50 protein-coding genes and 1 tRNA gene (2 of these 51 only partly in view) are annotated in these 57,060 nt (G+C 60.5%); 36 read left to right on the forward strand and 15 right to left on the reverse strand.

Features of this window, described 5'->3' with window-relative positions:
- Both sucC and sucD read left to right on the forward strand, forming a co-directional pair.
- Positions 1–190 carry the 3' portion of an ADP-forming succinate--CoA ligase subunit beta gene (gene sucC / locus HDE79_RS04645; RefSeq protein ID WP_255488300.1) on the forward strand. Its footprint begins 1,124 nt before the window's first position, so the window shows 190 of its 1,314 coding nt (coding positions 1,125–1,314); its start codon lies beyond the left edge, outside the window; its stop codon occupies positions 188–190.
- 15 nt (positions 191–205) lie between these two features.
- Complete coding sequence (gene sucD / locus HDE79_RS04650) at positions 206–1,081, forward strand: succinate--CoA ligase subunit alpha (RefSeq protein ID WP_179477745.1); 876 nt, start codon at positions 206–208, stop codon at positions 1,079–1,081.
- 100 nt (positions 1,082–1,181) lie between these two features.
- On the opposite strand, the gene HDE79_RS04655 is transcribed toward sucD, so the two are convergent.
- The gene (locus HDE79_RS04655; RefSeq protein ID WP_184600716.1) at positions 1,182–2,102 is read right to left on the reverse strand and encodes a LysR family transcriptional regulator ArgP; all 921 of its coding nucleotides are present in this window, start codon (positions 2,100–2,102) and stop codon (positions 1,182–1,184) included.
- A 129-nt stretch (positions 2,103–2,231) separates the two neighbouring features.
- Between HDE79_RS04655 and HDE79_RS04660 the strand changes: the two genes are divergently transcribed.
- The gene (locus HDE79_RS04660) at positions 2,232–2,849 is read left to right on the forward strand and encodes a LysE/ArgO family amino acid transporter (protein ID WP_184600717.1); all 618 of its coding nucleotides are present in this window, start codon (positions 2,232–2,234) and stop codon (positions 2,847–2,849) included.
- Positions 2,850–2,921: 72 nt separating this feature from the next.
- Positions 2,922–4,544: an NAD+ synthase gene (locus HDE79_RS04665; protein WP_184600718.1), complete on the forward strand. Its 1,623-nt coding sequence runs from the start codon at positions 2,922–2,924 to the stop codon at positions 4,542–4,544.
- A gap of 105 nt (positions 4,545–4,649) precedes the next feature.
- Here HDE79_RS04665 and HDE79_RS04670 read toward each other — a convergent pair whose 3' ends face one another.
- Positions 4,650–5,504 (reverse strand): outer membrane protein assembly factor BamD, encoded by an 855-nt coding sequence (locus HDE79_RS04670; RefSeq protein WP_184600719.1) that lies wholly within the window; start codon positions 5,502–5,504, stop codon positions 4,650–4,652.
- 71 nt (positions 5,505–5,575) lie between these two features.
- Here HDE79_RS04670 and rluD point away from each other — a divergent pair, with 71 nt between their 5' ends.
- A complete protein-coding gene (gene rluD, locus HDE79_RS04675) occupies positions 5,576–6,550 on the forward strand; it encodes a 23S rRNA pseudouridine(1911/1915/1917) synthase RluD (RefSeq protein ID WP_184600720.1) in 975 nt (324 codons plus the stop codon).
- Positions 6,551–7,342: a peptidoglycan editing factor PgeF gene (gene pgeF, locus HDE79_RS04680; RefSeq protein WP_184600721.1), complete on the forward strand. Its 792-nt coding sequence runs from the start codon at positions 6,551–6,553 to the stop codon at positions 7,340–7,342.
- On the opposite strand, the gene HDE79_RS04685 is transcribed toward pgeF, so the two are convergent.
- From HDE79_RS04685 to otsB, 3 genes are read right to left on the reverse strand one after another with little or no spacing between them, the layout of a single operon-like run.
- On the reverse strand, positions 7,333–8,736 hold the full coding sequence (locus HDE79_RS04685; protein ID WP_184600722.1) for a trehalose-6-phosphate synthase: 1,404 nt from the start codon (positions 8,734–8,736) through the stop codon (positions 7,333–7,335). The genes pgeF and HDE79_RS04685 overlap by 10 nt on opposite strands.
- Entirely contained in the window at positions 8,733–10,538 is a 1,806-nt protein-coding gene (locus HDE79_RS04690; protein WP_184600723.1) for a glycoside hydrolase family 15 protein, read from the reverse strand. The genes HDE79_RS04685 and HDE79_RS04690 overlap by 4 nt, the downstream gene beginning before the upstream one ends.
- 13 nt (positions 10,539–10,551) lie before the next feature.
- Positions 10,552–11,334 (reverse strand): trehalose-phosphatase, encoded by a 783-nt coding sequence (gene otsB / locus HDE79_RS04695; protein ID WP_343205903.1) that lies wholly within the window; start codon positions 11,332–11,334, stop codon positions 10,552–10,554.
- A 188-nt stretch (positions 11,335–11,522) separates the two neighbouring features.
- Here otsB and clpB point away from each other — a divergent pair, with 188 nt between their 5' ends.
- Positions 11,523–14,120: an ATP-dependent chaperone ClpB gene (clpB, locus tag HDE79_RS04700; RefSeq protein ID WP_184600725.1), complete on the forward strand. Its 2,598-nt coding sequence runs from the start codon at positions 11,523–11,525 to the stop codon at positions 14,118–14,120.
- A gap of 87 nt (positions 14,121–14,207) precedes the next feature.
- Here clpB and HDE79_RS04705 read toward each other — a convergent pair whose 3' ends face one another.
- From HDE79_RS04705 to HDE79_RS04715, 3 genes are all read right to left on the reverse strand, one after another.
- The gene (locus HDE79_RS04705; RefSeq protein WP_184600726.1) at positions 14,208–16,685 is read right to left on the reverse strand and encodes a TonB-dependent receptor; all 2,478 of its coding nucleotides are present in this window, start codon (positions 16,683–16,685) and stop codon (positions 14,208–14,210) included.
- 409 nt (positions 16,686–17,094) lie between these two features.
- Positions 17,095–19,563: a TonB-dependent receptor gene (locus tag HDE79_RS04710; protein ID WP_184600727.1), complete on the reverse strand. Its 2,469-nt coding sequence runs from the start codon at positions 19,561–19,563 to the stop codon at positions 17,095–17,097.
- Positions 19,564–19,678: 115 nt separating this feature from the next.
- Positions 19,679–20,047: a hypothetical protein gene (locus HDE79_RS04715; protein ID WP_184600728.1), complete on the reverse strand. Its 369-nt coding sequence runs from the start codon at positions 20,045–20,047 to the stop codon at positions 19,679–19,681.
- A gap of 61 nt (positions 20,048–20,108) precedes the next feature.
- Here HDE79_RS04715 and HDE79_RS04720 point away from each other — a divergent pair, with 61 nt between their 5' ends.
- From HDE79_RS04720 to HDE79_RS04805, 18 genes are all read left to right on the forward strand, one after another.
- Entirely contained in the window at positions 20,109–20,447 is a 339-nt protein-coding gene (locus HDE79_RS04720; RefSeq protein ID WP_184600729.1) for a zinc ribbon domain-containing protein, read from the forward strand.
- A 103-nt stretch (positions 20,448–20,550) separates the two neighbouring features.
- Positions 20,551–22,317 carry an aspartate--tRNA ligase gene (gene aspS, locus HDE79_RS04725; RefSeq protein WP_184600730.1) on the forward strand — a complete coding sequence of 589 codons (1,767 nt, stop codon included), beginning with the start codon at positions 20,551–20,553 and terminating at the stop codon, positions 22,315–22,317.
- Between the two features lie 165 nt (positions 22,318–22,482).
- The gene (locus HDE79_RS04730; protein WP_184600731.1) at positions 22,483–23,169 is read left to right on the forward strand and encodes an alpha/beta fold hydrolase; all 687 of its coding nucleotides are present in this window, start codon (positions 22,483–22,485) and stop codon (positions 23,167–23,169) included.
- A gap of 93 nt (positions 23,170–23,262) precedes the next feature.
- A complete protein-coding gene (locus tag HDE79_RS04735) occupies positions 23,263–23,997 on the forward strand; it encodes a YebC/PmpR family DNA-binding transcriptional regulator (protein WP_184600732.1) in 735 nt (244 codons plus the stop codon).
- Between the two features lie 77 nt (positions 23,998–24,074).
- On the forward strand, positions 24,075–24,596 hold the full coding sequence (gene ruvC / locus HDE79_RS04740) for a crossover junction endodeoxyribonuclease RuvC (RefSeq protein ID WP_184600733.1): 522 nt from the start codon (positions 24,075–24,077) through the stop codon (positions 24,594–24,596).
- A gap of 49 nt (positions 24,597–24,645) precedes the next feature.
- On the forward strand, positions 24,646–25,242 hold the full coding sequence (gene ruvA / locus HDE79_RS04745) for a Holliday junction branch migration protein RuvA (RefSeq protein WP_184600734.1): 597 nt from the start codon (positions 24,646–24,648) through the stop codon (positions 25,240–25,242).
- 46 nt (positions 25,243–25,288) lie between these two features.
- Positions 25,289–27,151, forward strand: a complete 1,863-nt coding sequence (locus HDE79_RS04750; protein ID WP_184601115.1) for a potassium transporter Kup — start codon at positions 25,289–25,291, stop codon at positions 27,149–27,151.
- Between the two features lie 79 nt (positions 27,152–27,230).
- Positions 27,231–28,277 (forward strand): Holliday junction branch migration DNA helicase RuvB, encoded by a 1,047-nt coding sequence (ruvB, locus tag HDE79_RS04755; protein ID WP_184600735.1) that lies wholly within the window; start codon positions 27,231–27,233, stop codon positions 28,275–28,277.
- Positions 28,270–28,692: a tol-pal system-associated acyl-CoA thioesterase gene (gene ybgC, locus HDE79_RS04760; RefSeq protein ID WP_184600736.1), complete on the forward strand. Its 423-nt coding sequence runs from the start codon at positions 28,270–28,272 to the stop codon at positions 28,690–28,692. The genes ruvB and ybgC overlap by 8 nt, the downstream gene beginning before the upstream one ends.
- A 176-nt stretch (positions 28,693–28,868) precedes the next feature.
- A complete protein-coding gene (gene tolQ / locus HDE79_RS04765; RefSeq protein ID WP_184600737.1) occupies positions 28,869–29,552 on the forward strand; it encodes a protein TolQ in 684 nt (227 codons plus the stop codon).
- A gap of 14 nt (positions 29,553–29,566) precedes the next feature.
- The gene (gene tolR / locus HDE79_RS04770; protein WP_184600738.1) at positions 29,567–30,016 is read left to right on the forward strand and encodes a protein TolR; all 450 of its coding nucleotides are present in this window, start codon (positions 29,567–29,569) and stop codon (positions 30,014–30,016) included.
- The gene (locus HDE79_RS04775; protein ID WP_184600739.1) at positions 30,003–30,941 is read left to right on the forward strand and encodes a cell envelope integrity protein TolA; all 939 of its coding nucleotides are present in this window, start codon (positions 30,003–30,005) and stop codon (positions 30,939–30,941) included. Before tolR ends, HDE79_RS04775 begins: the two co-directional genes overlap by 14 nt.
- A 10-nt stretch (positions 30,942–30,951) precedes the next feature.
- On the forward strand, positions 30,952–32,277 hold the full coding sequence (tolB, locus tag HDE79_RS04780) for a Tol-Pal system beta propeller repeat protein TolB (protein ID WP_184600740.1): 1,326 nt from the start codon (positions 30,952–30,954) through the stop codon (positions 32,275–32,277).
- A gap of 255 nt (positions 32,278–32,532) precedes the next feature.
- Positions 32,533–33,045, forward strand: coding sequence for a peptidoglycan-associated lipoprotein Pal (pal, locus tag HDE79_RS04785; protein WP_184600741.1), 513 nt, complete (start codon positions 32,533–32,535; stop codon positions 33,043–33,045).
- Between the two features lie 9 nt (positions 33,046–33,054).
- Positions 33,055–33,918, forward strand: a complete 864-nt coding sequence (gene ybgF / locus HDE79_RS04790; RefSeq protein ID WP_255488242.1) for a tol-pal system protein YbgF — start codon at positions 33,055–33,057, stop codon at positions 33,916–33,918.
- Between the two features lie 10 nt (positions 33,919–33,928).
- Positions 33,929–34,621 (forward strand): 7-carboxy-7-deazaguanine synthase QueE, encoded by a 693-nt coding sequence (queE, locus tag HDE79_RS04795; RefSeq protein WP_343205904.1) that lies wholly within the window; start codon positions 33,929–33,931, stop codon positions 34,619–34,621.
- Positions 34,622–34,721: 100 nt separating this feature from the next.
- Positions 34,722–35,408 carry a 7-cyano-7-deazaguanine synthase QueC gene (queC, locus tag HDE79_RS04800; RefSeq protein ID WP_184600742.1) on the forward strand — a complete coding sequence of 229 codons (687 nt, stop codon included), beginning with the start codon at positions 34,722–34,724 and terminating at the stop codon, positions 35,406–35,408.
- Positions 35,409–35,468: 60 nt separating this feature from the next.
- A tRNA-Lys gene (locus tag HDE79_RS04805) sits at positions 35,469–35,544 on the forward strand.
- 77 nt (positions 35,545–35,621) lie between these two features.
- On the opposite strand, the gene HDE79_RS04810 is transcribed toward HDE79_RS04805, so the two are convergent.
- Genes HDE79_RS04810 through HDE79_RS04820 form a run of 3 tightly spaced genes read right to left on the reverse strand, consistent with a single transcriptional unit; the run spans position 35,622 to position 38,686 of the window.
- Positions 35,622–36,338, reverse strand: coding sequence for a VTT domain-containing protein (locus HDE79_RS04810; protein WP_184600743.1), 717 nt, complete (start codon positions 36,336–36,338; stop codon positions 35,622–35,624).
- Positions 36,335–36,895: a nucleoside deaminase gene (locus HDE79_RS04815; protein ID WP_184600744.1), complete on the reverse strand. Its 561-nt coding sequence runs from the start codon at positions 36,893–36,895 to the stop codon at positions 36,335–36,337. Before HDE79_RS04815 ends, HDE79_RS04810 begins: the two co-directional genes overlap by 4 nt.
- A gap of 15 nt (positions 36,896–36,910) precedes the next feature.
- Positions 36,911–38,686 (reverse strand): glutamine--tRNA ligase/YqeY domain fusion protein, encoded by a 1,776-nt coding sequence (locus HDE79_RS04820; RefSeq protein ID WP_184600745.1) that lies wholly within the window; start codon positions 38,684–38,686, stop codon positions 36,911–36,913.
- A gap of 136 nt (positions 38,687–38,822) precedes the next feature.
- On the opposite strand from HDE79_RS04820, the gene HDE79_RS04825 reads away from it, so the two are divergent.
- The 6 genes from HDE79_RS04825 to HDE79_RS04850 all read left to right on the forward strand — a co-directional run bounded on the left by HDE79_RS04825 (position 38,823) and on the right by HDE79_RS04850 (position 43,032).
- Positions 38,823–39,101, forward strand: coding sequence for a DUF2007 domain-containing protein (locus tag HDE79_RS04825; protein ID WP_184600746.1), 279 nt, complete (start codon positions 38,823–38,825; stop codon positions 39,099–39,101).
- 72 nt (positions 39,102–39,173) lie between these two features.
- Entirely contained in the window at positions 39,174–39,692 is a 519-nt protein-coding gene (locus HDE79_RS04830; protein WP_184600747.1) for an adenine phosphoribosyltransferase, read from the forward strand.
- Positions 39,693–40,137: 445 nt separating this feature from the next.
- Positions 40,138–40,629, forward strand: coding sequence for a GtrA family protein (locus tag HDE79_RS04835; protein WP_221440005.1), 492 nt, complete (start codon positions 40,138–40,140; stop codon positions 40,627–40,629).
- 34 nt (positions 40,630–40,663) lie between these two features.
- On the forward strand, positions 40,664–41,512 hold the full coding sequence (locus HDE79_RS04840; protein WP_184600748.1) for a polyprenol monophosphomannose synthase: 849 nt from the start codon (positions 40,664–40,666) through the stop codon (positions 41,510–41,512).
- The gene (locus HDE79_RS04845) at positions 41,512–42,372 is read left to right on the forward strand and encodes a hypothetical protein (protein WP_184600749.1); all 861 of its coding nucleotides are present in this window, start codon (positions 41,512–41,514) and stop codon (positions 42,370–42,372) included. Before HDE79_RS04840 ends, HDE79_RS04845 begins: the two co-directional genes overlap by 1 nt.
- 72 nt (positions 42,373–42,444) lie before the next feature.
- A complete protein-coding gene (locus tag HDE79_RS04850) occupies positions 42,445–43,032 on the forward strand; it encodes a hypothetical protein (protein ID WP_184600750.1) in 588 nt (195 codons plus the stop codon).
- Between the two features lie 35 nt (positions 43,033–43,067).
- Here the strand turns inward: HDE79_RS04850 and HDE79_RS04855 are convergent, their stop codons facing one another.
- Together HDE79_RS04855 and HDE79_RS04860 are read right to left on the reverse strand one after the other, a co-directional pair.
- On the reverse strand, positions 43,068–43,667 hold the full coding sequence (locus HDE79_RS04855; RefSeq protein ID WP_184600751.1) for a hypothetical protein: 600 nt from the start codon (positions 43,665–43,667) through the stop codon (positions 43,068–43,070).
- A 95-nt stretch (positions 43,668–43,762) separates the two neighbouring features.
- Positions 43,763–44,707, reverse strand: coding sequence for a LysR substrate-binding domain-containing protein (locus HDE79_RS04860; protein WP_184600752.1), 945 nt, complete (start codon positions 44,705–44,707; stop codon positions 43,763–43,765).
- 186 nt (positions 44,708–44,893) lie between these two features.
- Here HDE79_RS04860 and HDE79_RS04865 point away from each other — a divergent pair, with 186 nt between their 5' ends.
- The 3 genes from HDE79_RS04865 to HDE79_RS04875 all read left to right on the forward strand — a co-directional run bounded on the left by HDE79_RS04865 (position 44,894) and on the right by HDE79_RS04875 (position 49,008).
- Complete coding sequence (locus HDE79_RS04865; protein WP_184600753.1) at positions 44,894–45,433, forward strand: peroxiredoxin; 540 nt, start codon at positions 44,894–44,896, stop codon at positions 45,431–45,433.
- Positions 45,434–45,600: 167 nt separating this feature from the next.
- Positions 45,601–46,140 carry a carboxymuconolactone decarboxylase family protein gene (locus HDE79_RS04870; RefSeq protein ID WP_184600754.1) on the forward strand — a complete coding sequence of 180 codons (540 nt, stop codon included), beginning with the start codon at positions 45,601–45,603 and terminating at the stop codon, positions 46,138–46,140.
- A gap of 165 nt (positions 46,141–46,305) precedes the next feature.
- Positions 46,306–49,008 carry a M1 family metallopeptidase gene (locus HDE79_RS04875; RefSeq protein ID WP_184600755.1) on the forward strand — a complete coding sequence of 901 codons (2,703 nt, stop codon included), beginning with the start codon at positions 46,306–46,308 and terminating at the stop codon, positions 49,006–49,008.
- An 82-nt stretch (positions 49,009–49,090) separates the two neighbouring features.
- Here the strand turns inward: HDE79_RS04875 and HDE79_RS04880 are convergent, their stop codons facing one another.
- The gene (locus HDE79_RS04880; protein ID WP_184600756.1) at positions 49,091–50,020 is read right to left on the reverse strand and encodes an alpha/beta hydrolase; all 930 of its coding nucleotides are present in this window, start codon (positions 50,018–50,020) and stop codon (positions 49,091–49,093) included.
- Positions 50,021–50,230: 210 nt separating this feature from the next.
- Here HDE79_RS04880 and HDE79_RS04885 point away from each other — a divergent pair, with 210 nt between their 5' ends.
- Both HDE79_RS04885 and prmC read left to right on the forward strand, forming a co-directional pair.
- Positions 50,231–54,355, forward strand: a complete 4,125-nt coding sequence (locus HDE79_RS04885; protein ID WP_184600757.1) for a hypothetical protein — start codon at positions 50,231–50,233, stop codon at positions 54,353–54,355.
- The gene (gene prmC, locus HDE79_RS04890; protein WP_184600758.1) at positions 54,348–55,169 is read left to right on the forward strand and encodes a peptide chain release factor N(5)-glutamine methyltransferase; all 822 of its coding nucleotides are present in this window, start codon (positions 54,348–54,350) and stop codon (positions 55,167–55,169) included. Before HDE79_RS04885 ends, prmC begins: the two co-directional genes overlap by 8 nt.
- Positions 55,170–55,218: 49 nt before the next feature.
- Here prmC and dxs read toward each other — a convergent pair whose 3' ends face one another.
- Positions 55,219–57,060, reverse strand: partial view of a 1-deoxy-D-xylulose-5-phosphate synthase gene (gene dxs, locus HDE79_RS04895; protein ID WP_184600759.1) — the 3' portion only. 45 nt of this gene lie beyond the right edge of the window; 1,842 of the gene's 1,887 nt are visible here — the last part of the coding sequence; its start codon lies beyond the right edge, outside the window — the gene reads right to left on this strand; its stop codon occupies positions 55,219–55,221.

The raw sequence follows: 57,060 nt of genomic DNA on the forward strand, positions 1-57,060 counted from the left end.
CGACCTGATTGCGGAAGGCATCATCGCCGCGGTGAAGGAAGTGGGCCTGAAGATCCCCGTCATCGTTCGCCTGCAGGGCACGAATGTCGAGAAGGGCCGCGAACTGCTGGCCAACTCCGGACTGGCGATCACGCCGGCCGACGATCTCAACGACGCGGCGCAAAAGGCCGTGGCTGCGGCCAAGGCTTAAGGGAGACATGCAAGCATGAGCGTTCTCGTCAACAAAAATACCAAGGTGATCGTGCAGGGCTTCACCGGCCAGCAGGGCACCTTCCACGCCGAACAGGCGATCGATTACGGCACCAAGGTTGTCGGTGGCGTGACCCCGGGCAAGGGCGGTTCCGAGCACATCGGTCTGCCAGTCTTCAACTCGGTCGATGAAGCCGTTCTCGAAACCGGTGCCGATGCGTCGGTGATCTTCGTGCCGCCGCCGTTTGCGGCCGACTCGATCCTCGAAGCGATCGATGCCGGCATCAAGGTGATCGTGGCGATCACCGAGGGCATCCCCGTGCTGGACATGCTGCGCGTCAAGAACGTGCTGGCACAGCATCCGGAAATCGTGCTGATTGGGCCGAACTGCCCTGGCATCATCACCCCCGGCGAATGCAAGATCGGCATCATGCCGGGCCACATCCACAAGCCGGGCAAGGTCGGCATCGTGTCGCGCTCCGGCACGCTCACGTATGAAGCCGTGTTCCAGACCACCAACGAGGGTCTGGGTCAGTCCACCTGCATCGGCATCGGTGGCGATCCGATCAACGGCCTGAACTTCATCGACTGCCTGAAGCTGTTCCAGGACGATCCGCAGACCGAAGGCATCATCATGGTCGGCGAGATTGGTGGTTCGGCCGAGGAAGATGCCGCCGAGTTCATCGGTGAGTATGTCACCAAGCCGGTCGTCTCGTTCATTGCCGGTGCGTCCGCCCCGGCGGGTAAGCGCATGGGCCATGCCGGCGCGATCATCTCCGGCGGCAAGGGCACCGCCGCGGCGAAGTTTGCCGCGCTGGAGAAGGCTGGCGTCACCACGGTGAAGTCACCTGCCGATCTGGGCAAGACGCTCGCCAAACTGATGTCGAAATAAGTTGATGCTGAAATAAGTCGCCGTTGTCTGGCGACATGAAAGGCCGCGGTCATGCCGCGGCCTTTTTGTTGGTGTCGAGGTGGCATGTATTCGAGTGGCATCAGCGCCGATGTTTCGTTCCTTCGGCAATCTGCAGGCCGCTGGCCGCAGCGCGAAGCAAGGTTTCGGTTAGTTGGGACAGTGCCGGCGAGCGGATCGTCCAGTGCTGCCAATACATCGGAACGTCCAGCCAGCGATCGGGCGCCAGGGTCTGCAGCATGCCGTTGGCCAGTGGAGTTTGCAGCATCGTGGCCGGTGCCATCGCCCAGCCAAGGCCAAGTGCGGCTGCTTCAACGAAGGCCGTCGACGACGGGATGTAATGGATGGGCGGCAACAGCTTCGCACGCGTGATGCTGCGCATGAATCGTGCTTGCAGGGTATCCCTGCGATTGAACGTCAGTACCGGGGCGTGGCCCAATGCGGCGGCATGGAGGCCATCGCTGAAGTAAGTCCTAACGAAGGCCGGCGAGGCGATCGGCAGGTAGCGCATCACCCCGAGCTTTTTTACCGCACAACCCTGCACGGGTTTGGCATCGGCAGTGACAGCGCCCAGCACCGAACCATCGCGCAGCAGGTCAGCGGAGTGATCCTGATCTTCTGTCCTGATGTCGAACAACATGCCATGCCGCGTATGCAGTTCGGCCAGCGCGGGTAGCAGCCAGCTGGCCAATGAGTCGGCATTCACCGCGATCGCCATGGTCGACGGTGCCTTATTCGCCGGATCAGCCGCGGCGAATTCGCCCAGCGTCTCGGCTTCCATCAGCTGCATCTGCTGCACGCTGCGCAGCAGGCGCTGGCCGGCACTGGTGGCACGGCAAGGGCTGCGGCGAAGGATAAGCACCTGGCCGAGGCGATCTTCGAGGGCCTTGATCCGCTGCGAGATGGCTGAAGGGGTCAGTGACAATCGGTGTGCTGCGCCGTCGAAGCTGCCCTCGGCGAGCACGGCGGCGAAGGCGGTGAGTTGGGGATTCAACAGCGTCATGGATAAGTACCTGCGAGTTGTCTCGGATGGTTTTTGCCGTCTTAAGAAAATCTAATCTGGATGAAGAATATTCAGCTTTACTGATGATGTCCCCTGCGCCAGATTGTGCTTCGTCTTCGGGAAGTCCCTATGTCATCCGCTGCCTATCTGGCCGGTCTCGGTACCGGTGCCAGCCTGATCATTGCGATCGGCGCCCAGAATGCTTTCGTGTTGCGCCAAGGTCTGCAGCGACGCCATGTCGGTCTGGTCGTGGCGATCTGCACCCTCTCAGACGTCACGCTCATCCTGCTCGGCGTGGCAGGCATGGGGCTGGCGGTGCAGCAGCACGCCGGATTGCTGCAGTGGCTGCGCTATATCGGCGCGATCTTCCTGCTTGGCTATGGTCTGCTCGCGGCTTGGCGCGCGTGGCGTGGCACATCCGGTTTGCAGCCTACGAGCGGCGATATCGACGCTGATCGCTGGCGCGTGGCGTTGGCCTGCCTCGGCTTTACCCTGCTCAATCCGCATGTGTATCTAGATACTGTCGTGCTGCTCGGCTCGGTATCCACTCATTACGCAGGCGATGCTCATTGGTGGTTCGCCAGCGGTGCGGCGACCGCGAGCGTGGTCTGGTTTACCGGGCTTGGCTATGGCGCGCGGCTGTTGCTACCGTGGTTTCGTAGCGCGCTGGCGTGGCGGCTGTTGGATGCTTTCGTCGCCGTGCTGATGCTGGTGCTGGCGTCGGTATTGCTGGGTGCATTTGGCTGAACTGTGTCGTGCTGTGTGCAGGCGGCGCTCGGTTATCATGCGCTTCTGCATTCGACGTTGGACCTCCAGGGCATGACCACCTTACGCTTCGCGCTAGCGCAATTCGATTTTTCGGTGGGTGCGGTGGCCGCCAACGCGAAACGCATGCGTGGCCTGATCGAACAAGCGCAAGTGCAGGAGGTGGCGCTGATCGCGTTTCCGGAGCTGGCGCTGAGCGGTTATCCACCGGAGGATTTGTTGCTGCGGCCGAGTTTCCTGGCCGCTTGCGAAAGCGAGCTGAAATCTTTGGCGGCAGCGTCTGCAGGCACGGCAGTTATCGTTGGCCACCCGCACAGCGAGGGTGAGGTCTTCAACGCGGCCAGCCTGTTGCGTGAGGGCGCTATCGAAGTGACGGCGCACAAGCAGGCGCTGCCCAACTACGGTGTTTTCGACGACAAGCGCTATTTTCGACCGGGCCATGAAAGTGTGGTGGTTACCATCGACGGCGTGCGCGTCGGCCTGCTGATTTGCGAGGACGTCTGGATGCCGGAGCCGGCGGCACAGGCGGCGGCAGCGGGTGCCGAACTCATCGTAGTCATCAATGCATCGCCCTGGGATGACGCCAAGCAGTCGACTCGCGAGGCCGTGCTGACGGCACGGGCGCAGGAAACCGGCTGCGCGATCGCCTACGTCAACGTGGTTGGTGGCCAGGATGAGGTGGTTTACGACGGTGCCTCGTTGCTGGTGAATGGCGACGGCCGCATTGCTGCCCGCGCACCGGCATTCGTCGAGGGGCTGCTGTGGGCCCAGTTCGACTCGCAGACGCGCAGCCTTATCGCGGAAGACTGGCCCGAGGCCACGGATACCTCGCACGAAGCGGTTCTGTACGCAGCACTTGTGCGCGGCATCCGCGACTACATCGACAAGAACGGCTTCGGCGGTGTGCTGCTGGGCCTGTCCGGCGGCATCGATTCGGCGCTGACCCTGGCACTCGCGGTCGATGCGCTGGGCGCTGATCGCGTCACCGCGGTGATGATGCCGATGCGCTACACCTCACAACTGTCGCTGGACGGCGCCCGCACGCAGGCGGAGCAGCTCGGCGTGGATTATCACGTGATCTCGATCGAGCCGACCTACGAATCGTTCATCGATGCGTTGACGCCGGCGTTCGCCAGCAAGCCAGCCGATACCACCGAGGAAAACCTGCAGTCGCGCACGCGTGGCGTGATGCTGATGGCGTTGTCCAACAAGCACAGCCGGTTGCTGCTGGCGACCGGCAACAAGAGTGAGATGGCCGTCGGCTACGCCACCTTGTATGGCGACATGTGCGGCGCCTACGCGCCGCTGAAAGACGTTTACAAAACCGAGGTCTACAAGCTTTCGCGCTGGCGCAATACCCAGCCGGGTGGTGCGGAGTTCATCCCGGTGGCCGTGATCGAGCGGCCGCCGTCGGCCGAGCTGCGCGAGGATCAGACCGATCAGGATTCACTGCCACCTTACGACGAACTCGATGCCATCCTTGAACGCTTTATCGAAGGCGAGCAGTCGCAGGCCGATATTGTTGCCGCGGGATTTGCCGCCGAAACAGTGCGACGCGTCGCTCGGCTGGTGCTGGCCAACGAGTTCAAGCGGCGTCAATCGGCCCCTGGACCACGCGTCACCACCCGTGCGTTTGGTCGCGAGCGGCGTTATCCCATCACATCCGGTTGGCGATAACAGGGGGTTTGCGGATGGGGGCTTGCCTCGATGCTGCTCCGTCCGACAGTGACAAAAAAGCCGGCGATCACTCGCCGGCTTTTCGATTTCTGACCAATTTCCTCCTCAATAGTGGCCGGAGAACGGCACCATCTTGCGCAAGGTCGACGGCGCATGCGGCCACTTCGGGTCGGTCAGGTAGGGGTGATTCGGGTAGTTCAACGCCAGCACCTGACGGGTCTGGTCGGCCAGTTCCTTGTGGTCGAGTGCCAGATAGCTACGGGTGAGGATCGCCAGCGCATCGCCGGTTTGCGGCGCCTGCTGGTAATGCTCGATGACATACTGCGAGCGGTCGGCGGAAGCTACATAAGCCTTGTTGCGCAAGTAGAACTTGGCCACATCTATCTCGAACTGCGCCAGACTGTTACGCAGATAAATCATGCGCTGGCGCGCGTCGGCCGCGTAGGCGCTGTCGGGATAGCGCCGGGTCAGCTCGGAGAAATCGTCGAACGACTGCAGGTTGTAGCCTTGGTCGCGACGTGCCTGGCCATTCTCGCGGTAGACGTAGCGTTCGATCACACCACTGGTGCGCTCGAAATTGATCAGACCGCGCAAGTAGTAGGCATAATCGATGTGATTATTGGCCGGATACGTCTTGAGGAAGCGGTTCACCGTCGAATAGGCATCATCGAGCTGGTTGTTCTTGTACTGCGCATAAGTCAGATCAAGCTGGGCCTGCTCGTTGTACGGACCCGACGGAAAACGCGCAATCAGGCGCTGATAGGCTTTGACCGCAGCCGCATAGTCGGAATTTTCCAGCGAATTGTGCGCATTGTTGTAAAGCGCATCCACCGGCATGGTATCGAGCGTGTCGCGTTTATGATGGAACATTGAACATGCGCTCATCGATACCGCGAGCGCGAGCACGATAAGTACCTTGAAAACACGCAATTTGGACATCGGCAGTTTCATTACACGCATGGGAAAAGAATTCAGATGTTTGATCGAAGAGGCATGATAGCCGAAACCGGCCACAGCCCGTGGGGACAACCATGACTACCATTCGGCACGAGGCGGACGTGCCTCTGGCCGCCGCAGGACGTAGGTTCGACCAGGCTTTGGCCGAGATGTTCCCCGATTACTCACGGTCGCGACTCAGCGGCTGGATCAAATCCGGCGCGGTGACCCTGGATGGCGCGCAGGCGCCACCCCGTCAGCTGCTGCGTGGCGGCGAGCAGGTTTTGCTGCAGGTCGAGCTGGAGGTCGAGGTCTCCAGCGAGCCGGAAGCGATCGCGCTGGAGATCGTGCACGAGGACGAATATCTGCTGGTGCTGAACAAGCCGGCCGGGCTTGTCGTGCACCCAGGCGCCGGTAACCCGGCGGGAACCTTGCTGAACGCGCTGCTGCACCACGATCCGAAGCTGGCGGAGCTGCCGCGCGGCGGCATTGTGCACCGACTGGACAAGGACACCTCCGGACTGATGGTGGTGGCCAAAACATTGCCGGCCTGCACGGCGCTGGTCGACTTGCTGTCCCGTCACGAAGTGGAGCGCCAATACGAGGCTGTCGTGCTGGGTACGATGGTGTCTGGCGGCACGGTAGATGCAGCCATCGGCCGTCACATGGGCGATCGACTGCGCCAGTCGGTGCGCGACGAAGAGGATGGCAAGCATGCGGTGACGCATTACCGGCTGCGCGAGCGCTTCCGTGCCCACAGCCTGTTGCAGTGCCAGCTGGAAACCGGCCGCACGCATCAGATCCGCGTGCACATGGCGCATATCAACCATCCGCTGCTGGGCGACCCGCTGTACGGCGGCGGTCTGAAACTGCCCAAGAGCGCCTCACCGGAACTGATCGCCACTCTGCGCGGTTTTCGCCGCCAGGCGCTGCACGCCGAGCGGCTTTCGTTCGTGCATCCGGTCACGGAGGAGGCGCTGTCGTTCAATGCGGAACGGCCGGCAGACCAGCTGGCGTTGATCGAAGCGCTACGGGCGGATCTGGTAGCCCACGGCGCCGACGAGTATTGAATGTCGGTAGCGGATAGCTTTCTCCGAGGCACCGATAGCTGGATTTACCCGGACTGGCCGGCGCCGGCCAGCGTGCGCGCGTGCGTAACCACCCGGCACGGGCCCGGTGTATCGGCGGCGCCGTTTGATCGGCTCAATCTCGGTCTGCGCAGCGGCGACGCGGTCGACGTGGTCAACGCCAATCGCGGTGGCTTGCAGCAGGCGCTGGCGCTGCCGGCAACACCGCGCTGGTTGCATCAGGTGCATGGCACGACCGTGGCCGAGCTGGGGCCGTTGCCGAGCGAGGATGAGCCACTGGCGGATGCTGCGGTGTCGCACCTGCCTGGTACGGTTCTGGCGATCCTTACGGCCGATTGTTTGCCTGTGCTGTTTTGCACAGCGGATGGACGCGAGATTGCCGCCGCCCACGCCGGTTGGCGTGGCCTGGCAAACGGTGTGCTGGAAGAAACGTTGACCCAGCTGCGCGCGCCGCGCGCGCACTTGCTGACGTGGCTGGGGCCATGTATCGGTGCGGCTTCCTATGAAGTCGGGGAAGAGGTGCGCGCGGGTTTTGTAGAAAACGATGCGGACGCGCAGGCTTGTTTCGTCGCAACTCGTCCAGGCCACTGGTTGTGCGATCTGGTCGCACTGGCACGTCTTCGACTGCAAGCTGCCGGTGTTGCTCACATTTATGGTGGTGGCTTCGATACGTTCACCGATCCTCGTTTCTACTCCTATCGACGGGAAGGCGAGCGCAGCGGACGTTTCTCCAGTCTGATCTGGCTGGAACCAAAGAGTACGCCTCAATTCTGAGAGTTGACGGGCTCCGTCTGGACATCAGCCAAGGCAGCGAGAAAACCATTGCGCCATGTGTTGATGTCGTGGTTTTCCAGCACGTTCATCATCGCGCGCCAGCGCCACTGCCGTTCCTTTAGCGGCATTTTCAAGGCGCGTTCCAGCGCGTCGGCGACTTCGGCGGTGTCGGCAGGGTTGATGAGCAGCGCGTCGGGTAGTTCGAAAGCGGCGCCCGCAAAACGCGAAAGTACCAGTATGCCGGGATTTTCCGGATCCTGACTGGCAACGTATTCCTTGGCGACCAGGTTCATGCCGTCTCGCAATGGTGTGACCAGACCGACTCGCGCGTTACGGTAGTAGCCGGTGAGTACGCTGTGCGGAAACGATTGATTGACGTAGCGGATCGGTACCCAGTCCGGTGCGGCGTACATGCCATTGATATGGCCGGCGCTGCGTTCCAGGTCCTTGCGAATCTGGCGGTACTCGGGCACGACGCCGCGCGTGGTCGGTGCGATTTGCAAAAAGCTGATCTGCCGATGCAGCTCAGGTGCACGCTCCAGCAGATGGGCGTAACCGCGGAAGCGTTCGGGCAGTCCTTTTGAATAGTCGAGCCGGTCGACGCCGATGATCAGCGCCCGGCCCTCCAGGCTGTTGTGCAGTTGTTCGATTTCTTCCAGCGATTCAGCGTCGTGTGCGGTCTGGGCCACCAGCGTGGTATCGATACTGATCGGAAACACGCCGGCGCGAAAACGGCGACCGTTGGCAGCCCGCAGCCTTCCAGCTTTGCGCATGGTGCCGCCGATTTCGTACAGGAAGTAATCCTCCAGGGCGCGCAGGTCGCGGGCGGTCTGCAAGCCGACAAGGTCGTAGCTGGCCAGCGTTTCCAGCAGGTCGCGATGTTTTGGCAGGACGATCAGCAGCGCGGCAGGCGGCAACGGCGTGTGCAGAAAGAAACCGATGCGATTTTTTACGCCGCGCTCGCGCAGCATCGAGGCAATCGGTATCAGGTGGTAGTCGTGCACCCAGAGGATGTCGTCTGGCTTGAGAAGCTTCAGCAGATGATCGGCAAACAGCGCGTTGGTGCGCATATAGCCATCCAGATGGCTACGTTGATAGTCGACCATGTCGAGTCGAAAGTGCAGCAGCGGCCATAAGGTGCGGTTGGCAAAGCCTGCGTAGAACTCGTCATGATCCTGGCGCGAAAGATCGAACGTGGCGTAGTCGACGGATTCATGACTGACCCGATGGAGTTTTTCGTTGTTGGAGACCTTGCCGCTCCAGCCAAACCACAGCCCGCCGCGTTCTTGCAGCGTTGCCTGCATGGCCGACGCAAGCCCACCGGTTGATGTCTGCCCGGGCAGCGCGATCCGGTTGGATATCACCACCAGACGGCCGGGTTTGTGATCGCTCATAGCGCCTCCTCCCAGCGGCGGGAGAGCCGCATTGCTGCCTGAATCATGCCGACCAGTGAATAGGTTTGCGGATAGTTGCCCCAATGCTCGCCGCTGCCCGGTGCCAGATCTTCTGACAACAGCCCAAGCGCGTTGCGCTTGCTCAGCATGTTTTCGAACATCGCTCGCGCCTGTTCCTCGCGACCAGTGGACGCCATGGCCTCGATGTACCAGAACGTGCAGATGTTGAAGCTGGTTTCCGGCGTACCGAAATCGTCCGGAGCGATATAGCGGAACAGATAATTGCCGCGGCCCAGTGCCGCGCCGATGGCATCTACTGTGGCGACGAAACGCGGGTCGTTCGCTTCGATGAAGCCGATATCGGACAGCAGCAGCAGGCTGGCGTCCAGATTCTCGCCGTCGTAAGCGTCAACGAAATAGCCGAGCGTCGCATTCCACGCGCGCGCCTCGATGCGGGCGTGAAGCTCGATGGCTTCGTGGTGCCAGTAACGCGCCCGGTCATCCAATCCCAGCTCGGTGGCAATGTGCGCCAGACGATCGCAGGCGGCCCAGCACATGGCTGCGGAGTAGGTGTGCACCGAGGCGCGGCCACGAAATTCCCACAGACCGGCGTCGGGCTGCTCGGCCATGCGCAGTGCGGCTGTGCCCATGCGCTCAAGCCGCTTGAACATGATCGCGTCGCCGCGATGCTCGATGCGGCGATCGAAAAACAGCTGCGCCGATGACAGCACCACGGAACCGTAGGCGTCGTTCTGGCGCTGCTGCCAGGCGTCGTTGCCCACGCGCACGGGGCCCATGCCGCGATAGCCGGCAAGTCCTTTCACCTGACGTTCGTGCAGCTCCCGCTCGAAGGTAATACCGAACACAGGGCCGACCTCGTCATCGCCCTCGACCACCGCCAGGTTGAAAACGTAGCGTATGTAGTCTTCCATGGTGTTGGTGACGCCGAGTCGATTGAGTGTCCGTACGGTGAAGGCCGAGTCACGCAGCCAGCAGTAGCGATAGTCCCAGTTGCGTGCTGTGCCCGGTGCTTCGGGGATCGAGGTGGTGAGCGCGGCGACGATGGCGCCGGTGGCTTCGTACTGGCAAAGCTTCAAGGTAATGGCGGCGCGGATCACCGCCTCCTGCCATTCGTAGGGAATCGACAGATTGCGTACCCAGTCGCGCCAGTAAGCCTGTGTACGCTCCAGCGCCAAGTGGATGAAGTCGGCGGGGCTCTCACTGAGTGTTTCGTCGGGGCCAAAGACAAAATGTGCCGGACGATCCAGGCTGAAAGGCAGGCTGCGTTCGATCAGCGGTGTAGCCACATCGCTGGTCAGCCGCTGGACGGTTTCACTGAGCATATAGCGAACGTGGTTGCTGCCGTACGTGGTAGACGCCGGTTGTGAGCCGTAATCGCACAGCGGTTGAAGCTTGACGCGAATGCGCGGTGAGCCGCTGAGCGGGCTGATTTTGCGAGCCAGCATGACTGGGTGATACATCCGTCCGAGAGAGCGGTTGCGCGGTGCGAAATCGACGATCTCGATCGCGCCACCGTGCGTGTCGAAAAGCCGCGTCACCAGCACGGCGGTGTTGGGCAGATAGTTCTGCTCGGCCCGTTCGAAATCTTCCAGCTCGATGGCCCATTCGCCGCCATCGATCTTCGGTGAAAGTAGTTTGCAGAAGCTTGCATCGGCGTCGAAGCGTGGCAGGCAACACCAGACGATGCTGCCATGCGGATCGATCAGCGCGGCGATGCTGCCGTTACCGATAACGCCGAGTTCAAGGCTGGCGGGCAGGGTGTTCGGCGGGTTGTTCGTCATGTTGAGGTATTCCTCACGAAAGTGCGTCAAGGGCGCGAACCAGCCACGTTTTCACCGCAGCGGGGTCACGCAACGAAAAAGATGCCTGCGTGGATGAGCGGGGTGAGCCGATCAGCACGCCCATGCCATGCTTCTGACGGAGGCTGGCAAAAGCGTGTTCGTCCGTCAGGTCGTCACCCAGGTACACGGGCAGGCGCCCGTTGAACGGCGCACTGGCAAGCAGTTCGAGTACCGCCCGGCCTTTGTCCATGCCGGCTGGCTTGAACTCGATCACCAGGTTGCCCGGCTGCAATTCGTAGCCGGACAATTGCGTAACCATCTGAACAGCGGCATCGCGAAGTGATTCGAACTGTTCGGGTGCGCGTCGGCAGTGCAGGGCAACGGCAATCCGCTTGTCCTCGAGCTGTACACCTTCGAACCGCGCGGCCAGCGCCGTAGCGGCCTGATGCATGTGCTGCTGTTGTTCGGGTGTTACCGTTATCCGTCGAAAACTGCCGTCGGCACGGCGCAGTTGCAGCCCATGCAGACCCGCTGCGGCCCAGTGTGGATTGCCGAACAGTCGATCCAGATCATCCAACTCACGGCCGCTGACCAGTGCCAACGCGCCGCCCAGCGCATCGTGCAGCGAATGCAGCAAGGCAAGCAGAGGTGCAGTGACTTCGACAGCCCGCGGGTCGTCGTTGAAATCGAGCAGGGTGCCGTCGACATCGAGAAACAGCGCCCAGCGGGAGTCGTTGGCAGGGAGCGGTGGCGCTGGCAACATGCGCCGAGGTGAGTCGGCGTTGGAATTTTTCATATCCATCAGCCCCACCGTAACAAGGCCTATGTGAAAGATATCTTTCTGGCCATGGGGAAGCAGCAACGGGCGGCAGCGACGATCTTGATTCTCCCCAAGCTTGATTCAACCCAGGCCGTCCGCATCTTCCAGTCAGTGGCAAGTCGGCTGTTTGAGCGCTGGCGGGCCAAACCAATGAGGGCGCATCAATGCGAATGGACAAACTCACGTCGCGTTTCCAGCAAGCGCTGGCCGATGCACAGTCGCTGGCGGTTGGCCGCGACAACAACATGCTGGAGCCGGCGCACGTGATGGCGGCGCTGCTCAACCAGCAGGGCGGCTCGACCGGACCGTTGCTCACGCAGGCGCAGGTCAACGTGCCGGCGCTGCAGCAGCGCGTCAATGAGTTGCTGGAACGGCTGCCGAAAGTCAGCGGTCAGGAAGGCAATATCCATGCGGGCAACGAGCTGACCCGCCTGCTCAACCTCACCGACAAGCTGGCCCAGCAGCGTGGCGACCAGTTCATTGCCAGCGAGCTGTTTGTGCTGGCAGCGCTGGAGGACAAGGGTGAGCTGGGCGCAGCGCTGAAGGCGGCCGGTGCGACCAAGCCAAATATCGAGGCGGCGATCGACAAACTGCGCGGCGGCGAAAAGGTGCAGAGCGAGAACGCCGAAGAATCACGTCAGGCATTGGAGAAATACACCATCGATCTGACCGAGCGCGCCGAAAGCGGCAAGCTCGATCCGGTGATTGGCCGCGATGAGGAGATTCGTCGCACTATCCAGGTGCTGCAGCGGCGCACCAAGAACAATCCGGTGCTGATTGGTGAGCCCGGCGTGGGCAAGACCGCCATCGTCGAAGGTCTTGCCCAGCGCATCGTGAAGGGTGAGGTGCCTGAAGGCCTGCGTGACCGCCGCGTACTGTCGCTCGATATGGGTGCGCTGATTGCCGGCGCCAAATTCCGTGGCGAGTTCGAGGAACGACTGAAGGCCGTGCTTAGCGATCTGGCCAAGCAGGAAGGTCGGGTAATCCTGTTCATCGACGAGCTGCACACCGTGGTCGGTGCCGGCAAGGCCGACGGTGCAATGGACGCAGGCAACATGCTCAAGCCCGCCTTGGCGCGCGGCGAGCTGCACTGCATCGGTGCGACCACATTGGACGAATACCGCAAATACATCGAAAAAGACGCCGCGCTGGAGCGCCGCTTCCAGAAAGTGTTCGTGGGCGAGCCTTCGGTGGAGGACACCATCGCGATCCTGCGTGGGCTGAAAGAGCGCTATGCCGTGCACCACGGTGTGGAGATTACCGATCCGGCCATCGTCGCCGCGGCCACGCTATCGCATCGCTATATCGCCGACCGCCAGCTGCCGGACAAGGCGATCGACCTGATGGACGAGGCGGCTTCGCGCATTCGCATGGAAATCGACTCCAAGCCGGAGGAGCTTGATCGGCTCGAACGTCGGCTGATCCAGCTGAAGATCCAGCGCGAGATGCTGAAAAAGGAAAAGGACAGCGAATCGAAACAGCGCCTCGCCGATCTGGAAACCGAGATCGACAAACTCGAGCGCGAGTTTTCCGATCTCAACGAAATCTGGAAATCGGAGAAGGCTGCGCTGCAGGGCGTGACTCGCGTCAAGGAGCAGATCGAGCAGGCACGGCAGGATCTCGACGCTGCGCAGCGCCAGCAGGACTATGCGCGCATGAGCGAGATTCAGTACGGCAAGCTACCCGAACTGGAAAAGCAGCTCGCCGCCGCGCAGGCTGCTGAAACGCAGGACTTCAAGCTGCTGCAGGACAAGGTCACTGCCGAGGAAATCGCCGAGGTCGTGGCGCGCTGGACCGGTATCCCGGTGAGCAAGATGCTTGAAGGCGAGCGCGAAAAGCTGCTGCATATGGAAGACGACTTACATCGTCGCGTGGTCGGTCAGGACGAGGCCGTGCGTGCGGTTTCCGACGCTATCCGGCGCGCGCGGGCCGGGCTGTCTGATCCTAACCGGCCCAGCGGCTCGTTCCTGTTCCTCGGCCCTACCGGCGTGGGCAAGACCGAGCTGTGCAAGGCGTTGGCCGAGTTCATGTTCGACACTACCGATGCGATGGTACGCATCGACATGAGCGAGTTCATGGAGAAGCATTCGGTCAGCCGGCTGATCGGCGCGCCGCCGGGCTATGTCGGTTATGAAGAGGGCGGCTATCTCACCGAGGCCGTGCGTCGTCGTCCCTACAGCGTGATTTTGTTGGACGAAGTAGAGAAAGCGCATGCTGATGTGTTCAACATTTTGCTGCAGGTGCTCGACGACGGTCGCCTCACCGATGGTCAGGGGCGCACGGTGGATTTCCGCAATACCGTCATCGTGATGACCTCGAACCTGGGCTCCAACGTGATCCAAGACATGTCCGACAACGGCGGCGACTTGGACAGCGAAGAGCAGTACACGCAGATGAAGGCGTCAGTGATGGGCGTGGTGCAGGCGCACTTCCGTCCGGAGTTCATCAATCGGCTTGACGAGCTGGTGGTGTTCCGCCCGTTGGACAAGAAGCAGATCGGCGCCATCGCGCGCATCCAGCTGGCCTCTCTGGAGAAGCGACTGGCCGAGCGCCAGCTGAAGTTGCAGGTCAGCGACAATGCGCTGCTGCTGTTGGGTGATGTCGGTTTCGATCCGGTCTACGGCGCGCGGCCACTGAAGCGGGCGATCCAGCAGCAACTGGAGAATCCGCTGGCCAAACAAATCCTGGAAGGTCGCTATGCGTCCGGTGCCACCATTGGCGTGGATGTCGAAGGCGGCATGTTGGTGTTCAACACGCTTTGATCGCCGGGTGCAAGTAAAAGCAAAGGCAGGGCATAAAAAAATCCCGGCATGGATGCCGGGATTTTTCCTTGTCACACAACGTCACGGTTACCAGCTGTAACGCACCTTGCCATAGACGTAAGCGCCGTTGTAACCGAAGGGCGAGAATGTCGAGTAAGGCAGGGTGCCGTTATTGGTGTTGTTGGCAATGTTGCGGTCGGGATATGTATCCAGCGCATCGTCCGCACCTACCGTAAAGGTCCAGTTGTTCAGTCGATAATTCACCGCCAGATCGAGCAGCCACTTTGGCGAAAAGGTCTGGTCGACGACACCGGTGGCCACGTTGTAACTGGCCAGGTTGCTGACATAACTCGTGTAACTGCCATAACGGGTCAGGGTGGCGGTTACGCCCCAGTTTCCGACGTTGTATAGCTCGCTGATTATCAGCTTGCTGCGCGGCGTCGAATTGGCCAGATAACCCTCAATGTCCTGACGGTTCAGGCGAACGAAGTTGACGCCCAGGTTTTCCAGTACCGCCGGATTGGCTTTGACCTGGGTAACCTTGTTCTGGTTGTAGTTGGCGCTGAGTGTGGTCGAGAGCGTTCCCGCACTGCCCAGGTCGGACAGGTAGGTACCGACAAAATCGACACCGCGCGTGCGCGTGTCGGCCGCGTTGGTAAAGTAGTTGACGCTGCTGTAGTTGAGGTTGCTGATCCCGTTGGCCGCCAGATAGCTCACTACCGACGGCGCCGTGGTCGAGATAGCACCGGACAGGGCAATGCGGTTCTGGATATCGATCTGGTAGATATCTGCGCTGAGCGTCAGCGCATCGGTGGGGTTCCAGACTGCACCGAAGGTGAAGTTTTCGGATTTCTCCGGCTTCAGTGGCTGCGAGCCGAGCAGTCGCGCAATCTGACTGTCCACCGGCACCAGGCCTGAGTTATAGATACCGGCTGGCAGCCCGGCCGAATTACCGGTGGCATAGAACAGCGATGATATCTGCGAGAAGTATTGCTGCCCCAGCGATGGCGCCCGGAAACCGGTCGAAGCGCTGGCCCGCAGGGCAAAGCGGTCGGTGAAATCAAAGCGCCCTGCCAGCGAGCCGGACGTCGTGTTGCCAAAATCGTTGTAGTGCTCGTGCCGCACGGCGGCCGAGACCGCCAGGCGGTCGGTCAGATTGGTTTCCAGATCGAGATATTCGGCAACATCCTGCCGTGACGCGTCAACAGCGTTGGCTGGCTGCCAGCCGGCAAAACCCTGCGCGCCGCCGGACACGCCGGATGTGCCTACATACCAGGATGGCAGGGAGCCGGCATCGATGCTGTAGGTCTGACGAAGGTATTCGGCGCCGAAGGCCACCGTCACCGGGTTGGGCAACCAGCTTGGCGAAAGGTCCTTGGCGATATCGAGGTCGACCGCTTCCTGGGCGGCGGTCAGAATGCCGTCGTCGAATGTCGTCGGCGTGCTGCCGAAGTCGTGCAGATAGGCGTAGTTGAGGCTGTTTTGGGTTTCATAGGAAACCCGGTTGCGACCAAAGTTGCCGCTCAGATCCCAGCGCCAGCCATCGACCGTGCCGCGCAGCCCGGTAACCAGAGACTGGTCGGTGGAATCGGCATGCTCCAGTGGCAGAAAGCCGTTGGGGTATATCTCGCCGACCAAGGCGTTGTTGGGCTTGGGCGCATTCGTTCCATAACGGAAAAACGCCGGTGAGGTGGTTTCACGGCGACCGAAATGGCCAAACGCATAGAACTGCACATCCGGGGTGATGTCGTACTGGGTATTCAGCAACAGGTTGGTGTCGTGCACCGCCGGGTCGCCCTGCCGGTAGTTCACACCCAGCACCGTATAGCCTGCACGGGTGTCCGGTGCGGCGCGGTTGGTGTAGTCCTCGTTGCCGTTCTGCACGGTCAGGCGCAGCCAGCCTTTGTCATCGCTGAGCGGTATGCCGAAGTCGGCCGAACCCTGCCACTGTCGGCCATCGCCAGCAGAATACTGGCCGCCGCTGACCTCGACGTCGCCGCCCTTGGCGCCCTTTTTCAGGATGATGTTGATCACGCCGGCAATGGCATCGGAGCCGTACTGGGCCGACGCGCCGTCGCGCAGCACTTCGATGTGATCGATTGCCGATAGAGGAATGGTGTTGAGATCCACCGATTGCGAACCCCGGCCAATGACACCGTTGTTCAGCAGAATCGCCCCCGAGTGCCAGCGCTTGCCGTTTACCAGTACCAGCACCTGGTCCGGCGAGAGGCCGCGCAACTGCGCTGGCCGCTGGCTATCAGCCGTATCCGCTGCCGCAGGTCGTGGAAAGTTCAGCGAGGGGATGATGCGCGCCAGTGCTGTGGGCAGATCGTTGGTGCCTGTCTGTTGAAGCACTTTCGCGGACACGACATCGATCGGTGTGAGAGAACTGCTTTCAGTGCGACTGTCCGAACGTGTGCCGGTGACGATAACCGCGCTGAGATCCTTGGTCTTGGCTGGAGACGGGGGCGTGGAATCCTGTGCTAACGCAGCGTTTGAAAGCGCCAGCGCAATGGCAGCGGGCAGATAGGCCGAAAAAAAAATGTTGCGACGCTTGCTGATCATTACTTCCCCTGAACTAACGGATTTATAACTGAAGAAATTTCAGGTTAGCGACAACTTAATAAATCGTCAATAGACGTATAGACGTCTATATTTCCAAATGTATATAAGCACAATACGTTAAGTTATGGCGTGCGTTATCACTCCAGCTCAGTCGAGTGTGTAGCCGACAGTATCCGAGCAAAGGCACAGGGGGTCAGTTGAACAGGCTTTGCATGCGAAACGATGGCGCGCGTCATTGGCGAAAATGCTTGTGCTGATCAATATCCGGGGATGGAGGGTTTGAGTGGTGGTCCGCAAGCCCTGACGCGGCACAACGATTGCCAGATATGCAAATCGCGGCTGCTACCACCGATAAGGCAAAAAAATCCCGGCATCACAGCCGGGATTTTTTCTTGACCATCTGTGAAACTCAGAAGCGGTAAGTCACCTTGCCGTACCAGTAGCGGCCATTGAAACCGAACGGTGATAGAGCGGAGTACTGCAGGCCGGAGCCATAGTCGTATTCGTTGTTCGCCGCCACCTTGGTCGGGTACTGGTTGGTGACATTGTCAGCGCCAACGGTAAAGGTCCACGCATCCAGGTTATAGCTGGCAGCCAGATCGAGCAGCCAGCGTGCCGAGAAGAACTGATCCTCGTCACCGTTGGCATCGTCACCGCGACGAATGATCGAGCCATAGCGGGTGAGATTGGCGTGCAGGTCGAAATTCTGAATGTTCCAGTCGCCGTAGAGCACGTATTTGGTGCGCGGCGTGGATGAGGTCAGCAGGCCCTGACTGGCACGACCAAAGTTGGGGTTGGTCACGTCCAGCACGTCAGTCTTGTTGTAGTTGCCGCTTACCCCCAGGTTCAATTTCCCCCAATCGCTGAGATCGACGCGCTGGTTCAGTATCAGGTCGACGCCGCGAGTCCTGGTGGTGCCACCGTTGACGAAGAACTGGGCGCCGCTGACTTCACCATTTGCGACGGTCGGGGTGACATCCAGTTGGTCGCTGTAGAGGATCTGGTCATAGATTCTGACCTGATAAGCGTCCAGCGTCGCGCTGAAATCATTGGTCGGTTGCCATACGGCACCGAAGCCGTAGTTGGTGGACTTCTCCGGTGTCAGTGGCTTGGCTCCCAGTGCGATGGCTGTGGGGCTGGATGTACGGAAGGTACCGATTTGCTGGAGTACGCCATCCTGAAGCAAGGTCACCACAGATTCGTAGTTTTGCTGAGCCAGCGAAGGCGCGCGGAAACCGTTGGACGCTGTGCCACGCAAAGCAAAGGTGTCGGTCAGCTGATAACGCAACGACAGCTTGCCCGAGCGGGTCGAGCCGGAATCGCTGTAGTCCTCGTAGCGTGCCGCCACGCCGGCGGACAGCTTGCTGGTGAGGTCAGTTTCCAGATCCACATAGGCTGCTTCACTATGGCGTTGGAAATTGCCGGCGACTTCAGGACTGAGGCCCGGGTAGACCTGTGAACCGCCGGGGGCAACGTCGCCGCTTATCGGGTCGATGGTATTGGAATTGAAATAGTACGAGTTCGGATCACCTGCGCCGATGTCGTAGTAATCCTTGCGATATTCGCCGCCAAACGCCACGGTTACAGGGTTAGGCAAAAAGGCAGGCGAATATTCCTTGCTCAAATCGACGTTCGCGACATCCTGTTTGGTGGTGAAGTTGCCTGCGTTGAAATAGGTGGGGCTGAATCCGGTGCCTGTGGCGGCAAGCGTGCTGTAGTACTCGTTGATGTTGAGGCTGTTCGCAATGTCGAACACCATGTGGTTATAGCCAAAATCAGCAGAGGCATCCCAATGCCATCCGCTGTCGGTGGTGCCCTTGACGCCGACAACCGCGGAAGCGTCATTCACATGATTGACGATCTGTGGGAGAAAACCGTTCGGGTAGATCGCCGTGGCGTTGCGGTAGTTGTCGCTGGCTCGGTAGTAACCGTTCGAGGTGACATCGCGGCGACTCAGGTCGAGGTAGCCGTAAAGTTCGATATTGGGTGTCAGGTCATAGCCGAAATTCAGTACTGTCTGATACGTCTTTACCGCCGGATCGCCATAGCGTTCATACGGCACGCCCTGTGCATTCGCATTGTCCGGAGTAAGCGTGGTTGCGATGTCGGTATTCTGCGCGCGGTTGGTGTTCATGACGTCGGAATAGTTCCACGACAGACGTGCCCAACCCGGTGCGCTGCCTTGTGGTCCGCTCAGCGGAATGCCGACCGAGCCGGACAAGCCATTCTGTGCGCCGTCGCCCTTGTCCATGACGCCGCCACTGGCGGTAATTTCGTTTGAGCCCGGAGCGCTGCCGTGTTTCAGCACGATATTGACAACGCCAGCGATGGCATCGGAGCCGTATTGCGCCGCAGCGCCATCCCGCAAGACTTCGATATGGTCGATGGCGGAAATGGGGATGGAGTTGAAATCGACCGGCGCCGAACCCCGGCCAATCGATTCGTTGTAATTGACCAGACTGGTTGTGTGATAACGCTTGCCGTCAACCAGCACGAGTACATCATCCGGTGACAGGCCGCGCAGGGTCAGTGGGCGGACCGCATCGTTACCGTCATTGATCGCCGGGCGAGGGAAATTGAGCGACGGTAACAATGTGTTCAAGGCACTGGCGATATCAGTGGCGCCACTGGCGGTAATGTCGGCTGGCGTCAGCACATCAATGGGCGAAAGCGATTCGGCTACGGTGCGATTCGTCGAGCGGGTACCCGTAACCACCACCTGCTGCAACTGCTTAGTGTCTTTGGTGGGTGCCGGAGTGCTGCTGTCCGGTGTTGTGTTGGTCGAAGTGTCTTGTGCGAACAGTGTTGCGCTGAACAGGCTCATGCCAAGTAGTGGAATGAGTGCACTGGCCAATCGATTGCGACGAAATCTTGCCATGTTGAAACTCTCCCCAAATTCACTAGTTAGTGATGCGGTCCCCTCGCCGCTGCGCACCAAATTGGTGGTGCTGTATCGACCGTAAGTGAAATTGATGCGTTGCGCAACAAATAATTCACACAACTTCACATTTTTTGAAATAGATAACATTTAGCAAATAAAAACAAATGCTTACATTTGAAACAATAGTTGGGTCGATCACGGCTGCCATGCTGTGACGCAGCAATCTGGCGCGCGGCGTTCCGGCGCCGGAGGTAAGGTGGCCGCAGTGGGTGGGCTTGCGCGGCAAGAAATTGCTAAATCCTTTTGCGAAAATCAGCCGGAAATTTTGACTAAATGGACGTCTAGACGTCCATTGGAAGAGTTGGACTTGGATCGGCGTGTCCGAAATATTGGCATTTACGGGTGTGGAGGATGTCGGTAACCGGGAGGTGGGCGTTTCTCGCATGGAATGCGGTTTACTGATGGTGACGTTGAAATCCACTCGAACGGGCCGATAATGGTGTGTTGCCGGCCTAGTGTTGGCTGGACAGTACGGAGTTTGAATGCCTATTTACGAGTTCGAGTGCGCCAGCTGCGGTCATCGTTTTGACCGCTTGCAGAAGCTGTCCGACGAAGATCCCACGATTTGCCCTGGTTGCGATGCGCCACAGCTCAGGCGCCGGGTGAGTGCACCCTCGTTCCGGTTGGCCGGAAGCGGCTGGTATGAGACCGACTTCAAGAAAGACGGCGATAAAAAGCGCAACCTTGCTGAAAGCAGCAGCGATAACAGCGGGACCAAGTCCGAATCCTCCGAAAAGGCCGCGGTTACCCCTGCGGCACCCGCGCCTGCGGCAGCAGCGCCCGCGCCCGCGCCATCGGGGTCGTCCGGCGGCGGGGATTGAGGCAGCTCGTAGCGACCAGCGTTCTTGGCCAGGCGCTGCAGTGGTAAGATTCCGGGTCTTTTCCACCTGATTCAGCCGTTCTGCGGCCCGGAGTTTCAAGCGCATGCGCACGCACTATTGCGGCTTCATCAATGAGTCGTTGATTGACCAGACGGTCACGCTTTGTGGCTGGGTCAACAAGGTTCGATTGCAAGCTCACGTGGCCTTTGTCGATTTGCGCGACCACGAGGGTCTGGCCCAGGTGGTGATTGAGCGCGACAACGCAGCCGCCTTTGCTGTGGCCGGTGAGATCGGCAACGAATACTGCCTGCGCGTCACCGGCACGCTGCGCCAGCGCGTATCGGTCAACGACAAGCTGAAAACCGGTACGGTCGAACTGCTGGCCGAAACGGTGGAAGTGCTGAACGCTGCGAAAGATCTGCCGTTCGCCATGCATGAAAATCCGAACGAGGAGATGCGTCTGACGTATCGCTACCTCGATCTGCGTCGCCCCGAGATGCAGCAGATGATGCGCAAGCGCATCAAGTTGGTGCAGGCGCTGCGTCGTTACCTGGACGAGCGTGGATTCCAGGATGTCGAGACGCCGATCCTGACCAAGGCGACGCCGGAGGGAGCGCGCGATTATCTGGTGCCCAGCCGCGTGCATCCGGGTCAGTTTTATGCGCTGCCGCAATCGCCGCAGCTGTTCAAGCAGATCCTGATGATGGCCGGTTTCGATCGCTACTATCAGATCGCCCGCTGCTTTCGCGATGAAGATTTGCGCGCCGATCGCCAGCCCGAATTCACCCAGCTCGACCTGGAGTTCGCCTTCGTTGAGGAGAAGGACGTACAGGATTTCGTGGAGGAACTCATTCGCCACGTATTCCGGGAAGTGCAGGGCGTCGAGCTGGATGCCGCCTTCCCGCGCATGACCTGGGCCGAGGCGATGCGTCGATTCGGCTCGGACAAGCCCGACCTGCGCATTGCACTCGAACTGATTGATATCGCCGATGCGGTGAAGCATGTCGAATTCAAGGTCTTTGCCGAGCCGGCCAACGATGCCGGCGGTCGTGTCGTTGCGCTGCGGGTCCCGGGTGGCAGTACGCTGACCCGCAAGGAAATCGATCAACTCAGCGAGTACGTGACCCGTTACGGTGCAAAGGGTCTGGCTTGGCTGCGCATCGACGATCTGGCGAAGGGGCGCGAAGGCATCAATTCGCCGGTGGCGAAATTTCTCGACGACACAGCGCTGGCGAATGTGCTCAAGGCGACCGGCGCGCAGAGCGGCGACATGCTGTTCTTCGGCGCCGGCAACTGGAAGACGGTTACCGACTTCATGGGTGCACTGCGGCTGAAAGTGGCCAAGGATCGCGGCCTCGTCGAAGACAGCTGGAAGCCGCTGTGGGTCACCGATTTTCCAATGTTCGAATACGACGACGAGGCGCAGCGTTACGTGGCCCTGCATCACCCGTTCACCGCACCGAAGGTTGATGACATCGGCGACCTGCGCGCCAATGCCGCGACCGCTGTGAGTCGCGGCTACGACATGGTGCTCAATGGCAACGAGATCGGCGGCGGATCGATCCGTATCCATCGCCCGGAGATGCAAAGTGCCGTGTTCGAGCTGCTTGGCATAGGCGCGGCAGAGGCCGAGATGAAGTTCGGCTTCCTGCTGAAGGCACTGAAATTCGGTGCGCCACCGCACGGTGGTCTGGCTTTTGGTATCGACCGCATTGCCGCGCTGATGGTCGGTACCGAGTCGATTCGTGACGTCATCGCGTTCCCCAAGACCACCAGTGCGCAGGATCTGATGACGGATGCGCCGTCGATGGTCAGCGACGCGCAGCTGAAAGAATTGCATGTGCGTGTGGCGGCAGACCCGATAAGCTGAACCCGTTGGGCTCATTAGCAATGGGCTGCTACTAGCGCTTTGTACCCAGGATAGTGCCGCGCGTTGACATTTAATCGTGTTGTCGCGAGGCACAATTCAGTCTCATACCGCAGGCGTGCTCTGCTTGCGGTTATCTTTTACGTATGCCCACCGAACCCCTGTCCCATGACCGAACATGTCATCCTGTTGCACGGCCTGTGGATGCGCGGTTTCGCGTTGGCCATGTTGCATCGACGCATGATCGAGCAGGGCTTTCGCGTCCATCGCTTCGACTATATGAGCGTCGCCAATTCACAGGAGCGCATTCTTGCCCGTCTGCACAAGCGCATGCAGTTGCTGGCCGAGGATTCCGTGTCGGTGCATCTGGTCGGTCACAGCTTGGGCGGACTGCTGGCCTTGCAGGTCTGTCATGAAGAGGGAGAGCTGCCGGCGGGCCGCATCGTGTGTCTTGGTTCACCGCTGATGGGCAGTGCGGCGGCGCGTGGCTTTGCGCGCTGGGGCCGCGGCAGCGAGGTGTTGCTGGGACATAATCGCGAGCTGCTGGAAAAAGGCTTTGGCCAATGGAGCGGTCCACGCGAGGTTGGCATGATTGCCGGCCGCTCGCCGATCGGGCTGGGAGCCGTATTGGCCAGTATCGAAGGCGAGCATGACGGTACCGTGGCGGTGGAAGAAACCCGCTTGCCCGGTCTGGCTGATCACTGCGTGGTCGATACCAGTCATACTGGGCTGTTGTTTTCGCCCGATGTGGCACTCCATACCGGGCGATTTCTGCGCCAAGGCTCATTTGCGATGGGGGCGGGAGCGCCATCGAAAATCGGTTCGGCGCCACCGAGTTCCGTCTCATCCGGTTGAACCATTCATTCGGGCCATCGCGAGTTTTGCAGCCTCGCGGCCCGAGTGCGGTAAAATCACCGGCTTGTCCATTCGCGCAGTGCAGGAATCGTCATGGGTAGAGGTCCGTCCATCGAAGGTCGCAAGAGCGTCGAAGACGCCAAGCGCGCCAAGGTGTTTACCAAGTTGATCCGCGAGATCACCGTTGCCACCCGCGCCGGTGTGGCCGATCCGGCTGCCAACCCACGCCTGCGCACGGCGATCGACAAGGCGCTGTCGGCCAATATGACCCGCGACACCATTGATCGTGCGGTAAAGCGTGGATCCGGTGCCGATGGTGGCGCCGAAATGCACGAGATGCGCTACGAGGGCTATGGCCCGGCCGGTATCGCTTTCATCATCGATTGCGTGACCGACAACCCGGTGCGCACGGTAGCCGACGTACGTCATGCGCTGACCAAGCACGGCGGCAACCTGGGCACCAGTGGTTCGGTGGCATTCCAGTTCCAGCGCTGCGGCGAACTGGTATTCGAGACCGCCGGCGATGAGGCACTGGAAGAAAAAATTCTTGAAGCCGCGCTCGACGCGGGTGCTGACGATGTGGTGAATGAGGCGGGTGAAAGCAATGTCCTCTGCACTCCAGACAGTCTTGAGGCGGTGCAGCGGGCATTGCTTGCCGCAGGCCTAAAACCCGCACGTGCTGAAGTGGTGATGCGGCCAGCCAATCGCACGGCGGTACCCGCCGAAGCTCAGGAAACCCTGCTGGACCTGATCGATTGGCTCGAAGAGCTGGACGATGTGCATGACGTTTATCACAACGCCCTGCTGCCTGCCGAGGTTCATCCGTAAGCGCTGCCGGCGGGTTTCCCGCCGCCGCATCCGGCTGCCCATCATGACGTTTTGCCTGTCTCCGTGAGTCGAGCTTCATGACGCGTATCATCGGCATCGATCCGGGCAGCCAGCGCACCGGCGTCGGTATCATCGATGTGGATGATTCGGGCAAGCTCAGCCATGTTTTTCATGGTGCGCTGGCGGTGACCGGCGAGGCGACTTTCCCACTGCGGCTCAAACGCATCTTTGACGAACTCTGTGACATCATCGCCACGCATCAACCGGCGGAATGCGGGATCGAACGCGTATTCATGGCACGTAATCCGGATTCGGCGCTGAAGCTGGGGCAGGCGCGCGGTGCGGCGATTTGTGCGGTGGTGAGTCGCGGTATTGAAGTGCACGAATACGCAGCAACGGAAGTAAAGAAGTCCGTGGTGGGCAGCGGTCGAAGCGACAAGACTCAGGTGCAGCACATGATCGGTATTCTGCTGGGAATCAAGGGGCCGTTGCAGGCGGATGCGGCCGATGCCTTGGCAATCGCGGTGACACACGCCCACACGCGGGCGAGCCTGGCTCGTGTCGGCATTCCACGTACAGCCTGGAGACGCCGTCGATGAAATCGATTGATTCGCACGTGTCGACCAAGGTCGCCGAGATACCAGGACGATGATTGGTCGTCTTCGGGGAATCCTGTTGTCCAAGCAGCCGCCATGGCTGCTGATTGAAGTTGGCGGCATTGGCTACGAGTTGGAAGCGCCGATGTCGACCATCTACGACTTGCCGGCCACCGGCAAGGAAGTGATTCTGCTCACGCATTACGCGGTCAAGGAAGATAGTGTTGCGCTGTACGGTTTCATGCATGAGTCCGAGCGTGCGTTGTTCCGCAGCCTGCAGAAGGTCAGTGGTATCGGCGCAAAAATTGCGCTGGCGGTGTTGTCAGGGGTGTCGACCGATCATTTTGCGCGGCTGGTGCAAACCGGTGACGTGGTGGCGTTGACCAAGATTCCCGGGATCGGCAAAAAAACCGCTGAACGCATCGTGGTGGAACTGCGCGATCGCGTCGATGGGCTTGCCAGCTCGCCGGGCACCCGCGTCAACGGTGCCGAGATGCCGCTGGATGCGGCTGGCGAGGCCACCGTGGCATTGCAACAACTGGGTTACAAGCCGGCCGAAGTGACACGGCTGGTGCAGAAAGTTGCCGCCGATGGCGACAGCGCCGAAGCCATTATTCGCAAGGCGCTGCGCGCCGCGTTGGGAGGTTGATTCCGTGAGTCAGACAACTGTGCAGGGTGATGCAGCGACGACAGATATGCGCCGTCGGCTCGCGGTGCTGGCGCTGGGTGCGATCGGCGTGGTTTACGGCGACATCGGCACCAGCCCGCTATACACGTTGCAAGTCACGCTGACCCATGACGGCATGAAGCCGACGCCGGAAAGCATCTTCGGCGTGCTGTCGCTGATTTTCTGGGCACAGATTCTGGTGGTATCGCTGAAATACGTCGTGTTCATCATGCGCGCCGACAACAAGGGCGAGGGCGGCATCATGGCGCTGATGGCACTGGCCCAACGCAGCGTGCGCGACCAGCCAAACCTGCGCTGGGTGCTGGCAATTCTGGGCATCTTCGGCGCGTCGCTTTTCTACGGGGACGGTGTGATTACGCCGGCGATTTCGGTGCTGTCCGCGGTGGAGGGCGTAAAGGTCGTCGCACCGCACATGTCCAGCTGGGTAGTGCCGATTACATTGGTCATCCTTCTGGTCCTTTTTGCCATCCAGCGCCGCGGTACTGAACATGTAGGGCGCTTGTTCGGGCCGATCATGGTGGTGTGGTTTGTCGTGATCGCGCTGCTCGGCGTGCACATGATCATGCACAACCCGCACGTGCTGCAGGCCTTGAACCCCTGGTACGGGATCCGGTTTTTCCAACTGCACGGCTTTCAGGGCTTTATTGCCCTGGGTGGCGTGGTGCTGGCGCTTACCGGCGCCGAGGCGCTGTATGCGGACATGGGGCATTTCGGGAAAAAGCCTATCCGGCTTGCCTGGTTCAGCTTTGTGTTGCCGGCACTGGTGCTGAATTACTTCGGTCAGGGCGCGCTGCTGCTGAGCGATCCTTCGGCAATCGACAGTCCGTTCTTCCGGCTGGCACCGGACGTGCTGAAGATTCCGATGATTGCGCTGGCTTGCGTGGCCACGGTGATCGCATCGCAGGCGGTGATCTCCGGTGCCTATTCGATGACGCGCGAGGCGATGTCATTGGGCTATTCGCCACGCATGGCGGTGGTGCATACCTCGAACGAAATGTCTGGCCAGGTGTTCGTGCCATGGGTCAATTATTTCCTGCTGATCATGGTGATGCTGGCGGTGCTGGGCTTTCGCTCGTCCGACAATCTCAGCGCGGCGTACGGCATTGCGGTGACCGGTACCATGGCGATCACCTCGATGCTGGCGTTGGTCGTAGCGCGTTACCAGTGGCGCTGGAACCTGGCTGCGGTGATTGGTGTGGGTGTGCTGTTCCTGCTGATCGACCTGTCCTTCTTCAGTGCCAACCTGATCAAGATCGAGTACGGCGGCTGGTTCCCGCTGGCCCTGGGTGTAGTGGTTTTCGCGATGATGACGACTTGGCGTCGTGGTCGCGAGCTGGTGTTGCGCGAGATCAAGCAGTCCGGCCTTGCGCTCAAACCCTTCATCGAAAATATCGGCCAGCATCCACCGCTGCGTGTGCCGGGCACGGCGGTTTTCCTCACGGGTAACCAGCATTCGGTGCCGCATGCGCTGTTGCACAACCTCAAGCACAACAAGGTCTTGCACGAGCGCAACGTGCTGCTGACGGTGGAGATGCTCGAGACGCCGGTTGCCGAGAAGTCAGAGCGTATCAACCTGATTCCCTTGGGCGACGAGTTCTACGGGCTGGAGCTGCATTTCGGCTTTGCGGAATATCCGAATATTCCACAGGCGCTGATGGACTGCGGCCGAGAAGGCCTGATGTTCGACATGATGGACACCACGTTTTTCCTGTCGCGCGAAAACATTGTCGCCGATCGGCGGCGTCCTGGCATGGCGTTGTGGCGCGACAAGCTGTTCGTGTTCATGGCGCGCAACGCACTCCCAGCGACCGCGTTTTTCCAGATTCCCGGCAACCGGCTCATCGAGCTCGGTGCGCAGGTAGAGATCTGATTGCGGTCGAGGACGCGCTCGTGGTTTCAGGCAGCCGTATGGTCGGGATTCCCTGTTTCCGACCTGCCATAATTCACGCATGACCGAAACACGCATCATCACCGCTGCCGCGCAGCTGGATGACGAGGCCCTCGAGGCCACCATCCGTCCTCGTCGACTCGCCGAATATCTCGGCCAGCAAGCAGTGCGCGAGCAGCTGTCGATTTATATCGAAGCGGCCAGAAAACGCGGTGGTGCACTGGATCATGTGCTGATCTTCGGGCCGCCGGGCTTGGGCAAGACCACGCTCAGCCACGTCATTGCCAATGAGCTGGGCGTTAACGTGCGCTCTACTTCGGGTCCCGTGCTGGAGCGCGCTGGTGATCTCGCCGCGCTGCTGACCAACCTCGAAGCGAATGATGTGCTCTTCGTCGACGAGATCCACCGCCTGTCGCCGGTGGTCGAGGAAGTGCTGTATCCGGCGATGGAAGATTTCCAGATCGACATCATGATTGGCGAGGGTCCTGCGGCGCGCTCGATCAAACTTGACCTGCCGCCGTTCACCTTGATCGGGGCAACTACCCGCGCCGGCATGCTTACCGCTCCCCTGCGTGATCGCTTCGGCATCGTGCAGCGGCTGGAGTTTTACTCGACCGAGGAACTCACCGCGATCGTGCGGCGTGCGGCGCGTATCCTGGGTATCGTGTGTGCGCCGGAAGGCGCCACCGAAATCGCGCGCCGCTCCCGCGGTACGCCTCGTATCGCCAACCGCCTGCTGCGCCGCGTACGTGATTACGCCGAAGTGCGTGCCGAAGGGGAGATCACACTGGCTGCGGCGAAAGCCGCGCTGGACATGTTGAAGATCGATCCGGAAGGTTTCGACGAGCTGGATCGGCGCCTGCTCAGCCTGATCGTGGAGAACTTCGACGGCGGTCCGGTCGGCGTCGAGTCGCTGGCTGCCGCGCTCAGTGAGGATCGCGGCACGCTGGAAGACGTGGTCGAACCCTACCTGATCCAGCAGGGTTACCTCATCCGTACGGCGCGTGGTCGTATGGTCAGTGCCAAGGGTTGGCGCCACCTGGGGCTGACGCCGCCAGCGCGCCAGGCCGTAGCGGCCGACCTGTTTCCGGGTGAGCCTGATGTCTGACGAGCCAGCAGTATCGTTACCTTTCAGCTGGACCATCCGGGTGTATTGGGAAGACACAGACGCCGGCGGTGTGGTGTATCACGCCAGCTATCTGCGGTTTCTGGAGCGTGCCCGCAGCGAGTGGTTGCGCGGGCTTGGTATCGACCAGGTGGCGCTCAAGCAGACGACCGGGCTGGCCTTCATGGTCCGCGATATGCAGATCGATTTTCTCAAGCCTGCCCTGCTGGATGATGAACTGTCGGTAACAGTTGAAGTCAAAGAGCAGCGTGCAGCCAGTATCCTGTTCGCGCAGGCGGTTACGCGAACAGACGGCAGTTGCCTGATTCGGGCGAAGGTTCGCGTGGCTTGTGTCGACCTTGGACGCATGCGGCCGGCGCTCATTCCGTCGGATCTTTTTGCTGCCGATTCGCTTTAGTGAAATTCGATCTACCCGATTTGATCCATTGGATCTGTTTAGAAAATCCTTTTACAGAGTGACGCCGTGCTAGCCCGTTCGAAGCAGCTGCCTTGAGCGGGTGATCGAAAAAACGGTGTGCCACAAGACAACCTGATCTATCCCAACCAAGCCGACCGGCGGAGAACCCTCAAGCAATGAACGGTGGACTGAATATTTTTTCGCTGATCTCCGATTCCAGCATTCCCGTAAAACTGGTGTTGCTGGTGCTGGTGGTGTTTTCCTTCATGTCGTGGGTGATCATCATCCGCAAGCATTCGCAGACCAAAGCAGCGATGGAAAATGCCGAGGCGTTCGAGGAGCGTTTCTGGTCCGGTGGCGACCTGGCCCAGCTGTTCCGTGAGGTAAGCAATCGCGGCGGTGCAGGCGGCATCGAGAACATCTTCGAATCGGGCTTTCGCGAATTCGCACGCCAGCGCCAGCGCAAGACACACGATGTACGCAGTGTGGTCGAAAGCTCCGAGCGTGCCATGCGCGTCACCGGCACCCGCGAGATCGGCCTGCTGGAGCGCAATCTGGAATTTCTCGCCAACGTCGGTTCGATCAGCCCTTACGTGGGCCTGTTCGGTACGGTGTGGGGCATCATGGGCGCGTTCCAGGGCCTGGGTGAAATGAAGGACGTGACCATCGCCGTGGTCGCGCCGCATATCTCCGAAGCACTGATCGCTACGGCCATGGGCTTGTTCGCCGCCATCCCGGCGCAATGGGCGTACAACCGTTTCGCGACCAAGGTCGAGCGAGTGGCCTCGCATTACGAGGTGTTCCAGGAAGAATTCTCCTCGGTGCTGCAGCGGCAGATCCAGACCGACGACGTGGCCTGAGCGGAGCAGTATCCATGGCCATTTCCCAGCGTCGCAAACGCTACAAGCTCAAGTCCGAGATCAACGTCGTCCCGTATATCGACGTGATGCTGGTGCTGCTCATCATTTTCATGGTCACCACGCCGATGATGAAAAGCCTGGGCGTGCCGGTGCAGCTGCCACAGAGCAGTGCCAAATCACTGAAGGACATCAAAGATCCCGTGGTGGTGTCGATCGAACAGGACGGACAGATCTCTCTCAAGGTCGGCGACGGTAAAGCCGAGCCGGTGAGCGTTGATGAATTCACCCAAAAAATCACTGCGTTCCAGCAGGCCGATCCCGATCTGCAGGTGATACTCGCAGGTGACAAGAATGCGGTTTACGGCAAGGTATACGTGATCCTGCCGATCCTCCAGCAAGCTGGGGTGACCAAGATCGGACTGCTGAGTCAGCCGGGGTCGGGCGGGACGAATGGACGAAAGTAAGGGCACGCCGAAGGCGGTCATACTTTCCGCCATCCTGCACGTCGGTATCGTGGCGTTTTTGTTCCTCGCGACTCTGCCGTGCTCGAGCTTCGAAAACTTTATCAACGCGCTGGGCCTGCCTGCGTGGATGAACCCGATTACCTGTACGCCGCCGCTGAATTTGCAGGGGCAGGTGATCCAGGCCGTGTTTATCGGTCCGACCGGCAGCCCACCGCCCAAAACCGTGAAGACCAAGCCGGTTCCCGATGCCGTGCCGCCGCCGCCCACCACGCCGCCTCCGCCGCCGACGCCGCCCAAGCCTGACGAGCCGAAGATCAAGACCTTGCCGCCGCCGCCGGAGCATCCGGACGTGGTGGATCAAGAAAAAGTGGTCGAGGATGCGCTGCAAAAGGCTGACGACGCGAAAAAGCTGCAAGAGGAAAAAGAGCAACAGCGCCAGTCGGAGATCGACGCGCAAGCAGTGAAGAAAAAGCAGGAGGAACAAAAGAAGGTTGATGAGCTGTTCCGCAAGATGGACGCGGCAGCCAACCAGACCAAAAGTCTCAGCAAACAGGCCGAGCAGCAGAAGCAGGATTTGGCCAATGCCAGTGACCAAAGCCAGCCTGACCTGCCCAAGGCAGATCAGCTGCAGAGTGGCAATAACAGCGACCACACCGATCTCAGTAGTGCCTACGCTGCCGCCATTCAGAATGCGGTCACGCCAAATTGGCTGCGGCCGGATAACATCACGGCCGCCCCATGTGAAGTAAATATTGTTCAGTCACCTGGCGGTGACGTTCTTTCTGCAAATGTTGATCCGAGTTGCCCATACGATGATGCCGGCCGACGTTCGGTCGAAAACGCGGTGCTGCGAACCAAGACACTACCCTACAAAGGTTTTGAAAAAGTGTTCCAGCGCAACCTAACCTTCACCTTCAGGCCGTAATCATCACGCCATGCAAAAACTCACTCAAACCCTAGTTTTAGTACTCGCAGTGTTGTTGGCCTTGATCGCCCTTCCGGCGAGTGCGCAGTCATCGCTCAATATTCAGATCGTCAAAGGGACTCTTTCGTCGACACCAATCACGGTCGTGCCTTTCGCCCTGCAGGGTGGCTCACAGCCCCCGACCGATGTGGCCGATGTCATCCACAACGATTTCAACCGTTCCGGCAAGTTCCGCGCACTGGACAAGTCCAGCATCGTCGAGCTGCCGTCGCAGGGCTCGGACATCAAGTTCGACACCTGGCGTCTGCTCAAGCAGGACTACATCGTGGTCGGCCGCATCAAGGATGCTGGCAACGGCATGGTGCAGGTGGAGTACGAGCTATGGGACGTGAACAAGCAACAGAGCCTGCTCTCACAGGCCATGCAGCCAGCGCCGGTCGGTGATTTGCGCAATGTGGCGCACCAGATCGCTGACGCCATCTACCAGAAGATCACCGGTGTGCGCGGGGCTTTCTGGACGCGTATTGCCTACATCACCGCGGTCGGTCTCGGTAACAACACGACGTATTCGCTGCTGGTCGCTGATTCGGATGGCTTCAATCCGCAAGTGGTTGCCCGCTCCAAGGAATCGCTGCTTTCGCCAGCATGGTCGCCGGACGGCAAGAAAATTGCTTACGTGTCGTTCGAAAGTGGCAATTCAAACATCTATGTGCAGGACATCACGACGGGCTCGCGTCAGCTGGTAGAGTCGCACCCCAAGGGCATCAACGGTGCACCGGCCTGGTCGCCGGATGGCAGCAGGCTGGCTGTGGCGCTGTCGTTCTCGGGCAATTTGAATATCTATGTGCTGAACATGGCCAGCCGCCAGGAAACCCGTGTCACCTCGGACAACCTCTCCATCAACACCCAGCCGGTCTGGTCGCCGGATGGTCAGAGCATCTACTTCACCTCGGATCGCTCCGGTCGGCCGCAGATCTACCAGACATCGGCCAGCGGCGGCGGCGCCACGCGCATCAGCTTTCAGGGCCAGAACAACCAGAACGTTGCAGTAGGCTACGACGGCAAGCAGATCGCGATGGTGCAGGGCAACGGGAACGTGTATCGTATTGCCATCATGGACCAGAGTCTGGGTGGCCAAGTGCGGTTCGTATCGCCAGGTCCCTATGACGAGTCCCCGAGCTTTGCACCGAATGCCAGCATGTTGTTGTACGCCGCTACCGATGGCACTCGCGGCGTGCTGTATTCGGTATCAGCCGATGGCAACGTTCGTCAGCGGCTGGTGTTGTCAGACGGCGATGTGCGTGAGCCCTCCTGGGGCCCGTACCGCGAGCGCTGATCTTTGAATGATGCCGGGCGCGAATACGCGCCGGCATCATTGCCCAGGGATGGGGTCGAAGGGTGCTTGCGAGCGATTTGGTTTTTGGCCGCGATACTTGGTTGTGTCGTGGCCAATATGTATGTGTGATTGCGTAAAATGATGCACAATCACGCTTACAGTAGTGTCAAAATAACAGCCGGCCTACCGGCGTCGCTGTCCCGCTACCCCAATCGTCATCGTTTGTCGGAAACTCAACCGTTAAGGAATATCACCATGAATAAGACCGCACAAATCGCCTTGGTCGCCCTGCTGTGCGTCAGCGCGGCCGCCTGCACCAAGAAAGCCGTCAAGCCGGTGGCTGAGCAGGCCCCTGTCGACCAAAGTGCTACGACCAGCACTGACAACACCTCTGGCAAGTACCATCAGGGCGATCTCGAGACCGACGCCTGCCTGCGCCAGCGCGTTGTTTACTTTGATTTCAACCAGACCGAGATCAAGCCGGAGTTCCAGCAGATCGTGGCTTGCCACGCCAAGTACCTGCAGGACCGTCCGACCTCGCAGATGCGTCTGGAAGGCAACACCGACGAGCGCGGCACGCGTGAGTACAATCTGGGCCTCGGCGAGCGTCGCGGCAAGGCTGTCTCCGATGCGCTGACGGCAGCCGGCGGTTCGGCCAGCCAGATCAACGTGATCAGCAACGGCAAAGAGAAGCCGGTCTGCCGCGAGCACAATGAGGATTGCTGGAGCAAGAATCGTCGCGTCGAGATCGTCTACACCGCCGAGTAAGCAACTCGTATGAAGAAGCCACTGGCTAACAGTTTTACGGCCAGAATCAGCATGGCGGGCGCGATTGCGTCCGCCATGTTTTTTTCGACGGTGGTAACAGCACAGGATTCGCGTCTGAGTCTTGCGGATCGCGTCACGCAGCTCGAACAGCAAGCGCAGAACAAGGACCAGGGCGGCATCGGCATGGTCAACCAGATGCAGCAACTGCAGGCGCAGGTGCAGCAACTGCAGGGACAGATCGAGGAACTGCAGCACAGCCAGCAGCAACTCGATGACAAGAACAAGGCGCAGTACGGCGATATCGATGCCCGGCTTGGCCGCCTTGAGGCAGGTAATGCGGGTACCGCGGCTTCCAAAGCGCCGGCCGGCAACGCACCTGCTAACGCTCCACCCGCGACACCCCCGAATAATCCGTCAGCGGCTGCACCCGCTGCGCAGGCAAATGCTGCTCCCAATGCAGGGCCCAATACGGCGGCGGCCGATCCCGGCGCGGCCGCTGCTTACGACGTTGCCTTCAAGGCCATTCGTGCCGGCGACTACGTATCGGCCTCGCGAGATTTTCGCGGCTTCATCCAGAAGTATCCGAGCGATGCGCTGACGCCTAACGCCTTTTACTGGCTGGGCGAGTCGTACTACGCGACGATGAATTATCAGGTCGCGCTCGATGCCTTCCAGCATTTGCTGACCCAGTTCCCGCAGAGCGAAAAGGCGCCTGATGCCTTGCTCAAGCTGGGTTACTCCCAGCTGGAGTTGAAACAGATGCCGCAAGCCAAGGCAACGCTGACTTCGGTGGCCAGCAAGTATCCTGGTTCCAAGGCCGCTGGTCTGGCTCAGGAGCGGCTGCGTCAGATTCAGCAGTCGTCGGCCAACTGAGGTTTCGCCCGTGAATAGTGACAGCGCTGGCGCGGTCTCCCCCGCACCGGCTGCGGTGATCCCCGAACGGCTGCGCATCACCGAGATTTTCCACTCGATCCAGGGCGAAGCCGATGCGATTGGCTGGCGCACGGTGTTTATTCGTCTGACCGGCTGTCCGCTGCGCTGTGTCTGGTGCGATACCGAGTATTCGTTTTACGGCGGTGACTGGCATGCGATCGACGATATTCTTGCCGAGGTGGCCAAACACGGCGTCAAGCATGTGTGCGTCACCGGCGGCGAGCCGCTGTCGCAGAAGCGCTGCCTGATCCTGCTGCGTAAACTTTGCGATGCCGGCTACGACGTCTCACTGGAAACGTCGGGTGCCATTGATGTCGCGCCGGTCGACCCGCGCGTCCATAAAGTCATGGATTTGAAAGCGCCTGATTCGGGCGAGAGCACACGCAATTTGTGGTCGAACCTTGATCATCTGCTGCCGCACGACCAGATCAAGATCGTGATCGCCAGTCGCGCCGACTACGAATGGTCGCGTGCGATGCTGGTCGAGCATGCGTTGGCGCAGCGCTGTATGGTGCTGTTTTCGCCGGTGCACGGGGCAGTACAGCCGCGCGAGCTGGCTGAGTGGATTATCGAAGACAAATTGCCGGTGCGATTTCAGATGCAGTTGCACAAGCTGCTGTGGAACGATGCGGCCGGGAAATGAGTGGCCATGTTGCCGCAAGCGACAAGAAAACCCGCGCGCCGGCCTGTGTTGCCGGTGGCGTTCGTGACCGGTGACCGGTCAACTTTGTGTGGAATTTCTCATGTCAGAAAAATCATTACCTAGAGCCGTCGTGCTGGTTTCCGGCGGCATGGATTCGGCCGTTACCATCGCGCTGGCGCGCGAGCAGGGCTATCAGGTACACGCCTTGAGCGTGGCCTATGGGCAGCGTCACAGCTCGGAGCTGGCGGCGTCTGCCCGCGTCTCGACCATGCTCGGCGCAGTCGAACACAAGACGGTGACCGTCGACCTGCGCAGCATTGGCGGCTCGGCCCTCACAGCCGATATCGACGTACCGCTGGATGCCGCCGAGAGCAGCGATATCCCGGTGACCTACGTGCCGGCGCGCAACACCATCATGCTCTCGATCGCACTGGGCTGGGCCGAGGTATTGGGCTCCAGCGACATCTGGTGCGGCGTCAATGCGGTGGACTATTCGGGTTACCCGGACTGTCGCCCCGCGTTTATCGAAGCCTTCGAGACGCTGGCCAATGTGGCCACCAAGGCTGGCGTCGAAGGCGCCGGTATCCGTATCCACGCGCCGCTGATGCGCATGGGCAAGGCCGACATCGCGCGCGAAGGTCAGCGCCTCGGTATCGATTTTTCCGCGACCGTCAGCTGCTACAACGCCGACAGCGAAGGCCGTGCCTGCGGCCACTGCGATGCCTGCCGCTTGCGTGCTCAGGGCTTCCGCGAAGCCGGTTTGCCTGACCCGACTCGCTACGTGTGACGGGTTTGCTTGTGCCGCCGACGCCCAGCACGTAAAATTGCGGGCTGGCTTTTGTTCGTTGGGTCGTTAGCTCAGTTGGTAGAGCAGTAGACTTTTAATCTATTGGTCCCGGGTTCGAATCCCGGACGACCCACCAGAATTTCGAAGCGCCCCCAGGGCGCTTTTTTTTGCGCAAATATGGCGTGCTATCTCTAGCCGCCAGCTGCCCGGCAATCAGTCAATGCGCTTGGCGGGCTGCCGGAAACGCCGGGTCATCCGCTCGATCAGCAACGGCAGCAACGCCAGCACGGCGAGGGCGGCCGAGGGCAACAGCACTTCGCGATGCATGAAGAGATCCATGCTGAAGTTGGCGCTTTGACTGAGCACCGTGCCGATGCCTGCACCGATCGAGGTTTCGAAAATCAGCGTGATCGTACCACCCAGCCAGGTTGCGCCGATAAACAGCCACAACGGGCAGCGCAGCCATGCCAGCCCGACCGTCACTGCGCCAAATGGCAGGATCGGCAGAAAGCGCAAAAACAGCGTGTAACTCACCGGGTGACATTCGAATCCGCGGTGCAGTTTCACCGCGATGGCCGGCGGCTTGCGGCTGCCGGTGCCGAAGGCATAGCGGCTGGCGAGGAAGAGGATCAGCGAGCCCAGCGTCAGAGCGACCGATGAGCACAACGTACCCTCCGGCACGCCGAACGCGAAGCCACCGGCGAGGATCACGATGATCGTGCCGGGAATGCCGGTGCACATCGTCAGCGTCAGCAGGCCGATGAAGACCAGGCGGCTCAGCCACGGGTGCGCAGCGATATGTGCATGTATCTGACTCTGATGCGCGACAAGCTGCTGTGGCGTGAGCCGATCGAGCGCGCCCGAGGCAAACAGCACGATGCCGGCCAGTATCAGCAGGATCAGCGGTAGCGAGGCGCGCAGGCGATTCAATAGACCGTACCGGCTGCGCCGTAGTCGGCGAGAACGTTGCGTGCCTGATCGCGCAGGATGTCGCGGCGCACGGCGATGCCGCGACGTTCCAACTCACCTATCCAGTCGCTCGGCAGCGGACCTTCATCGAACTCGGTGAGTTCCTCGACGTCTTCAGCGCGCGCGCCGATCAGCAGTTCATCGATGCCCGCCCATACCGTGGCGCCATAGCACTGGCAGCATGGTTGTGCGCTGGTGGCCAGTACATAGCGGCCGCCGGCCTGATTGATCCGGTGCAGGCCAAGTCGCTGCTGCGCGACCATCAGCGCCATGATCTCGGCATGCGCAACCGAGCAGCTTTGTGGCACGACCCGATTCACGCCGATGGCAATCAGACGTCCACTCTTGGCATCAAATACGGCGGCGCCGAACGGGCCGCCGCTTTGCTGCGCCACATTGCGCCGCGACAACTCGATCGCCAGGCCTACGCGCTCCTCATCGCTCATGTAGGGTCGTCCGATATCGGCGACATCGCCCATCCAGGGCGGCAAAGTGAGATGGATTTGCAATGGCAGCATCTGCGTTCCCTCCGTCTACTGGCCAGCCTGCCTCGCCCATGTGTCGCGCAGTGTGACGGTGCGGTTGAATACCGGTTTCGCTGGCTGGTGATCGACGCGGTCGGCGACGAAATAACCGAGTCGCTCGAACTGGAACCGCTGCTCCGGCGCCACATCTGCCGCGGCAGGCTCCAGCCACGCCTGCACGACGCGCTTGGCCTGCGGGTTGACGTGTTCGAGCCATGTCTTGCCATCCTCTTCGTTCTCGGGCGCAGACACGTTGAACTGGCGATCGTAGAGACGCACCTCGGTAGCGACGGCGTGCTTCGCGCTCACCCAGTGAATCGTGCCCTTTACCTTGCGGTCGGCGCCCGGCATGCCATGGCGTGTTTCCGGATCGAGCGTGCAGCGCAGCTCCGTCACGTTGCCATTGGCGTCCTTGATCGTCTGCTCGCACTTGATGATGCCGACGCCGCGCAGGCGAACTTCGCCATCGGGCTTGAGGCGATGAAAGCCCTTTGGCGGAATCTCGGCGAAATCCTCACGCTCGATCCACAGCTCGGGCGCAAACGGCACGTCGCGCTGGCCGAAGCTGTCGTCCTTTGGGTGGTTGGCGAACCGCAGCGTTTCTTCGTGATCGGCCGAAAGATTGGTGATCACCAACTTAAGCGGATCGAGCACGGCCATGCGGCGTGCCGCAGTGACATCCAGATCTTCACGGATGCAGTTTTCGAGGATCGCGTAATCGATCACGCTGTTCTGCTTGCTCACGCCCACGCGTTCGATCAACAGACGCAGCCCGGCCGGCGTGAAGCCGCGCCGGCGCAAACCGCGCAGCGTGTTCATGCGTGGATCGTCCCAGCCATCGACGAAATTTTCGGCGACCAGCTGCGCCAGCTTGCGCTTGCTGGTGATGCAGTAGCTGAGGTTGAGGCGCGAGAACTCGATCTGCCGCGGCTTGGCCGGATGCGTACGCACGCCGGCATCGAGCAGCGACTTCCACAACTCGGGATAATTTGGCAGATCGACTTTGTCGACAAACCAGTCGTACAGTGGCCGGTGATCTTCGAACTCCAGCGTGCACAGTGAGTGCGTGATGCCTTCCAGCGCATCGGACAGGCAGTGCGCGTAGTCGTACATCGGGTAGATCGGCCATGCGTCACCGGTGTTCTGGTGGGTGATCTTGCGGATGCGGTAGATCGCCGGGTCGCGCATGTTCATGTTACCCGCGCTCATGTCGATCTTCGCGCGCAGTGTCTTGCTGCCGTCGGCGAATTCGCCGACGCGCATGCGGCGGAACAGGTCGAGGTTTTCCTCCACGCTGCGCGATCGATGCGGTGAATTGCGCCCGGCCGTCGTCAACGTGCCGCGGTACTCGCGCATTTCCTCGGCGTTGAGGTCGTCGACGTACGCGTTACCGTCCTCGACGAGTTTCAGTGCCGAGCGGTACATCACCTCGAAATAATCTGACGCGTGGCGCAGGTCATGCCATTCGAAGCCGAGCCAGCGCACGTCGTCCTTGATGCCTTCGACAAACTCCGGGTCTTCCTTGCCGGGATTGGTGTCGTCCAGACGCAGGTTGCACCAGCCGCTGAATTCGCCAGCAATGCCGAAATTCAGGCAGATCGCCTTGGCGTGGCCGATGTGCAGATAACCGTTCGGCTCCGGCGGGAAGCGCGTGTGGATCGCGCGGTGCTTGCCCGCGTTGAGGTCATCGCGCACGATCTGCCGGATGAAATTCTGCTGCACGACCTGCTGCCCGTTTGACGCGGCCGGAATGACAGGTTCGACGGTAAGGTTTTCGGTCGACATCGTGCAAAAACTCGTGTGCGGTAGCGGAAACGTATCAGTTTACCTTGTCACCGCTGCCGGGCGCAGAAAGCTTGCCAGGTGGCCGAATTCAAGGCACGGCTTGCCGATCGACGGTACGAGGGTTAGCGTGCAGGGTATGCAAACCATTTATCGTGCGGACAACCTGTTTGATGCCCATCTGGTGAAAGATGCGCTGGAGGCTGAGGGTATCCCGGCCTTTATCTCCGGCGAATACCTCACGGGCGCGGTCGGCCAGTTGCCGGCAATGGATTTCATTGCCGTGATGGTGCCCGAGTCCAGCCTGCCTGCCGCCAGCGGCATCGTTCAATCAGTAGAGGTGCAGCTCAGCGAGGCGCGGCTGGCGATCAAGGAGCAAAGTGACGCGCCGGACGACCCGCTGGCCGTTTTCTGCTGATAGCGCTGGCTGACCACGAATCGCCCTGAATACCATGCAAAGCTACCGGCTTGCTGTGACGAGAAAGTTGCCGTGAAAGATTTTGCCAAACTGATCCGCGCCGTTGCTGACTTTCCCATGCCCGGCGTCACCTTCCGCGACGTGACTCCATTGCTGGCCGACGCCGAAGCATTTGGCCACTGTATCGATGCGCTGGCCGAACCGTGGCAAAGCCAGCGCGTGCAGGCGGTATGTGGCATCGAGGCGCGTGGCTTCATCTTCGGCGTGGCGCTGGCGCAGAAGCTGCATGTTGGCTTCGTGCCGTTGCGCAAACCCGGCAAGCTGCCGCCGCCCGTGGTTGGCGTTGAGTACCAGCTTGAATACGGCAGCGATCGACTCGAAGCAAGCAGCGATACGCTCCAACCCGGACAGCGTGTACTCATCGTGGATGATGTGCTGGCCACTGGCGGCACGCTGGCGGCGGCGTGTGCTCTGGTCGACAAGCTCGGTGGCCAAGTGGCTGGCGCCGGCGTGCTGATCGAACTCGATGCGCTCAACGGACGAAGCCGCTGGCCAGTTGGCTTGCTGCTGCATAGTCTGGTGCGCTACTGAGATTTGATGAGCTGATCTTGGGTGATCGAGTTCCCGTCGATAGTTATCTTCTGTTCGTCCAGTGCTGAGCAGCCTGCCAAGCGCCTAGGTATTGCAGTGCTGATTAAGATGGTAATCAGTGTCGGATTGGCCCGCCATTGGAGGGCACGACCTGGAAGCTCGCCATACTTGCTTGTATGGTCAGTCAATACGCAGCGGTGTGTCGAAAATTCAGGTCATGTCGTTGGTGGAAACATTGAAACGTTCCGATGATCGCCGAATCCCGCCAGGCGACAGGAATGTCGCCGCACTTGATGGCGTGTTTCCTTACTGCAATGCGGAATCGTCAACCGGGGTTTTCGGAAACGTGCCATGCACGCTAGACTCAGTATCTGCTTGGATTGAATTGGGAACAGATCATCGATACGGAGATGCTCGACCCAGACAATTACTCAAGAGCGTGCGCATGATCAAAGTCATTGGGTTGCTCAGTCGACTGGGTCAGCGGATGACACTCGGGCTTCTCCCTGAGACCCTGGTGTCGTTTCTTGTTGTGGGCGCTATGGGCGTGGTGGTTCACATTACTGTCCTGAAAGTAGTGATCACGCTGCTGACGAACAGATTTGTCTACGCGAACCTTGCGGCTATGCTCTTTGCGGCGACGTTCAATTTTTTCGTGAACAACGAATCGACGTTCAGCCAAACAACGCTCGTCGGGCGCAGGGTTCTTCTGGGATACGTGGTCTACATGGGCATCACTGGCCTGGGGTTGATGCTGAGCTTGTTTATTTCGACCCATCTGTATAACCGACACGGTATGCCTGTCCCGGCTGCACTCGCTGGAATCATCGCCGGTGCGTTCTGGAATTACGGCATGTCGTATACGTTTGTATGGAAATTGCTATCCCGTACCTCCGGCAGAAATTCCTCTGCCGCAACGGTAGCCGACGGGGATTAAGTGATGCACTGCTTCCCTTGGTGAAATGGACGATATGCCTAAGACTCTTGTTTTCTTCGCGACATACAACGAGGCGGGAAACGTGGCGCAACTGCTGGCGTCCATTGCCGAGTTTGCGCCGAATTCAGATGTGCTCGTCGTTGATGACAACAGTCCAGACCGGACCGTTGAAATCATGCGGTCAATGGAAATGCAGCGTCTGGTTACGCTTGTTCGCAAGGAAAAGCTTGGTCTGGGAACGGCGCATATTCTCGCGATTTCTTATGCACAGTTCCATGGCTATGATGTCCTGGTAACAATGGACGGCGACATGTCACATGACCCCAGCTACCTGCCGGCGATGTTTGCCGGGATAAATGAGGGAGCCGACGTTGTCATTGGGTCGCGTTACATGCGCGGAGGGTCATGTGACTACACGGGTTATCGACGCTACGTGAGCAAGCTTGGCAATGTTGGAGCGAGGTGGTTGCTTGGGATCAAGTTGCACGAATTCACGACTTCATTCAGAGCCTTCAGGATGTCGTCGATGTCGCGCATTAATCGCGGCAACCTGCTTGTAGGCGGCTATTCGTTTTTCATGATGATGATTGCCGAGGCGGCGTCGCGGGGATTGTGCATCAAGGAGATACCGATCCATTTTCGCGAGCGCGGGTATGGTGTGTCGAAAATTCCACCGCTTGAGATATTTCGCGGTATAGCCAATCTGGGGAGGTTGGCTATACGTCGCGTGGTTTCAGCGCGCCCGGGGGAGTTATTTTCGTCGCCGACGAAGCCATGTGTGATCTGCGGCAATGCCTATTCGTTCATCGAGATTGGTGAGGTGAAATCTGCCGATCGTGCCTCCGTTGCAGGCGTATGCGTTTTTTGTGGGTCGAGTGCTTAATGAATCACTTGGGGATATTCAAAGAGACTGCGGAAATACCTTCGCCCACGGCCCTTTTACATAATCGGTGTGATGTGGCCTTTCTCATTGCTGTGGCTATCCTGGCTGGTTTGACGTTTCCTTTGACCAATATTCTCGCCGGTACGCAGGATGCGGACGGCGTCATTACAGCGCTCATATCGACGCAGAAGCTAACCTGGTATTTCTGGGGGCAAGATCGTTTCCTGAATTTCATTCCGGCGTTGGCCATATCGATCGTCGACGTGGAGTGGAATCTTCGCTTTCAGATCTTTTTGCGTACCTTTTTTGCTTTTCTGGCGCCGTCTGGCGTGCTTTACTTTTTCAGTCAGTCGGTCAAATTTCTCACGTTTTGCGTAGTGCTCACCAACTGCCTGCTTGTGCTGACGCTCGGCTCCAATGCGGTGTTCAATCTTTACGTCGTGCATAACCCGTTTGGGACATCGCTGGTCCTTTTCGTGCTCTCATTGGTACTGTCGCGCCGTGGTCAGAGGCAGATCGTCTGGCAAATGGCAGCTCTGGCGATTGGGTTTCTGGCCTATGCCACCAACATGGCATTGTTGGTGATTGCTTTGCCGCTGATTGCAACTGGTTTTTGTTTTTCATTGCTGCCGCGTACGCAACTGCTACGTTTTTTCATCATCAATCTTTTGTGTATCGCGCTCGCCTATCTGCATTCTCGGCTCTACGGCATCGGTGCCACACCCGCTGGAGCGAGCTTTTCGTGGCAGTCCATTCGCTCTGGCTACGCTGCGGTGGCTTACAACGTATCCGTTGGTGGATGGGGCATCGTTGCTCTTGCAGCTATCTCGTGCGGTGTCTACTCATCGAAGCGCGACTGACTTGTTTCTGTCCTGATTGTATTCGGCTGTGCGGTATTGATAGGCGTTCTTTCCTGCTCTGTCTGGGTGCAGTTGAAGGGATACAACATCCGCTATTTCCTGACATTTTTGCTCGTTGGCATGGCTTGCTTCAGCTATTTGCTGTGCCGGGCGGCGAGCCGTGTCCTGCTGGACCAGAGATTCGCTTTTGGCGTGTTGGTCATTGTGCTCGCCGTAACCTGGTTCGTTGGTCTGCACGGGCTTTCGCGCTCCTACACGGAATTGGTCTGTCCACCATTTCGCGGTTTTGCCAGCGATGTAGCCAGCACGGCGATCGACAACAGAGCGCAGCTGCTTATCGGCGATTACTGGCAGGTATGGCCTGTCGTGTTTGAAGCACACGCCCAGAACGACAATCACAGGAGCGACCAGTTGCCGGTATATGGCGCTGCATATCGTGGAGATGTTCTCAGGGAACGTATTCTGCGGCTTTCACGGCGAAAGCACGGAATTCAGGCGCTATGCCTGCTGGATAGCGTCGATGCATGTAGTCGTACTGGAGCCGAAGCACTTCACACCGCAATGAGTGTGTTACCAGGGTCTGTACGAGCTGTGACGGTTGCCAGCAGACGCATGCTTTTGATGACAGTGATGCTCGAGCCTGCTGCCAGCGACCGGTAAGTTGGCCAAGCTGGTGCGGCAGAAGTGTTGGGCTGTCACTTTGCGATCATCAGACTTTCGACATAAACCAGCTCACAGGCGCCAGCACCGACATCGTCCCGTGTCATCGACGTTTTCCAGTGCCAGCCGCCCGGACGGCTGGCATCGACGAGAAAGCCTTCGAAGTGCACGACCTGGCCGACGCGAACCTGCTCGAGTTCGCGTTTGACGCCCGCGTCGGCGGGGATCATGTGCATGTTGGCGCTGGAGGTTTCGATTTCGCGGCGGGGAATCGGAAACTGGTGGACGTGCCAGTAGTAGAAGCGGTCGGATTGGGTGATCTTGATGCTGGCCAGCACCGAGCTGTCGGACATGCGACCCCAGCCGAGTGCGAGATCTTCCGGAATCAACTTTGCATCGGCGTCCCATGAATAATCTTCACGCGAAAGCACGCGTGCGGTGACAACAAAATGTGCACGGGTCGTGAGCGTGACATCGCCTTGCTGCAGAACCGGTGCGGCGGTTCCGAGGTTGTCCTGCTGCGGCGTGTCCGGTGCCAGTATGCCGGGTGGTTGCGTCACGGCGCGATGCCGCCAATGGGACAGTGCGCCCCAGCCGATCAGCAGCGCGAGCAGGGCGATCAGTACGCGACGCATGGTCTCGGCCTTGTGTGTGCTGAAATGGTGGAGTGGCTGAACTGCTCCGGTGAGTTCCCGGAGACTTCAAGTGATCGTCGTCGCGTCCCGATAAATCAGCTCTTGGCCAGCTTCGCCCGTCTGGCCCGCTCGATGCCCGGCACGAACAGATCTGCCGGCAACTCGTGGAACACCTGGGCCACCCGTTTGAGAAAGGTGTTCATCGATGCGCTCTTGCGCCACACCATGGCGATGCGCCGGCTTGGCGGGTGGCCGGCGAATTCGATCAAGTGAACGTTGTCGGTGCGCGCCATCGGCGGCTTGGTCGCCAGCGTGGGTAGCAGGGTGATGCCTACATTGGCAGCAACCATCTGCCGCAGAGTTTCCAGGCTGGTGGCGCGGAAGCCGGTTTTCTCGCCTGCGCCAGCCAGCTGACACACTTCCAGCGCCTGATCGCGCAGGCAGTGGCCGTCTTCCAGCAGCAGCAATCGCTCGGCGGCGAGGTCGGACAGCTTGAGCTTGCCCTTCTGTTTCACCAGCGCGTGATTGTTGGGTACGGCCAGCACGAAGGGCTCCTCGAACAGGAACTCGGAATGCAGCGAATCCTCATGCAGCGGCAGCGCCAGAATGCCGGCATCGAGCGAACCGTCGCGCAGCATGTGAATGATGTCTTCCGTCTTGCCTTCGGTCAGCAGCAGCTCCAGCCGGGGAAAGCGGTCGCGCATTAACGGGATCACATGCGGCAACAGGTACGGTCCAAGGGTGGGGAAGATGCCCAGCCGCAGCGTGCCGGCTTCCGGGTCACGAGTGCGCTGGGCCGTGGCCTTGATCTCGTCGACCTCGGCCAGCACCATACGCGCGCGGCGGGCTATCTCGCGACCGGTTTCGGTGAGCAGCACTTTGCGCGGCATGCGTTCGACCAACGTGACGCCAAGCTCGTCTTCCAGCTTCTTGATCTGTGTCGACAACGTGGGCTGGCTGACGAAGCTGGCTTCGGCGGCGCGACCGAAGTGGCGATGTTCGGCCAGGGCAACGAGGTAGTGCAGATCACGCAGATTCATGGGCGATGTCAATTGCCTTGATAGTCAGTGCCTATGATTGTGATGTAAACCATCAATTTGAACAATGTGGGCTGGTTTCGTACGATGCTGCATCGCGACATGCCGTAAACGGGCTTCTTGCTCATATTTCTCTCGCCCATTTTGCAGGGCGTCAATCTGCCACACCCTATTCATCGGAGAAAAACCATGCTGACCATCGGCGACAAGTTCCCGCAGTTCAACCTCCTCGCGACCGTTTCCACCGAAAGCGTCGAGAAGGCGTTCGCCCCGATCGACAATGGCACCTACAAGGGCAAGTGGCTGTTGGTGTTCTTCTACCCGAAGGACTTCACCTTCGTCTGCCCGACTGAGATCAAGGGCTTTGGCGACTTGAACGGCCAGTTCGCTGATCGCGATTGCCAGGTGCTGGCTGCCAGCACGGACAGCGAGTTCGTGCATCTGGCCTGGCGCAAGGATCACAAGGATCTGCGCGACCTGCCGTTCCCGATGCTGGCCGACATCAAGAAAGACCTGACCTCGGCACTGGGCATCCTGGGCGACGACGGCGTCGCCCAGCGCGCCACGTTCCTGGTCGATCCGGACGGCATCATCCGCTTCGTCTACGTCACCGACGGTTCGGTTGGCCGGAACCCGCAGGAAGTGCTGCGCGTGTTGGACGCCCTGCAGACCGACGAACTGTGCCCATGCAACTGGAGCAAGGGTGAAGAGACCCTGCAGGTTGCCTGATCGCTTGATAGCCGGTATCTGACTGTTCGCTCTACCCCTGGCGTCAGAGTTTGTCCCTCCCCCCGCTGACGCGAGGGTTTTAAACCACCGGCGGCGAGGCTCGCTTCGCCGCCGGATTTTTTTGCCCTGAATTTTTATTTCTTCCCGAAATTTTACTGAGGTGTTCCATGAGTCTTGCCGATCTGAAAAGCCAGTTGCCCGACTATGCCAAGGACCTGCGTCTCAACCTCGAGTCCGTGCTGACCGAGGGCGGTGCGCCCGGCCTGACCCAGAAGCAGATCGCGGTGATCGCGCTCGCGTCGGCGATTGCTTCGCGCTACAAACCGCTCACCGCGGCCGTCAACGAACTGGCTGCGCAGCACGCCAGCGAAGACGAGTTGAAAGGTGCCCGCGTCGCGGCGTCGATCATGGGCATGAACAACATCTATTACCGTTTCATCCACTTGGTGGGCGACGCCGAATACGGCACGCTGCGCGCCGGCTTGCGCATGAATGCCATGGCCAACCCCGGTGGTGACAAAGTCGACTTTGAACTGGCGTCGCTGGCGGTGTCGGCGGTCAACGGTTGCGGCATGTGCCTGGAGTCGCACGAGAAGACCCTGCGCAAGCACGGTCTGTCGGCGCAGCCGATCCAGAGTGCGGCACGCATCGCTGCGGTGATCCATGCCGTGGCCGTGGCGCTGGAGCAGGCGGACGTGGCGGGCTGATTTCGCCACAAGCACGTCGTGTTGATTGATGCAAAGTGAGCCCCGGTCAGCGATGGCCGGGTTTTTTTGCGCGCGGGAATCAGCCGGGCCATGCCTTCTGGCACTGTGTCGAAAGTCATGTGCCACTTAGCGTGGGCGGTCATCACTTCGGTAACGGGAATCCTCATGCGTCGTTTTGTTCGTCCTCTTTTGCTGACTGCGCTGGCCTGCTGCTGCGGTGCTGCGTTTGCTGCCACGGCTGATCAAGTGCCGCAGGGCCGGTTGCCGCTCTGGGCGGTTCCGCAGTCCTACGCGCTGTCGTTCAAGGTCGATCCGGCACAGGACGATTTCTCCGGCACCACCACGATCAAGGTCAAGCTCAGCAAGGCATCCGATCATCTTTGGCTGGACGGCAGCGAGCTGAAGGTATCGAAGGTGGCCATCATCGACGCCGCTGGCACGGCGCATGTGGGTACTTACACTTCGGCGGACCCGAAAGCCGGTGTGGTGCGCGTGGATTTCGGCAGCACGCTGAAGCCGCAGATGCTGACGCTGGCTTTTGAATACACCGCGCCGCTCAACGCGCAACTGCAGGGCCTGTACAAGGTATCGGCGAAGGGGCAGCCCTACGCGATGACGCAGATGGAACCGATCAGCGCGCGCTTTGCGTTTCCGGGTTTCGACGAACCGGGCTTCAAGACGCCGTTCACGATCAGCCTGACCATTCCCGAAAAAGACACCGCCGTTGCCAACACTCGGCAAGTGAAAGAGACGCCAGCTGGTGACGGCTGGAAGACGCTGGAGTTTGCGCAAACGCTGCCGCTGCCGACCTACCTGGTCGCCTTTGGCGTGGGGCCGTGGAGCATTGCCACCGCGCCGGACATTTCGCCGGATGCTTATCGCACCACGCCGTTGCCACTGCGTGGCATTGCCTCGGCCGGCGAAGCCCATCGCATGCAGCACGTGCTGGGCGAAACCCCAAGCATTATCCATGCGCTGGAAAACTACTACGGCTTCGGCTATCCGTGGGACAAGCTCGATGTGCTGGCGGCACCGGATTTCTCCGCTGGGGCGATGGAGAACGCGGGTCTGGTGACCTTCCGCGACTGGTTGCTGCTGCTCGATGAGGACTCACCGGCGCGCAACGTGCGTGGCTCGTTCAACGTCACCGCGCATGAGCTGGCGCATCAGTGGACCGGTGACACGGTGACGCTGGAATGGTGGAACGACATCTGGCTCAACGAGGCGTTCGCCACCTGGATGCAGCAGAAGGTGACCGAGCAGGTGCATCCGGAATATCGCGCCGATCTCGATCGCGTCACCGGCGCGCAAGGCGCGATGAGCAACGACAGTCTGGTCAGCGCGCGCAAGATCCGTCAGCCAATCACCGGCAATGGCGATATCGAAACCGCATTCGACGGCATCACCTACAAGAAGGGTGCCAGCGTCATCGGCATGTTCGAGAATTACGTCGGCGAAAAGACCTTCCAGAAAGGCATGCAGGCGTACATCCAGAAGCACAAGTTCGGCAACGCCGTGGCCGATGACCTGGTCTCGTCGATTGCCACCGCGGCCGGCAAGGGCAACGACTTCAAGCACGCGTTCAATAGCTTCCTCGATCAGTCGGGCGTGCCGTATGTGCAGACGTCACTGGAACAGAAGGATGGCAAGACCGTGCTGCATCTGAGCCAGAGCCGTTTCCTGCCGGTCGGCAGCACCGGCGACAGCAAGCGCATCTGGGGTATTCCGGTGTGCGTGCGTTATGGCACGGCCGCCAACGGCAAAGATAAAGCACAGTCCAGCAAGGTCAACTGCGAGGTACTCGACAAAGCCACCGGCTCGATGGTGCTGGCCGGGGTCAGCCAGTCAACGTGGATCATGCCCAATGCCAACGCCAGCGGTTACTACCGTTTCAGCCTCGGCAAGAAGGAGCTGGGCGATCTGACTGCACACGTTGGCCTGCTCAGCGACGCCGAGCAGCTGGCTTATGCCGATGCCATCGATGCGAGCTTCCGGCACGGTGACATCGACGCTGGTGATGCGCTGGTCGCACTGAAGCCGCTGACATCATCGAAGATTCTGGTGGTCGCTACCGCACCACTCGATCAAATTGAGTGGATCTATCACAACGAGGCCGTCACCGACGCGCAGCGCAGCAAGCTTGCCGAATGGGTGAGGGACGCTTACCTGCCGCGTCTGCAGCAGCTCGGCTACCAGCGCAAGGACGGTGAATCCGGTGACGATGCGCTGCTGCGCAGTGAGCTTGCCGGTGCGCTTGGCCTGCAGTACAAGCTGCCTGAAGTACGTGCCGAGCTGCTCAAGCAAGGCGAGGCGGCACTCAAGCGCCAACCAGATGGACGTCTGAACCTCTCCGTTGCCGATCCCGATCTGCTGGGAGACGCGCTGGGTGTAGCCGCGCAGGAGCAGGGCAAGCCGGTGGTCGACGCGCTGATCGCCGAACTGCCACAGACCAGCGATGCCGCGCTGCGCAACAGCATGCTGGCGGGTCTGGCCAGTGTGGAAGATCCCGCATTGACCAACGAGGTGCGTGACTTCGCCCTCAGCAAGCCGGTCAAGGTGGGCGAGATGGCATCGCTGGTGCGTGGAGGTCGTGATACACAGGCGCAGCGCGATGCGTTGTGGTCCTGGTTTACTGCACATTACACGCAGATTTTGGCACGCACGGGCAGCTTCGCCGGTGGTTATCTGCCGCATTTTGCCGCCGGTGGTGGTTGTTCGGCTGCCGAGGTCGATCGCGTGCAGGCGTTCTTCAAGCCACGCCTGAAAGATGCGGATGGTGTCGATCGCGGTCTGGCGCAGACCAGCGAATCGATCCAGCTCTGCAGCGCACTGAAGGCCAAGCAGGATCCGGCATCGATTCTGCGTTGAGTGCCTTGATGTCTTGCTGAGTCCAGTGACTGCAAATAAAAAACGCCGGGCCGTCATGCCCGGCGTTTTTTATGATGCTTTTCTAAAGTGCTGACGCCGCCTGCCGTCGCTGCATCACCTGTGTGTGGATGAAATCCACGGTGTCGTTCAGTGCCGGCGCCTTGCTGCGAAATTGCTCGGACAGCGAAAACAGCAGCGCGAAATGGCCAATGCCCGGGTAGAGTTTTACTTCGACCGGCTCATGCTCGCGGCGCATGGCAGCGGCCAGCGAAAGGGTATTGCGTGGCCAGACGATCTTGTCGGTGGTGCCTTGCATCAGCAGCATCGGCGGTTCATCGCCGTTGACGAAGTGCACGGGCTGCGAGCGCAGCTGGGCTTCATGGGTGGGACCGAACATGTCGACGAAATCCGGGTCTTTCAGTGGCAGGAAATCATACGGGCCGGCCAGGCCGATAAAGCCGGCCAGCTGCCTTGGTTGCATGCCGTCGTCAGCAAGCCAGTGCGCGTCCGTTGCCAGCAGGGCGGCGATGTGCGCGCCGGCCGAATGCCCCATCACGAACAGCTCTTTGTTGTCGCCGCCGTATTCGCCTGCATGCGTGTGCGTCCACGCCACCGCGCGCGCACCGTCCTGCATGAAGCCGTCCAGTTTCACTTTCGGCCACAGCCGGTAATCCGGAATCATCACGACCAGGCCGCGCTTGGCCAGCGCCTCGCCGACGAAGCGATACCACTGGCGCTTGCCGGACTTCCAACTGCCGCCGTAGAAATACACCACCACCGGCGCGTGTTCGGTATGCGGCAGGCGATAGATGTCCATGGCCAGGCCATGCTCGGCATCAAACGTCACGTCGTGATCAACGATGACGTCGCCGTGATGGCTTGTCGCGTTGAGACCGGCAAAAAGCGTTGCCTGACAACCTGTCAGCAGGCCGGCACTGAGCGTCAACAGAATCGCTGCTAGCAGGCTGGAGCGACGTGGGCGAGGGGATGGAGCGTGGTGGTCCGACGGCATGCCTGTTCCTCGCATCTTTGCGGTAGCTCGCCGGTTTTGTCGCCAATTTTGGCGACAGAAAACGGTGCGTGAGCGTATGAGTGAGCTTTTAAATACGTGATGACGCCGCCGCAGGATGCAGGTCCAGCTCTATAGCACCTACACTGTGATGGCCGCAGGAGTGAACCAGGGAGCGCAAGCATGAGGGGCATTGGCATGGGGAAAGCAGAAATGGATCGTCGATCGGTTGTGTTGCTGGCCTTTTGCTGGCTATTCAGTTGGCTGATGGCATCGCCATTGTTGGCGCAGGACATACCGCCGCCACTGCGCGACTGGCAGGCCTGGGTGCTGCACGGCGTACCGCAGCATGACTGCCCATTCCTCGCCAACCAGATGCCAAACGCCGGCAGTTATCAGTGTGCGTGGCCCGGTCGGTTGACCTTGGATGCAAACAAGGACGGGGGCCATTTCAGCCTCGATGTGCATGTGGACGCGCCCAGCTGGGTCGTCCTGCCGGGTGATGCGAGAAACTGGCCGCAGCAGGTCAGCACCAATAACCAGCCGGCGACCGTGTTGCAGCACGAGGGTCAGCCGATGCTGTGGCTTACCGCGGGTGACTACACATTGCAGGGCACGCTGCCGTGGACCGCACGACCACCGCGCCTGCGCGTGCCTGCGTCGATCGGTTTGATCACGTTGAGCGTTGATGGCGCCGCGGTCACCCGCAGCGAACGCCAGGGCGATCAGCTGACGCTTGGCGAAGCCGCCTCTGCGCAGCGCGCTGCTGATGCGCTCTCGTTGCGCGTCTATCGTCGCCTGGAAGATGGTCTGCCGGCGACGCTGGAAACCCAGCTGCAGTTCAACGTGACTGGCAGTGCGCGGGAGCAACTGCTCGGGCCGGCCCTGCCAGCCGGTTTTGTTGCGACCGCGCTGACTGGCGATTTGCCAGCGCGACTTGAGAATGATGGCCGGCTGCGCGTGCAACTGCGGCCTGGCCAATGGACTGTTTCGTTGCAGGCGCGCCGCACCGATGCACTGAGTGCCATCGCGTTGAAGCTGCCGGTAGCGCCGTGGCCACGGCAGGAAATCTGGAGTTACGCCGATGACACTGATCTGCGCAGCACACGCGTCGACGGTCGCGCTGTCGATGCGGCACAGGCTGGCGTGCCGGACGACTGGCGGGAGCTGCCGGCCTTTGCGCTGGACGATACTGCCGGCCTCACGATCGAACAGGGTGCGCGCGGCGACGAAGGTGGGCAGGGCGCTCAGCTGCATCTGCAGCGAGAGCTGTGGCTTGATTTCGATGGCGCTGGGCTCAGCGTCGCCGATCATCTCAGCGGTGACCTGCGTCATCACCAGCGTCTGGATGTGGCCACTCCGTGGCAGCTGCAGCGGGCATCGCAGGGCGAAGAGTCGTTGCTGATCAGCAAGGGCGACAACGGTCGCAGCGGGGTCGAAGTACGTCAGCAGAAAATCGATCTCAGTGCAGGTCTGCGTCTGCCCGAGCACAGTGTTGCTGTGCCCAGTGCCGGCTGGCAGCTGCCGCTGGAAAGCATCGACGCCACGCTGCATCTGCCACAGGGCTATCGCCTGCTCGGTGCGCCCGGTGCGGACCGTTCGCCGGATTCGTGGGTGGCGCAGTGGAGCCTGCTCGATCTTTTCATCGTTGCGGTTATTGCATTACTTGCCGGCCGCTTGCTTGGCTGGCGCTGGGCGGCGCTGGCCGTTGTTTTTCTTGCGCTGGCGCAGCACGAGGACGGCGCGCCGCGCTGGACGCTTGCCGTAGCCATCGCGCTGGCGCTGCTGATGCGGGCCTTGCCCGAAGGGCGTCTACGGCTGGGCGCACGCATCGGTGCCATCGTGTTGTTTGCGTCGGCTGTGCTGTGGACGCTGCCGTTTGCGTCGACGCAGCTGCAGGACGCCTTGCATTCGCAGCTGGAAGATTCGTTGAATGGACAGGCTGTTGCTGCAGGTTACAGCGCGCCGCCGGCAGTGGACGAAGTCAGCCAGAATGCCGTTCAACCGCCGCCACCTGTCATGGCCGCGCCAGCTCCACCCGCGCCGGTCGAAGATTCATCAATGGCCAGCCAGTCCGCTTCTCAGGATGAAAGTAAGTCCGCGCATCCGGAGTTGAAAGAGGTGGTAGTCACGGGTTCGTCGATATCATCTTCCACGCAGGTCACCCACGAACAAAACAACCCCGACCTGATTCAGGCCGGCGGCGGCACACCGCAGTGGAACCAGGGCAACAATTATCACCTCGGCTGGTCCGGGCCAGTGACGCCAGAACAGACAACCCGCTTGGTGATCGCGCCATCGTGGCTGGTGCGCCTGCTGCGCGTGCTGATGGTGGCCCTGTTGGCTGCGCTGCTGGCCAGGCTTGCACTGTTGCTGTTGCCACCGTTGCGCGGATCGCTGCATACCTTGCGCAACCGTGGCGTGGCTGGTGCAGTGCTGATCGTGCTGGTGCTGCTGCCACATGTATCTCACGCGCAGAGCCTGCCTGATCAACAGTTGCTCAATCAGCTGCGTACTCGTCTCACCGAGGCGCCGACCTGTGCGCCGACGTGCGCGCAGATTGCGCAGGCACAGCTGCAGGTGACGGCCGATACACTCGGTGTCGTATTGGAAGCGCATATCGGTGCGCCAACCGCTTTGCCCTTGCCGCAACCGGATGATGCACTGCAGTTGCTCGATGTCAGCGTGGACGGTCATCCCATCGCGCCGCTGGCACGTCGTGGTGATCAGCTGCTGCTGCGGCTGGATCGGGGTGTGCATCGGGTCAGCCTGCGCTACCGCATCGCTGCGGCGGATAGTGCCAGCCTGCGCTTTGAACTGCGTCCGCAGCACATCGATTTTGCCGGACAAGGCTGGTCGCTGGATGGTGTCGACGATGGTCGCGTGCTCGGCGACAGCATTGCGCTCAACCGTGTGCGCACGGCCATCGACGGCAAGGACACTGCGCTGGCGCAGAGCTTCCCGCCCTACATTCGGCTGACCCGTAGTCTTGCGCTGGGTATCGACTGGACGGTGGAAAACGTCGCCGAGCGCATCGCCCCCAAGGACGGCGGCTTCAGCACCACGCTGCCACTATTGCCTGGCGAACATCCGTTGGGCGACGACGCGCTGGTGAAAGATGGACGCATCAGTGTCACCTTCAGCGCCGGCAGCGACACCGTGCACTGGACCAGCCGGCTCGATCACACGACGACGCTGACGTTGAAGGCGCCGGTACTGAGCGAGCGTGCCGAGGTCTGGCAAATCAGTACGGCGCCAATGTGGCACGTGGATGCCAAAGGCGTGCCGACCAGCGCCAGCGACGACGGCTTGCGCTATCAGCCGCTACCTGGCGAGACGCTCCAACTCGTGCTGAGCCAGCCGATGGCGATCGCCGGCGACAGTCTCGCGTTTGACCGCGTGCAGGTGGATAGCACGACAGGTGAACGCGTCACCGAAACCACGTTGAATCTGCAGGCGCGCAGCACGCGTGGCGGCGAGCATGCCATCAGCCTGCCTTCGGGTGCCGAGCTGCTGGAGGCGAAGCGTGATGATGCGCCGATCAATCTCGTCATCCGCGATGGCAAACTCAATCTGCCGCTGCTGCCGGGTGAACACGACTACACGCTGCGTCTGCGCGAGCCCGGTGGTGTCGCTGCGCGCTTGCATACGCCGGCATTTGCACTGCATGCAGCGACCGCCAATATCGACCTCACGCTGCGTCCGCCACAGGATCGCTGGGTGCTGTGGACGTGGGGGCCGACGGCTGGCCCGGCGGTGCTGTACTGGTCGCAGTTGATCGTATTGCTGTTGGCATCGTGGTTGCTGGCGCGCTACGCACCCACACCGCTGCGGTTCCACCACTGGCTTTTGCTGGGGTTGGGTTTCTCCGCGTTCGCGTGGAGTGCCTATGCGCTGGTGGTGCTGTGGTTGATCCTGTTGGGGTTGCGGGCGCGCGGTGAGCTCTCGGCTCGCCTCAGTACGCCAGTGTTCAATCTGCTGCAGATCGGTCTCGCCATCCTCACGTTGCTTGCGTTGCTGGTGCTGATCTCAGCCGTGCCGAAGGGCTTGCTCGGCTTGCCCGACATGCACGTGGCAGGCAACGATTCCAGCGCGTGGCAACTGCACTGGTTTGCTGACCAGACGGCGGATGCGTTGCCACTTGGTGGTGTGCTGAGCGTGTCGCTGTGGGTCTACAAGATCGCCATGCTGGCGTGGGCGCTATGGTTGGCCAACGCGCTGATCGGCTGGCTGCGCTGGGGCTTCGAGGCGTGGTCCAGTGGCGGCTACTGGCGGCCCAAGTCGACAGCGCCCCTGCCAGCAACCACTGGCGCCAACGAGGAGCCGCCGCATGTCTGACGTGCGCAGTGTGCTGACCGATGCCATGCAACGCATCGGCGACGGTATCGATGCCGAGGTGCTCCTGCTGCATGCGCTGGGCAAGTCACGCAGCTGGTTTATCGCGCATGCCGACGATGAGCTGGATATAGACGTCCAGACGGCTTATATGACGCTGGTTGATCGCCGGGTGCAGGGGGAGCCTGTCGCCTATATCACCGGTCGTCGGGGCTTCTGGTCGCTGGATCTGGAGGTAACACCGGACACACTGATCCCGCGGCCGGAAACCGAGCTGCTGGTCGAGCTGGCACTGGAGCGCCTGCCTCGTGGCACGGCCGCGCAGGTCGCTGACCTCGGTACCGGCAGCGGCGCCATCGCGCTGGCCATTGCCAGCGCGCGTCCACAGGCCAGCATCACCGCCACCGATGCGAGTGCGGCGGCGCTCGCGGTCGCGATAGGCAACGCCCGGCGCCTGCGCATCAACAACGTGGACTTTCTCCAGGGCGACTGGCTGACACCGCTGATCTTCCAGCGTTTTGCGCTGATTGTTTCCAATCCACCGTATATCGAGGCAAACGATCCACACCTCGCTCACGGCGATCTGCGCTTTGAACCGGCCAGTGCGCTGGTGTCTGGTAGGGATGGATTGAAGGATATCCGCTGCATCATCAACGATGCGCGCGAGCATCTGCAGCCCGGCGGCTGGCTGCTGTTCGAGCACGGCTGGCACCAGGGCGAGGCTGTGCGGAAACTGCTGAATGCCGCCGGTTACATCAAGGTATTCACTGCGCAGGATCTGGAGCAGCGCGATCGCGTCAGCGGTGGTCGTATTTAATAAAGAGCCCCGCGGGATGGCAGGGCTTCCAGAGGTGAAACTGGATTACTCAACCCGTACTGGCGATCGCCATCAGCTGGGGAAATCGCGCCTGTATCGCATGGCGGATGCCGGGCAGATCGAGGCCTGCCATGGTCAACACTTCGTCACGGCTCCCATGTTCCAGATAGAGATCCGGAAGGCCGAGATGCAGGATGGGTTTGACGATACCGTGGGCAGCCAGGCATTCGGCGACGCCCGAGCCGGCACCACCGGCGACGGCATTGTCCTCCAGCGTGACGAAGGCATCGTGGGTTTTCGCCAGTTCGAGCAGCATCGCCTCGTCCAGCGGTTTGACGAAGCGCATATTGACCAAGGTCGCATCAAGCTCGGCGGCGATGGTTGCAGCGGGTGCCAGCATGCTGCCGAAGCTCAGCAACGCCAGACCATGGCCACGCCGGCGTAGCTCGGCCTTGCCAATCGGCAAGGTATCGAGTTCTTTATGCATAACGGCACCCGGACCACTGCCGCGTGGGTAACGAATCGCAGCGGGTCCCGTGTGCTGGAAGCCAGTGCTGAGCATCATGCGGCACTCGTTTTCGTCGGCCGGCGCCATGATCAGCATGTTGGGCAGGCAGCGCAGGAAAGAGAGATCGAACGTGCCAGAGTGCGTCGCGCCATCCGGCCCGACCACGCCGGCGCGATCGATGGCGAAAGTGACGTCGAGATTCTGCAGAGCCACATCGTGGATGGCTTGGTCGTAGGCGCGCTGCAGAAAGGTGGAATAGATCGCCACCACCGGCTTGGCACCTTCGCAGGCCATGCCGGCGGCCAGCGTCACGGCGTGCTGCTCGGCGATGGCGACATCGAAATAGCGCTGCGGGTATTCCTTGGAGAAACGTACCAGGCCCGAGCCTTCGCGCATCGCTGGCGTGATGCCGAGCAGGCGCTCGTCGCTGGCGGCCATGTCGCACAGCCAATCACCGAAGATATCGGTATAGGTGGGTTTTGCCGGTGCAGATTTTTTCGTGAGGCCCGCTTCTGGATCGAACGGCCCAACCGCGTGGTATTCGATCTGCGCCTGCTCGGCCGGCGCGTAGCCCTTGCCTTTCGTAGTGATCACGTGCAACAACTGCGGCCCGGGCAGGTTCTTCACCGTGCGCAGTGCGTGCAGCAGTTGCGGGATGTTGTGGCCGTCGATCGGTCCGGTGTAGTGGAAGCCCAGCTCTTCGAACAGCGTGCTGGGCACGAACATGCCCTTGGCGTGTTCCTCCCAACGCTTGAACCAGCGGCCGAAGAAGGATTTTTTCGGGATCGCCCGCTTGGCCCGCTCGCGCCAGGTATTGAGCGTCTGGCTTGCCATTGCGCGCGCCATCATTTTGGTCAGCGCACCGACGTTTTCACTGATCGACATGCCGTTGTCGTTGAATACCACCAGCATATTCGGCTCGACATCGCCGCCGTGGTTCAGCGCTTCGAACGCCATGCCGGCGGTCATTGCGCCATCACCGATCACGGCAACGACCTTGCGATGGTCACCCTTGCGCTGCGCGGCGATCGCCATGCCCAACGCGGCGGAGATCGAGGTGGACGAGTGGCCGACGCCGAAGGTGTCGTACTCGCTTTCCTCGCGGCGCGGGAATGGCGCCAAGCCATCCTTCTTCTTGATCGTGGTGATGCGGTTGCGGCGGCCGGTGAGAATCTTGTGCGGGTAGCACTGGTGGCCGACGTCCCATACCAGCCGATCCACCGGCGTTTCGAAGACGTAATGCAGCGCCACGGTCAGTTCCACTACGCCAAGGCCGGCACCAAAGTGGCCGCCGGAGCTGGCCACGGCCTCGATCAGGTACTGCCGCAGCTCGTCGGCCACGGCCGGCAGCTGGTCGTCGGATACGCGGCGCAGATCGATCGG

Origin of the sequence: Rhodanobacter sp. MP1X3, assembly GCF_014207165.1 — a bacterium.
Classification (GTDB): Bacteria; Pseudomonadota; Gammaproteobacteria; order Xanthomonadales; family Rhodanobacteraceae; genus Rhodanobacter.

What these genes read in the sequence shown, in the direction of transcription:
- HDE79_RS04705 (WP_184600726.1), bottom strand. Translation starts at nt 16,685, where the DNA reads ATGATCAGCAAGCGTCGCAACATTTTTTTTTCGGCCTATCTGCCCGCT.
- otsB (WP_343205903.1), bottom strand. Translation starts at nt 11,334, where the DNA reads ATGAAAAATTCCAACGCCGACTCACCTCGGCGCATGTTGCCAGCGCCA.
- HDE79_RS04855 (WP_184600751.1), bottom strand. Translation starts at nt 43,667, where the DNA reads ATGCGTCGCGTACTGATCGCCCTGCTCGCGCTGCTGATCGGCTGGGGC.
- HDE79_RS04670 (WP_184600719.1), bottom strand. Translation starts at nt 5,504, where the DNA reads ATGCGTGTAATGAAACTGCCGATGTCCAAATTGCGTGTTTTCAAGGTA.
- queC (WP_184600742.1), top strand. Translation starts at nt 34,722, where the DNA reads ATGTCAGAAAAATCATTACCTAGAGCCGTCGTGCTGGTTTCCGGCGGC.
- ybgC (WP_184600736.1), top strand. Translation starts at nt 28,270, where the DNA reads ATGTCTGACGAGCCAGCAGTATCGTTACCTTTCAGCTGGACCATCCGG.
- ybgF (WP_255488242.1), top strand. Translation starts at nt 33,055, where the DNA reads ATGAAGAAGCCACTGGCTAACAGTTTTACGGCCAGAATCAGCATGGCG.
- HDE79_RS04685 (WP_184600722.1), bottom strand. Translation starts at nt 8,736, where the DNA reads ATGAGCGATCACAAACCCGGCCGTCTGGTGGTGATATCCAACCGGATC.
- ruvB (WP_184600735.1), top strand. Translation starts at nt 27,231, where the DNA reads ATGACCGAAACACGCATCATCACCGCTGCCGCGCAGCTGGATGACGAG.
- aspS (WP_184600730.1), top strand. Translation starts at nt 20,551, where the DNA reads ATGCGCACGCACTATTGCGGCTTCATCAATGAGTCGTTGATTGACCAG.
- sucD (WP_179477745.1), top strand. Translation starts at nt 206, where the DNA reads ATGAGCGTTCTCGTCAACAAAAATACCAAGGTGATCGTGCAGGGCTTC.
- HDE79_RS04880 (WP_184600756.1), bottom strand. Translation starts at nt 50,020, where the DNA reads ATGCCGTCGGACCACCACGCTCCATCCCCTCGCCCACGTCGCTCCAGC.
- prmC (WP_184600758.1), top strand. Translation starts at nt 54,348, where the DNA reads ATGTCTGACGTGCGCAGTGTGCTGACCGATGCCATGCAACGCATCGGC.
- HDE79_RS04840 (WP_184600748.1), top strand. Translation starts at nt 40,664, where the DNA reads ATGCCTAAGACTCTTGTTTTCTTCGCGACATACAACGAGGCGGGAAAC.
- HDE79_RS04865 (WP_184600753.1), top strand. Translation starts at nt 44,894, where the DNA reads ATGCTGACCATCGGCGACAAGTTCCCGCAGTTCAACCTCCTCGCGACC.
- HDE79_RS04875 (WP_184600755.1), top strand. Translation starts at nt 46,306, where the DNA reads ATGCGTCGTTTTGTTCGTCCTCTTTTGCTGACTGCGCTGGCCTGCTGC.
- HDE79_RS04835 (WP_221440005.1), top strand. Translation starts at nt 40,138, where the DNA reads ATGATCAAAGTCATTGGGTTGCTCAGTCGACTGGGTCAGCGGATGACA.
- clpB (WP_184600725.1), top strand. Translation starts at nt 11,523, where the DNA reads ATGCGAATGGACAAACTCACGTCGCGTTTCCAGCAAGCGCTGGCCGAT.
- rluD (WP_184600720.1), top strand. Translation starts at nt 5,576, where the DNA reads ATGACTACCATTCGGCACGAGGCGGACGTGCCTCTGGCCGCCGCAGGA.
- HDE79_RS04775 (WP_184600739.1), top strand. Translation starts at nt 30,003, where the DNA reads ATGGACGAAAGTAAGGGCACGCCGAAGGCGGTCATACTTTCCGCCATC.
- HDE79_RS04885 (WP_184600757.1), top strand. Translation starts at nt 50,231, where the DNA reads ATGGATCGTCGATCGGTTGTGTTGCTGGCCTTTTGCTGGCTATTCAGT.
- HDE79_RS04735 (WP_184600732.1), top strand. Translation starts at nt 23,263, where the DNA reads ATGGGTAGAGGTCCGTCCATCGAAGGTCGCAAGAGCGTCGAAGACGCC.
- HDE79_RS04720 (WP_184600729.1), top strand. Translation starts at nt 20,109, where the DNA reads ATGCCTATTTACGAGTTCGAGTGCGCCAGCTGCGGTCATCGTTTTGAC.
- HDE79_RS04655 (WP_184600716.1), bottom strand. Translation starts at nt 2,102, where the DNA reads ATGACGCTGTTGAATCCCCAACTCACCGCCTTCGCCGCCGTGCTCGCC.
- HDE79_RS04815 (WP_184600744.1), bottom strand. Translation starts at nt 36,895, where the DNA reads ATGCTGCCATTGCAAATCCATCTCACTTTGCCGCCCTGGATGGGCGAT.
- HDE79_RS04710 (WP_184600727.1), bottom strand. Translation starts at nt 19,563, where the DNA reads ATGGCAAGATTTCGTCGCAATCGATTGGCCAGTGCACTCATTCCACTA.
- ruvA (WP_184600734.1), top strand. Translation starts at nt 24,646, where the DNA reads ATGATTGGTCGTCTTCGGGGAATCCTGTTGTCCAAGCAGCCGCCATGG.
- HDE79_RS04825 (WP_184600746.1), top strand. Translation starts at nt 38,823, where the DNA reads ATGCAAACCATTTATCGTGCGGACAACCTGTTTGATGCCCATCTGGTG.
- pgeF (WP_184600721.1), top strand. Translation starts at nt 6,551, where the DNA reads ATGTCGGTAGCGGATAGCTTTCTCCGAGGCACCGATAGCTGGATTTAC.
- HDE79_RS04860 (WP_184600752.1), bottom strand. Translation starts at nt 44,707, where the DNA reads ATGAATCTGCGTGATCTGCACTACCTCGTTGCCCTGGCCGAACATCGC.
- HDE79_RS04750 (WP_184601115.1), top strand. Translation starts at nt 25,289, where the DNA reads ATGCGCCGTCGGCTCGCGGTGCTGGCGCTGGGTGCGATCGGCGTGGTT.
- HDE79_RS04870 (WP_184600754.1), top strand. Translation starts at nt 45,601, where the DNA reads ATGAGTCTTGCCGATCTGAAAAGCCAGTTGCCCGACTATGCCAAGGAC.
- HDE79_RS04730 (WP_184600731.1), top strand. Translation starts at nt 22,483, where the DNA reads ATGACCGAACATGTCATCCTGTTGCACGGCCTGTGGATGCGCGGTTTC.
- tolQ (WP_184600737.1), top strand. Translation starts at nt 28,869, where the DNA reads ATGAACGGTGGACTGAATATTTTTTCGCTGATCTCCGATTCCAGCATT.
- HDE79_RS04690 (WP_184600723.1), bottom strand. Translation starts at nt 10,538, where the DNA reads ATGACGAACAACCCGCCGAACACCCTGCCCGCCAGCCTTGAACTCGGC.
- HDE79_RS04845 (WP_184600749.1), top strand. Translation starts at nt 41,512, where the DNA reads ATGAATCACTTGGGGATATTCAAAGAGACTGCGGAAATACCTTCGCCC.
- tolB (WP_184600740.1), top strand. Translation starts at nt 30,952, where the DNA reads ATGCAAAAACTCACTCAAACCCTAGTTTTAGTACTCGCAGTGTTGTTG.
- HDE79_RS04665 (WP_184600718.1), top strand. Translation starts at nt 2,922, where the DNA reads ATGACCACCTTACGCTTCGCGCTAGCGCAATTCGATTTTTCGGTGGGT.
- tolR (WP_184600738.1), top strand. Translation starts at nt 29,567, where the DNA reads ATGGCCATTTCCCAGCGTCGCAAACGCTACAAGCTCAAGTCCGAGATC.
- HDE79_RS04820 (WP_184600745.1), bottom strand. Translation starts at nt 38,686, where the DNA reads ATGTCGACCGAAAACCTTACCGTCGAACCTGTCATTCCGGCCGCGTCA.
- HDE79_RS04660 (WP_184600717.1), top strand. Translation starts at nt 2,232, where the DNA reads ATGTCATCCGCTGCCTATCTGGCCGGTCTCGGTACCGGTGCCAGCCTG.
- pal (WP_184600741.1), top strand. Translation starts at nt 32,533, where the DNA reads ATGAATAAGACCGCACAAATCGCCTTGGTCGCCCTGCTGTGCGTCAGC.
- ruvC (WP_184600733.1), top strand. Translation starts at nt 24,075, where the DNA reads ATGACGCGTATCATCGGCATCGATCCGGGCAGCCAGCGCACCGGCGTC.